Source organism: Paenibacillus sp. J22P165 (assembly GCF_059692015.1).
This window is the reverse complement of record NZ_JCAUAP010000019.1, coordinates 57672-115136: the sequence shown is the minus strand read 5'-3', so window position 1 is coordinate 115136 and position 57465 is coordinate 57672. Positions and strand designations below refer to the sequence as shown.

Annotated in this window: 44 protein-coding genes (1 of these 44 cut by a window edge); 6 read left to right on the top strand and 38 right to left on the bottom strand. The window is 45.6% G+C overall.

Going from position 1 to position 57465, the window contains the following annotated elements; all coding sequences use genetic code 11:
- Positions 1–285: 285 nt before the first annotated feature.
- From AC58QM_RS32345 to AC58QM_RS32320, 6 genes are all read right to left on the bottom strand, one after another.
- Positions 286–2433, bottom strand: coding sequence for an ABC transporter transmembrane domain-containing protein (locus tag AC58QM_RS32345; RefSeq protein WP_497288859.1), 2148 nt, complete (start codon positions 2431–2433; stop codon positions 286–288).
- A 161-nt stretch (positions 2434–2594) separates the two neighbouring features.
- On the bottom strand, positions 2595–3065 hold the full coding sequence (locus tag AC58QM_RS32340; RefSeq protein WP_497288858.1) for a hypothetical protein: 471 nt from the start codon (positions 3063–3065) through the stop codon (positions 2595–2597).
- A 170-nt stretch (positions 3066–3235) separates the two neighbouring features.
- Positions 3236–3619, bottom strand: a complete 384-nt coding sequence (locus tag AC58QM_RS32335) for an aspartyl protease family protein (RefSeq protein WP_497288857.1) — start codon at positions 3617–3619, stop codon at positions 3236–3238.
- A complete protein-coding gene (locus tag AC58QM_RS32330) occupies positions 3616–3873 on the bottom strand; it encodes a hypothetical protein (RefSeq protein ID WP_497288856.1) in 258 nt (85 codons plus the stop codon). Before AC58QM_RS32330 ends, AC58QM_RS32335 begins: the two co-directional genes overlap by 4 nt.
- A gap of 127 nt (positions 3874–4000) precedes the next feature.
- The gene (locus AC58QM_RS32325) at positions 4001–5608 is read right to left on the bottom strand and encodes a glycosyl hydrolase family 18 protein (protein ID WP_497288855.1); all 1608 of its coding nucleotides are present in this window, start codon (positions 5606–5608) and stop codon (positions 4001–4003) included.
- A gap of 128 nt (positions 5609–5736) precedes the next feature.
- Positions 5737–6096 carry a response regulator transcription factor gene (locus tag AC58QM_RS32320; RefSeq protein ID WP_497288854.1) on the bottom strand — a complete coding sequence of 120 codons (360 nt, stop codon included), beginning with the start codon at positions 6094–6096 and terminating at the stop codon, positions 5737–5739.
- A 300-nt stretch (positions 6097–6396) separates the two neighbouring features.
- Here AC58QM_RS32320 and AC58QM_RS32315 point away from each other — a divergent pair, with 300 nt between their 5' ends.
- Positions 6397–7542, top strand: a complete 1146-nt coding sequence (locus AC58QM_RS32315; RefSeq protein WP_497288853.1) for a sensor histidine kinase — start codon at positions 6397–6399, stop codon at positions 7540–7542.
- Positions 7543–7560: 18 nt separating this feature from the next.
- A complete protein-coding gene (locus tag AC58QM_RS32310; RefSeq protein WP_497288852.1) occupies positions 7561–8241 on the top strand; it encodes a response regulator transcription factor in 681 nt (226 codons plus the stop codon).
- Positions 8242–8292: 51 nt separating this feature from the next.
- Here AC58QM_RS32310 and AC58QM_RS32305 read toward each other — a convergent pair whose 3' ends face one another.
- The 18 genes from AC58QM_RS32305 to AC58QM_RS32220 form a co-directional block, all read right to left on the bottom strand.
- Positions 8293–8949 carry a M48 family metallopeptidase gene (locus AC58QM_RS32305; RefSeq protein ID WP_497288851.1) on the bottom strand — a complete coding sequence of 219 codons (657 nt, stop codon included), beginning with the start codon at positions 8947–8949 and terminating at the stop codon, positions 8293–8295.
- Positions 8946–9656: an alpha/beta fold hydrolase gene (locus AC58QM_RS32300; protein ID WP_497288850.1), complete on the bottom strand. Its 711-nt coding sequence runs from the start codon at positions 9654–9656 to the stop codon at positions 8946–8948. Before AC58QM_RS32300 ends, AC58QM_RS32305 begins: the two co-directional genes overlap by 4 nt.
- Before the next feature lie 110 nt (positions 9657–9766).
- Entirely contained in the window at positions 9767–11488 is a 1722-nt protein-coding gene (locus AC58QM_RS32295) for a GTP-binding protein (protein WP_497288849.1), read from the bottom strand.
- A 1-nt stretch (position 11489) separates the two neighbouring features.
- Complete coding sequence (gene cysD, locus AC58QM_RS32290) at positions 11490–12413, bottom strand: sulfate adenylyltransferase subunit CysD (RefSeq protein ID WP_497288848.1); 924 nt, start codon at positions 12411–12413, stop codon at positions 11490–11492.
- A 313-nt stretch (positions 12414–12726) separates the two neighbouring features.
- Positions 12727–14205, bottom strand: coding sequence for a sensor histidine kinase (locus AC58QM_RS32285; RefSeq protein WP_497288847.1), 1479 nt, complete (start codon positions 14203–14205; stop codon positions 12727–12729).
- Positions 14196–14954, bottom strand: coding sequence for a response regulator transcription factor (locus AC58QM_RS32280; RefSeq protein WP_497288846.1), 759 nt, complete (start codon positions 14952–14954; stop codon positions 14196–14198). Before AC58QM_RS32280 ends, AC58QM_RS32285 begins: the two co-directional genes overlap by 10 nt.
- A 475-nt stretch (positions 14955–15429) precedes the next feature.
- Positions 15430–16317, bottom strand: a complete 888-nt coding sequence (locus AC58QM_RS32275; RefSeq protein WP_497288845.1) for a hypothetical protein — start codon at positions 16315–16317, stop codon at positions 15430–15432.
- 35 nt (positions 16318–16352) lie between these two features.
- The gene (locus tag AC58QM_RS32270) at positions 16353–17639 is read right to left on the bottom strand and encodes a copper amine oxidase N-terminal domain-containing protein (protein ID WP_497288844.1); all 1287 of its coding nucleotides are present in this window, start codon (positions 17637–17639) and stop codon (positions 16353–16355) included.
- Entirely contained in the window at positions 17620–18978 is a 1359-nt protein-coding gene (glmM, locus tag AC58QM_RS32265; RefSeq protein ID WP_497288843.1) for a phosphoglucosamine mutase, read from the bottom strand. Before glmM ends, AC58QM_RS32270 begins: the two co-directional genes overlap by 20 nt.
- 23 nt (positions 18979–19001) lie before the next feature.
- Positions 19002–19763, bottom strand: a complete 762-nt coding sequence (locus tag AC58QM_RS32260) for an NTP transferase domain-containing protein (protein ID WP_497288842.1) — start codon at positions 19761–19763, stop codon at positions 19002–19004.
- A gap of 24 nt (positions 19764–19787) precedes the next feature.
- Positions 19788–21617 (bottom strand): glutamine--fructose-6-phosphate transaminase (isomerizing), encoded by a 1830-nt coding sequence (gene glmS, locus AC58QM_RS32255; protein WP_497288841.1) that lies wholly within the window; start codon positions 21615–21617, stop codon positions 19788–19790.
- A 32-nt stretch (positions 21618–21649) separates the two neighbouring features.
- On the bottom strand, positions 21650–23005 hold the full coding sequence (locus tag AC58QM_RS32250; protein ID WP_497288840.1) for a nucleotide sugar dehydrogenase: 1356 nt from the start codon (positions 23003–23005) through the stop codon (positions 21650–21652).
- 31 nt (positions 23006–23036) lie between these two features.
- Positions 23037–23852: a response regulator gene (locus AC58QM_RS32245; RefSeq protein WP_497288839.1), complete on the bottom strand. Its 816-nt coding sequence runs from the start codon at positions 23850–23852 to the stop codon at positions 23037–23039.
- Between the two features lie 18 nt (positions 23853–23870).
- On the bottom strand, positions 23871–25319 hold the full coding sequence (locus AC58QM_RS32240; RefSeq protein ID WP_497288838.1) for a glycosyltransferase family 2 protein: 1449 nt from the start codon (positions 25317–25319) through the stop codon (positions 23871–23873).
- 15 nt (positions 25320–25334) lie between these two features.
- Positions 25335–26504 carry a HEAT repeat domain-containing protein gene (locus AC58QM_RS32235; protein WP_497288837.1) on the bottom strand — a complete coding sequence of 390 codons (1170 nt, stop codon included), beginning with the start codon at positions 26502–26504 and terminating at the stop codon, positions 25335–25337.
- Between the two features lie 19 nt (positions 26505–26523).
- A complete protein-coding gene (locus AC58QM_RS32230) occupies positions 26524–28761 on the bottom strand; it encodes a hypothetical protein (RefSeq protein ID WP_497288836.1) in 2238 nt (745 codons plus the stop codon).
- A 265-nt stretch (positions 28762–29026) separates the two neighbouring features.
- Positions 29027–30943, bottom strand: coding sequence for a DUF2264 domain-containing protein (locus tag AC58QM_RS32225; protein WP_497288835.1), 1917 nt, complete (start codon positions 30941–30943; stop codon positions 29027–29029).
- A gap of 143 nt (positions 30944–31086) precedes the next feature.
- The gene (locus AC58QM_RS32220; RefSeq protein ID WP_497288834.1) at positions 31087–31380 is read right to left on the bottom strand and encodes a hypothetical protein; all 294 of its coding nucleotides are present in this window, start codon (positions 31378–31380) and stop codon (positions 31087–31089) included.
- A gap of 109 nt (positions 31381–31489) precedes the next feature.
- On the opposite strand from AC58QM_RS32220, the gene AC58QM_RS32215 reads away from it, so the two are divergent.
- Positions 31490–31705, top strand: coding sequence for a helix-turn-helix domain-containing protein (locus tag AC58QM_RS32215; protein WP_310502087.1), 216 nt, complete (start codon positions 31490–31492; stop codon positions 31703–31705).
- 129 nt (positions 31706–31834) lie between these two features.
- Here AC58QM_RS32215 and AC58QM_RS32210 read toward each other — a convergent pair whose 3' ends face one another.
- The 10 genes from AC58QM_RS32210 to AC58QM_RS32165 form a co-directional block, all read right to left on the bottom strand.
- Positions 31835–32806 carry a protein NO VEIN domain-containing protein gene (locus AC58QM_RS32210; protein WP_497288833.1) on the bottom strand — a complete coding sequence of 324 codons (972 nt, stop codon included), beginning with the start codon at positions 32804–32806 and terminating at the stop codon, positions 31835–31837.
- The gene (locus tag AC58QM_RS32205; protein WP_497288832.1) at positions 32781–34748 is read right to left on the bottom strand and encodes a DEAD/DEAH box helicase; all 1968 of its coding nucleotides are present in this window, start codon (positions 34746–34748) and stop codon (positions 32781–32783) included. Before AC58QM_RS32205 ends, AC58QM_RS32210 begins: the two co-directional genes overlap by 26 nt.
- A gap of 15 nt (positions 34749–34763) precedes the next feature.
- Entirely contained in the window at positions 34764–36050 is a 1287-nt protein-coding gene (locus AC58QM_RS32200; protein ID WP_497288831.1) for a hypothetical protein, read from the bottom strand.
- Positions 36051–36064: 14 nt separating this feature from the next.
- Complete coding sequence (locus AC58QM_RS32195; protein ID WP_497288830.1) at positions 36065–36997, bottom strand: hypothetical protein; 933 nt, start codon at positions 36995–36997, stop codon at positions 36065–36067.
- 1041 nt (positions 36998–38038) lie between these two features.
- Positions 38039–39598, bottom strand: coding sequence for a DNA (cytosine-5-)-methyltransferase (gene dcm, locus AC58QM_RS32190; protein WP_497288829.1), 1560 nt, complete (start codon positions 39596–39598; stop codon positions 38039–38041).
- Positions 39599–39890: 292 nt separating this feature from the next.
- Positions 39891–40328 (bottom strand): hypothetical protein, encoded by a 438-nt coding sequence (locus AC58QM_RS32185; protein ID WP_497288828.1) that lies wholly within the window; start codon positions 40326–40328, stop codon positions 39891–39893.
- 53 nt (positions 40329–40381) lie between these two features.
- Positions 40382–41806, bottom strand: coding sequence for a 23S rRNA (uracil(1939)-C(5))-methyltransferase RlmD (gene rlmD, locus AC58QM_RS32180; RefSeq protein ID WP_497288827.1), 1425 nt, complete (start codon positions 41804–41806; stop codon positions 40382–40384).
- 199 nt (positions 41807–42005) lie between these two features.
- On the bottom strand, positions 42006–42935 hold the full coding sequence (locus AC58QM_RS32175) for a diacylglycerol kinase (protein WP_497288865.1): 930 nt from the start codon (positions 42933–42935) through the stop codon (positions 42006–42008).
- 51 nt (positions 42936–42986) lie between these two features.
- On the bottom strand, positions 42987–43769 hold the full coding sequence (locus tag AC58QM_RS32170) for a sirohydrochlorin chelatase (protein ID WP_497288826.1): 783 nt from the start codon (positions 43767–43769) through the stop codon (positions 42987–42989).
- A 139-nt stretch (positions 43770–43908) separates the two neighbouring features.
- The gene (locus AC58QM_RS32165; RefSeq protein WP_056612830.1) at positions 43909–44199 is read right to left on the bottom strand and encodes a YerC/YecD family TrpR-related protein; all 291 of its coding nucleotides are present in this window, start codon (positions 44197–44199) and stop codon (positions 43909–43911) included.
- Positions 44200–44483: 284 nt separating this feature from the next.
- On the opposite strand from AC58QM_RS32165, the gene AC58QM_RS32160 reads away from it, so the two are divergent.
- Positions 44484–45128, top strand: a complete 645-nt coding sequence (locus AC58QM_RS32160; protein ID WP_497288825.1) for an aminotransferase — start codon at positions 44484–44486, stop codon at positions 45126–45128.
- Between the two features lie 88 nt (positions 45129–45216).
- Entirely contained in the window at positions 45217–45891 is a 675-nt protein-coding gene (locus AC58QM_RS32155; protein WP_497288824.1) for a class I SAM-dependent methyltransferase, read from the top strand.
- Between the two features lie 74 nt (positions 45892–45965).
- Here AC58QM_RS32155 and AC58QM_RS32150 read toward each other — a convergent pair whose 3' ends face one another.
- From AC58QM_RS32150 to AC58QM_RS32140, 3 genes are all read right to left on the bottom strand, one after another.
- Positions 45966–47540 (bottom strand): glycosyltransferase, encoded by a 1575-nt coding sequence (locus AC58QM_RS32150; protein WP_497288823.1) that lies wholly within the window; start codon positions 47538–47540, stop codon positions 45966–45968.
- Between the two features lie 214 nt (positions 47541–47754).
- Positions 47755–53208 carry an S-layer homology domain-containing protein gene (locus tag AC58QM_RS32145; protein WP_497288822.1) on the bottom strand — a complete coding sequence of 1818 codons (5454 nt, stop codon included), beginning with the start codon at positions 53206–53208 and terminating at the stop codon, positions 47755–47757.
- A gap of 48 nt (positions 53209–53256) precedes the next feature.
- Positions 53257–54414, bottom strand: a complete 1158-nt coding sequence (locus AC58QM_RS32140; protein ID WP_497288821.1) for a HupE/UreJ family protein — start codon at positions 54412–54414, stop codon at positions 53257–53259.
- A gap of 306 nt (positions 54415–54720) precedes the next feature.
- Here AC58QM_RS32140 and AC58QM_RS32135 point away from each other — a divergent pair, with 306 nt between their 5' ends.
- A complete protein-coding gene (locus tag AC58QM_RS32135; RefSeq protein ID WP_497288820.1) occupies positions 54721–56841 on the top strand; it encodes a helix-turn-helix domain-containing protein in 2121 nt (706 codons plus the stop codon).
- A 368-nt stretch (positions 56842–57209) separates the two neighbouring features.
- On the opposite strand, the gene AC58QM_RS32130 is transcribed toward AC58QM_RS32135, so the two are convergent.
- A protein-coding gene (locus tag AC58QM_RS32130; protein ID WP_497288819.1) for an ABC transporter substrate-binding protein crosses the window boundary here: on the bottom strand, positions 57210–57465 show its final stretch. It continues 1139 nt past the right edge of the window; only the last 256 of its 1395 coding nucleotides appear in the window; its start codon lies off the right edge, out of view — the gene reads right to left on this strand; the stop codon is at positions 57210–57212.

Genomic DNA, 57465 nt, shown 5'->3' with positions numbered 1-57465 from the left:
AGATTTTGCAATCTCTTTTATAGTCGATTACTCGACTGTGCTTACTCACTCGTTGTTCAGTTTTCAAAGATCAATTTCTTTCGTTCACTGCCGTGTTACCGAAGCAGCGAGAAGTAATATACCATGTTTACTTTTAATGTGCAACTACTTTTTTTCGAGTTACTTTCAGTTACTCTCGCCAGCCTGTCTTGCGGCCGGAGTGATAATATAGCATGGTTTCGACAAGGAATGCAATGTTTTATTTTTCCATTTCAAAATTAATTTCATCCCCTCCTTCACCTTCAATTAACTCCGCTCCGACAAAGACTGATTCAATTTCGCCTTCATATCTCCGTAGCGATCCAGCAGAGGCAACAATTGCTTACGTGTAAGCGAGAGCAGCGTGCAATCCGTTAACGCCGTAATGTTGGCATTGCGGGGCGCATCCTTCAGCAAAGCAATCTCTCCGAAATGGTCTCCATCCTGAAGAACAGCGACCCTTATGTTCTCGCCTTCGGCATTCCTTTTTGACACTTCTACTTTGCCCCTTACAATGATGTACAATTTATTACCCGCTTCACCTTGGCGGAAAACATACTGGCCACTGGTCATTTTCTCCGTCATCAGTAAATCCTTAATCTCGTGCAACAGGTCTTCGTTCATATATGTAAAGAATGGCATCTGTCGCAAGCGTTCAACTTCAACAACTACTTCTCCCGTGTGGGAGAGTTGGAAGCCTTGCTGCTTTTGCCACAGACTGTGATAGGCCCCTTGTCGCTCTAACAACTCCTGATGGGTTCCGTACTCGATAACTTTCCCTTCATGGATGAAATAGATGAGATCCGCATGTGAAACGGTCTTTAAACGGTGCGAAACCGCAACAACGGTACGCCCTTGATTAGTCCGAGTTATGGTCTCGTTCAGTGCTATCTCGGACTCGGGATCAAGAGAAGCAGCTACTTCGTCCATAAATGTCAGCTCATTCGAACGCAGCAAAGCGCGCGCAATCGAGATCCGGTGCCGCTGACTAACGGACAGATTGGCCCCATCATTTTCAATCCACGTATCGTAGCCATTCGACATTTGCATAATCGCTTCATGAACACCGACCGCAAGCGTAGCTTCAAGAAGCTCTTCCTCGGTGGCATCGGGATGCCCGATCAGTAGATTGTCGCGTATCGTCGTATTGAATAGATAAGGTTCTTGAAAAATAACACCAGCTTGCGTAAGCAGCGAAGACAGCTGAATCTTACGAAGATCAAGGTCATCCACTTGGATAGAGCCTTTTTGCGGATCATAGAAGCGCATGAGCAGTTGAAGCAACGTGCTTTTGCCTGAACCACTAGGACCCACCAATGCCACATAGCTGCCAATGGGAATCGATAAGGTTAAATCCTGAATTATTGGATGTGTCTCCGTATAACCAAAGGTAACATCATCAAACTTAATCTCGTTGGCCAACGAGGGATTCCGAGAAGCTTGCTCATCATCATCCAAATCTGGCTTGATCTCGAGTACTTCGTTAATGCGCCGTATGCCAACCTCACCCTCTATTAGATCAGGCACAACCTCCATGAATTGAATCACAGACACGCCCACCGTATCAAAAACCGAATAAAAGGCAATTAAATCTCCGATCGTCATCGTTCCTTGGAACGTGAAATAACCCCCTAAACCTAGGATAATCACGTTAATAACGGATAACACCATGATCGGAAGACGCTCAAGATTGGAATTAATGAAGCTTCGCTTCACCCCTAGACGAAACCAGACTTGCAGTTGCTTGTTGAATCTATTTTTCATAGACTCCTGCAGTTGAAAGCCGCGAATGACCTTAAAAGCCTTCATTTCCTCATCCATATTATTCGAAAATGACTCTACGATCCCAACGTACTCCTCGTTGTAGCGCTGCGCGCGTTTATTCAGTAGTTTTTGCGGGACGAACATGAAGATAACTCCGACAAACGCCACAAGCGCCAATTTCCACTCCAAAACAAACAAAATGACGGTCCCCACCACCATGCTGAGGCTCGCCAAAATAAGCGTCGAAAACGTCTGCATCATCGCATGCTCTACCGCTGGAATATCCATGGTGAACCGCGCGACAATATCCCCGATCCGATACCGCGAAAAGAAATGAGCAGAAAGCTTCTGCGTCTGTTCGTAAAGATCCTTGCGCAGCCCGATGAGAATGGTCTCGTTTAATTTGGACATCGCATAATCGCCGCCGACACCAATCAATAAGTTCAAGACCCCGCCTATCAGCAAAGCCGACAGCAGCCCGAAAAAAATGGTCATATTGCGAGGCGTGATCGCATCGTCAATTAAATATTTGATACTTAATGAGGTAAAGTACTCAAAACTAAGTTCAAATAGGAGAGCTACTAGAAACACAGCGAATATTTTTTTGCTGCTCGTTAGGTATTTCAACACGGATCGGTACAAATAGAGCATGAAGGGTTTCAGCGCCTTTTCATATAGTAGATGGGATACGAGAAACTAGTTCCTAATACCTATAGTTTACCATATCTGATTTGTGCCCGGGAATGATTTCCTTAACCTTATTAAATAAAAAAAATAAAACCTCATCACTGTGGATGAAGCCTCACTACAGACTATGAAATTTCAATTATTGTTAAGCTAGCAAAATCAATTCGCAGCACGGAACCGCTAGGAATAGGGGCCGGCTGAGCAAAGATAAGCTGGATCTTGTCCCCAAAACGGAAATATTCCGTGAACAACGTAGAAGTCACGTAGATTGTATCCAAGCTATTTGCGTTGAAATTGGTCTGCGATGAGACTAGGGTTCCCCCATTCCTTCTCACTTCAAAACGAACGAGCGGATTCGGATTACTTGGAGGTGGAAATGCCACGTTTGAAAGTTGAATCGTGAATTGACATTGAAATAATCTGGATTTTTTGATCGTTAGAGTATCCGTCCCTGGATCGAACACGATGCCACAGCCATGCTGTGCACTATTCAAATTAACAACTAATGGAACAAAAGAGTTACCATCCACGAACTGCGGCAGAAAATCATTGGTAACATAGATAAATATTTTCTCACATTCATCCTTATCTGACATAACGGACACCCTCCTACTACTCTTTGCAATATTAAATGAGAATGTAGGGTTGTTTGTGCTAGACGGGAGATGGTTTTGGGGATAAAAAAATAGAAGAGGCTCGGTTGAGTTCCTCTTCTATTTCTTCTCATTTGAGTGCGCTCCCCTGTCGAGGTAGGGGTTAAATGAAATCAATCAATTCTTAGTTCTTTAAAATCAACCCTTAGACCAACAGAGGTTATAAAATCTATACCTAGTATGCCATCAAAACCATAGGGCTCTCTTGTCATACCCAATTGTAATTTAAAAGATGGAAGAATAATGTTTCCTATTTCCAAATCAAATACATTCTGTTCATAGCACAACTCACTTGCACCGCCAACTCCATACATTCTTTTGGCAGTTCCATTTATCAAATCGAGAGATAACCCGATATTGGCAACTAAATCTGTATCAAAAATTGTTGAACTGCACCCTGTATCAAATAATACGTTCCTCATTTCAAGTGTTCGTTCCTGATAACTCAGTGAAAATGCAACTACAGGTAATCCATTCTCAATACGAAGCTCCATCATGGTTTGCGAATCCCCGAAAAGAATTCCTCAATCACTTCTATTTCTTGCTTACTAGTGTGAAAGACATAAAATTCACGTTCAGGGTTCTCCTTATGGTGAAGTTTATACCCATCCCAAGCCTGAATTGGATTATCAAACTCTTCTACAACTGTCATTTCTTCAATTGTACGTAAGCGATTCTTTGAAACTGCTTTGATGGCTTCTACTAAAACAAAACGACTGGGGTAATGACAGCAAATTTCAGACCACTTCATATCACACAGCCCCTTAAAATAATCAGTTTCAATTAGTATAACATACATCTATATTTCAATGCTGCTTTATCCCATTGTATGGTATCCGCTATTAACAGATTTAGATTAATAAAAAAAGGAGCTAGGTTCATGAACCCAGCCCTCCAACTCTCTCCCAATCCGATTTCGTATAGTTCCCCATGTACCACAACGAAACACCTTGCAGATCATAGAATTTGGCGAGCCAAATCTTCTTGGCTATACTCTGCGAGTCTTCGTAGTACAAGACATGACTACCCCGTTCGTCTGCGAATGTAGCTTTCTTCAAGAAATACGGCATTGCCCACGTGCTATCCACACCTGGCATCGTCAACCTTTTTTCAACATCTGCAATAGCTGGGTTAAGGGCCGATCCAGTTACGCCAGATGCGGTTATCCACTGGTTAGCTTGTTTGGAAATGCCAAGAACAAGCTTCTCCTTCGGTATGGATTGCAGCGCTGCCATCACCGTATCGTTCACTAAAGGTAACGGAGCCGATGGCAACATGTTATCGTCATGTGTGAAGTCGTAAGCCATAAGGATTACCGTGTCAGCTAGCTTACCGATCTCTTTTAAATCATACCCCTTATAATAATAGGTCGGAGGAACAGCTACGGACAATGTGAGCGAACCTAACTGACTTTTCAACGCCTGAAGAAATTGGGTATAGTCAGCCGCACTTGCTGCATCCTTTAACCCTTCAAAATCAATGCTTACCCCAGTAAACGAGTAGGCTGGATCTTTCAAAGTACGGAGCAAGGATGCGATAAAGGCCGTCCGGGCAGCTTGATCCTTCAGGAAGTCTATTAAATTAGCGCCATCATAGAAAACCATCAATTCCTTCGTGATTTGAGCCGCATTCGCAGCAGCAAGGACTTCTTCATAGCCACTCGGCACACGATTAACCGTCGAGCTGATATTCAATGAAGCTGTCCCAGCAGTGCTGTAGGACAAGTTGGACCAACCTAATATGACGTGAGAAAGCTTATTCATCTGCTCAATTGCAGAATAAGACTGAATTGCATAATATCCTGTGACATCGATCTTTTGCTCGGCAATACGCTTATCAGTTAAACGATAGATAACCGCTGCGGCCTGTTTGCGAATCAAGGACTGCTTCGGGTTAAATCCTGCCTGATCTCCCTCCATAATGCCACGATGCGCTGCATAATACACATATGGCTTCATAGCTTCGTTCATTGCCGAATCATCCTTAAATCCTCTAACGATTTGCTCGTTCATCCAATCCGAGGTTAGCCATTGTTGGCGCGCCTTCTCGCTTTCGGAATCTAGCAAAGATTTCCCTACGAGCATCGCAACTTCTTCTCTAGTAATCGTCTGCTCAGGATGAAATAAACCAGCTTGATCTATCAAGTTATCTAACCATTTCCGTTCATAAACAGCAGAAATATATGGAGCCGACCAGCGGTCCTTCGTAACGTCTGCGGGGGTACGCCCAATGGCGGCTTTATTCTCTATTTTACCTGCCATAACGAGTAACTTAACGAAAGCCTCTCTAGACAGATCATTATTGGGACGATACGTTTGATCCTCGTAGCCGTTAATAATACCTAATGCGGATAGTGTATAAATCGGATCCTTGGCATAATCTTGTTCTTCATCCTGAAAGGGCTTGAGTTGCACATCGTAAGCAAAAGCATTATTTGCAAACAATAGGACAAACAGCGTGCCTAGTAAAATTGTCTTTTTCCACATAATCTACTTTCCTTTCCCTCTATATAGAGCCGTCGCTAGCTTTGAATTTATAGCAACATAATAATAGACGAAATAAGAGAGTGTTAGTTCCGCTAAATAATGTAAAAAAAAGCAGAAGATGATATCTCCTACTTCTTCTCACTTAACGGATTGCCTTCACGAAAATAGATAACGTGGTTAAACAACAGCGAAAGTAATTTTCGCATCGATTTGATACCTGCTTTGTTCATTATATTAGCAAGATGAATCTTGACCGTTTTTTCACTAATCCTGCAACGTTCGGCAATTTCGTAATTGGAGAAACCATAGATAGCGACCATCAAGAATATCTCCGATTCCCGTTTCGTGATGTGATACCTATTTGAAAAGACATCCATAGACGTGCCCGTTTCCTGAAACAATCTATGGTTCATTTGCTCATAGTCAGTTCCAGTGCCTCTTGATCCAAGCATTTCGCTATGTTTCCTATGCTGTAAATCATCCTTCAAATCGTAGTCCCTCCTACTCAGGGTTACGTTCCAATAACATTCGAATGGGCATATATAAACTCAAGATTAGAAGAATGCCACCAAGTACGTTCCACAATATCATCAACATTTGGACATGCCTCCCTCGGAATTTCATAAATCCTCTACTCTCATTATAGATGATCCCAAAGACCTATCCAAGATGAAGAAAATCACTAGAATAACAAATATACTGTCGATTTATGTCTAATTTCTATGACTTAAGTCATGTTTATGGTAAAATGAATAAAAAATATAGCAAGCTATTTGAGGGCAAATGATATGGATGTACATTTACACAAAAACATGATACTCACCTTGAATATCATCGTAATCGGTGCGACGCTATGCCTCTTATTTCATACGGGTAAATTTTCTATTGGGCTGTTACTGCTAGCTTGTGCGTATGTGGCTGCCGTTCTTATGCGGGACTACATCCTTAAGATTGCTCTACATGGCAAAGTTGGATTTCAATTTTTGTATGCCCAACTTGCTCTAGCTCTCGTTATTTGCGTGTGGTCGGAAAGTTATTTTTCGCAAATCTACCTTCTCATTCTCATTGGTGAGTTCACCTTTCACCATGGTAGAAAGCATGCCATTCTCTTTACGATCGTCACTTATGCTTGTATTCTACTAGGCGTTATGATCTATCGTCAGTTCCCACCTTTTGAGGACATCTATTTACTTATTCCGCGAGTGATTGATTTCTTTGCCATTTATGGGATGAGCTTGCTTGCTAGAATTGCCTTTCAACAAAAAAATCAATTGGCTATCGACAATGAACAGCTGCGAATTGCCTCTATTGCGTTGGAGCAGAAAGCTAAACTACAGGAACGAACACGCATTTCCCGCGACATTCACGATTCAGTAGGACATACGCTTACATCGGCGTTAACGGGGTTACAGACGGCAGCGCATGCTTTGGAGAAAAGCCATTATCCCGTTGCCAAAGAGATGATAGAAAGAACGAGGGAAAGCATTCTTCGAGGATTAGATGATGTACGAAGTTCTGTTCATGTATTGCGCGAAAATTTCCCCGATCACTCCTTCATACCCGAGCTTATCCGGTTGATCGATGATACGAAAAAGCAAACGAACGTAGGGATTACCTACACGATAGATACATTGACGCCGGATCTGACACCGATTATCGAGCTAACGATTTATCGCGCACTACAAGAAGGTCTAACCAATGGCATTCGCCATGGCCTAAGCACGCATTTCCACTTTTCCTTAACCTATCATGATGAGGTCATTCGATTTGTACTAACCAATAACGGTCATCCCCCCGTCTCTATTGTTTTTGGTACTGGACTACAGGCCATGAAGGAAAGAGTAGAAGATGTTGGAGGAACGTTTTCCATACATAACAAAGGTTCAGCTGGCGGAGTAACCCTGGATATATCCATACCCTTCAGTCGAAAATGATCAGAAGGAGTGATTGCATTGTCTCACACAACTATTCTTATCGCAGATGACCACCCCCTGATCCGGGATGGTTTAGCCGCCATTCTAGGCATGGAGGAGGGATATACCGTCGTAGCAACAACGGGGGATGGCATAGCCACCCTTGAACAGGTACAACTTCATCGCCCTCAACTCGTGCTGATGGATATCCATATGCCCAAACTAGATGGCTTAGAGACTACCAAACGAATCAAAGCCGAATTTCCGGAGATCAAGGTGCTTATTTTAACCACGTTTGAGGATGAATCCTACATCTGGGAAGCGATACGACACGGTGCCAGCGGCTATTTGGTGAAAGGCGTCGAGACGAAGAAAATACTCTCTACCATTCAAGTGTGTTTAGATGGCGGCATTACCTACCCCTTAAGTATTCAGCCGAGACTTGTTCAAGCACTGCGTACATCAGAGGAATGTGAAGAACGCGCTTTGGAAGAAAAGTCTAGCGAAGTGCAACAACAGGATGACAAGCTCGCTGGTTTATCAACACAGGAACGAAACATACTGAGGAATTTAAAACAAGGGAAGTCCAATCAAGCTATCGCTGCTGACCTGTTTTTGACCACGGGGACTGTGAAAAATTATCTAAGTACTATCTATAAGAAGCTGAATGTCTCTGGAAGGTCCGAGACGATTGCTTATTTGCATGAGAATGATTTGTAATATAAAAAGGAGTAAGGTTCTAAGAACCTCGCTCCTTTTTGCTGTCTTTATTTACAACGTCATGGCCTGACCATACCGGGCTAAGAAAGCTTCCTTCTCTTTAAAATCCGGCATAAGGCTGCCTACGCGTCTCCAGAAGGAGCGGTCATGGTTCATATGCAAGAGATGACACAACTCATGCACGATGACATAGTCAATAACTTCAACTGGCGCCATGGCTAGGCGATAATTAAACGTTAACTTTTTATCTGAGCTGCAGCTCCCCCATTTCGTTCTCGATTCATCGATCTCGATTGTCTTGGGTTTGACTTTCAGTTGGGTCTGGTAAGTTTTGATTCGCTCCGCTATGACCTTCTTGCAGCTTGCGAAGTAGAATTTCTTCAGGTTAATTTTCAACTCTTCCTGCGAGAGACCATTCGTTTCAATTAACTCGTGGAGGAAATAATATTTCCCAAGATGAAGGAACTTGCCCTCGTCTTCATATTCTCTAACTTTAGGGATAGGTTGTCTAGCTCGATTGATGGCGTCTAGCTTGTCTAGAATAGACTTGCTGTGTTGTTGCACAGCGTGGATGATTTGTTCTTGACTGGTGCCGTTAGGCGCTTTGATCGTGATGAAACCTGTATCATCGATGTGGATATATAGTTTTTTACGGATAGCGTATTGAACGTTGACGTCTATGGTTGTGTTATTGAGTTCAATCTTCATTTCGTTTTATCTTTCATTTTAATAAATGCAATGATGTGATCAACGGTTTCCTGTTGCTGCTGTTCCCTTGAAATCGTCGCGGCTCCATCGCCTTTTTGCGGGCCATAATTCCCAAATTGCCCATGGTTGCCACCTTCTACAACGAACACGTTCTCTTTGTAGGTTATCTTCGATTTGTCCAGTACACCATCAAGCGAGCCGTATACGGTTAACGCATTTTCTGGCGGAATGTCACCATAAATATAGGCGCCAAGCAATATAAGCCCCTTTATCTGGTCTTGGTGCTTAGCAGCGTAATTGCTTGCCATTGCTCCGCCTAGCGAATGTCCACCGATATACCAGTTTTTGATTTCGGGCAATTTGCCAAACACGTCATCAGCGGCATTGCTATTAAAAAACGCAAGGTTAAAAGGCATATCCACCAGCACACAGGTTATCCCTTTTTGACGTAATTTCTCTAGCAGGGGTAGGTAAGCAATATGTTCAACCTTTCCCCCAGGATAGAAAATGAAACCCGTCTCACTCGGTGTTGAAGGCGATAGAATGGTCAGATTGCCATCTGTTGTGATCGTCTTTTCATTAACTAAGGCATCCTTAGAAACATCAACCGCATGATAATAGTTAGAGGCATATATGAGAAATGCCACTGCGAGTACAAGAACAAGGGAAAGAAGTGATATAAGCGTTATTTTGAGCCATTTCTTCATGTGTTGGCCTCCGAAGGTTGATAGTACTTGCTATTTCTTAATGATCTACGAAAAATTAACAGAATGCAAACAAAAGCACACTTGGCTATCAAGTGTGCTCTTGTTTATTTTTAAAAATTAAGGAATTGTCCACGACTACTCTCATTGATTAAATATTTGATAATTCGTTTCACGACATAATTAGCAGATTCGTCAATAGATGATCTGCTTGCATCGATTTGGATTTCCGGGTTGCCAAGTGAATCCTTGGTGCCCGAGCTCACATGAACCTCAATAAATTCTTTGCCAATGATGTCACGCGCTGTTTCTAGATCGTTACCGTTCGAGGAATTATACGATACTAATGCAATAAGTCCAGCATCGTTCATCAATTTAGCAACCTCTGCTAATCGGTGCACCGATTCTCCTTGGCCTTTCCCCAGCAACATGGTGTGGTGGCCTGTTGATACTAAACGTTTTTCGACTTCCTTCGCAAGGGTCGATTGATCTGAAACCGAACCCGTGAACCAAAGGGTCAACGGATTCTGACCTTTTTGCTGAGCACGAACTTCTCTGTTAATTTCCGTATCTAGCCCTACAGCATTGTCGGAGCTTTGAAGAATTTGTTCAATCACGCCACAAGCAGATGTCATATTGGTGACACGATCAATCAGAATAAATCCACCGATGCTTTTGTTTTCTTCAAAAGAATCAATGACGATACTGTCAGATAAAGAAAACTCACATGTCGCCAATTCATTTTTAACAATATGGTCGGTAGGAACCGTTTTTCCTGTATTAATTTCGATTTTATGTTTGATGGCTGTTACGGTACCTGGCAGGATTTTCGTACCTACCTTAACCAGATAGTTTTTGCCTGGTGTCAGTACAGAATCATCCATCCAAAGGATCGTAGCACTGAAACTGTCCGCTTCTTGAAGCTGACTATCCTTCGTGAACACACAGCCCCTCGACACGTCGACTTCCCGATCCAATTGAATGGTCACGGGCTGTCCAGCGTAGGCATAATCGCGATCTTGGTCTCCCACGAGGATCCGTTTGACTTTCGCCTTCTCATGACTAGGCAATGTGATCAGCTCATCACCAACCTCGATACGACCACCCTCAATTTGACCTTGGAAACCGCGGAATGTATGATCCGGACGGCATACACGTTGAATCGGCATCATAAATGGCTTCGTATTATCGCTCTGATGAACGTCTACGTTTTCTAAATATGGCAGCAAGGCAAGACCTTCATACCAAGGGGTATTTGGTGATTTTTTCGTAATGTTATCCCCTTCTGTAGCGGAAACAGGGATCACCTGAATGCTTTCAAAATGAAACCCAGCGGTCAATTGCGAGAATTCTTGTTTGATCGTATCAAATACTTTAGGATCAAAACCGACTAAATCCATCTTATTCACGGCAAGAACGATATGTTTAATTCCCATAAGTGCACAAATCCGAGAGTGGCGCTTGGTTTGGGTAATAACCCCTTTCTTCGCGTCCACAAGAATAATAGCCAGATCCGCAAAAGATGCACCTACGGCCATGTTACGGGTATATTCTTCGTGTCCCGGCGTGTCCGCTACGATGAACGAACGGTGATCCGTCGTAAAATACCGATAAGCCACATCAATCGTAATACCTTGCTCACGCTCTGCTAACAGCCCGTCAAGAAGCAAGGAATAGTCAATTTTGCCGCCGCGGCTGCCAAGTCTGCTGTCTAGTTCTAGCGCTCTTTCTTGGTCGGCGAACAAAAGTTTTGCCTCATAAAGCATATGTCCAATCAGCGTGGATTTGCCGTCGTCCACACTTCCGCAAGTGATAAATTTAAGAAGACTCTTCATTTTAGAAATAACCCTCCCGTTTACGTCGTTCCATACTGCCAGCCGCTTCTTGGTCAATTACCCGCGTCGTCCGCTCGGATGATACCGCACCCAGGGTTTCTTCAATAATGGTATCAAGTGAATTCGCCTCTGACTCGGCACCACCAGTAAGCGGGTAGCAGCCTAATGTGCGGAAGCGCATCTTCTTCATTTCAATTTTCTCATGAGGCTCGATCCTCATGCGATCATCGTCCACCAAGATGAGATGTCCGTCACGTTCGATGACAGGTCTTTCTTTGGCAAAATAGAGCGGCACAATATCAATATTTTCTCTGCGAATATATTGCCAGATATCTTTCTCCGTCCAGTTGGAGATAGGGAACACGCGCATGCTTTCGCCCTTATTAATTCTTGTATTAAAAAGTTTCCACATTTCCGGTCGTTGGTTCTTCGGATCCCAGGCATGGTTCTTATTCCGGAACGAGAAAATCCGCTCCTTCGCGCGCGACTTCTCTTCATCCCGTCTTCCGCCGCCGAACGCTGCTGTAAATCCGTATTTGTCCAATCCCTCTTTCAGGGCTTGGGTTTTCATAATGTCCGTATACGCGGAACCGTGATCAAACGGGTTAATTCCCTGGTCAATTCCCTCTTGATTGGAGTGAACGATCATGTTGATTCCGAACTCTTTGGCTTTACGGTCGCGGAATTCAATCATTTCCTTGAACTTCCACGTCGTATCAATATGCATGAAAGAAAATGGCGGCTTCTCCGGATAAAAAGCTTTCAGCGCCAAATGCAGCATAACGGAACTGTCCTTGCCGATCGAATACAGCATCACAGGCTTTTCACATTCCGCAGCTACTTCTCGGATAATATAAATCGCTTCAGCCTCGAGTTGATCCAGATGTGTCATTTCATCTATAGAATCAAGTATCAGTTTTTCCATGGAAAAGGTGCCTCCTTTTAATTCTTACTAAATCTATCGCCTTTCTTTATATCCTAACAGAAAATGGCTTTCGTGCAAAGTGGAAGAAAGTGAAAAACTTTAAATTTCTGACTTTTCGGTCGAATGCTGTCGGACTTATTCTTCATGCCAGCATGAAGTGATTTATTTATATATGCTTTTCGTGGGCTAATCGCCACTGCTGCCTGAAGCATAACAAAAACAGCCAGAGAAGGGGTAATCCCCCTCGCTGGCTGTAGACTTTATTTCATATTTGTATGTAACTTTAAAAAATTCGTCCGCGAATATAATTGACCTACCCAACACCAGCCAACTTCACCAACGGCTGCACATACGGACGGCTGTCATACAGCGGAATTCTGACCTCAAAGGCGCTGCCGATACCCAGCTCGCTGCGCACGCGAATGCTTCCATTGTGAAGCTCGACAAGCTCTCGCACAATGGCAAGCCCCAGACCGGATGAGTCTTTATGTTTCACAGGTCTGCCCCTCTCCACTTTGAAGAAGCGCTCCCAGATGAGCCCTTGATCCTCTGGTGATATACCGATTCCCGTATCGGTTACTGTGATGAGGACACATCCTTCCGATGGAACAGCCATCGCCTTCAATTCGATCGTTCCGTTCTCGGTGAACTTGACGGCATTTTTGATCAAATTGTTCAAAATTTGTTCCAGTCGATCCGGATCGGCGTGAGCCTGTGGCGAATTTTCATCCACAAGACAATGAATAACCGTCCCGCGTAGTTCTGCCTCCGGTTGAAATTTAAAGGCCAGCTTGGACATCATCGCCTGAACATCGACCGCCAACCACACAAGTTCGATTTCCTTATTTTCCAACTTCATTAAATCCGTAATATCATCGACCAGTCGGTTCATATGTAAAGTTTCGTTATACATGATTTCATAATATTTATCCCGTGATCCATCTTCGATCAAACCATCCTGAAGTGCCTCCAAAAACCCCCGCATCGCTGTAAGCGGCGTTCGCAGCTCATGGGATACATTTGCTAAAAAGTCATGTCGCAGCTGATTCAACTGTCGCTTTTCCAGATCAACACGCGCAAGCTGCTCCACCATGTGATTAATGGTCGTTGCCAGCTCACCTATCTCGTCTTTGGAGTCAATTTGAATTCGCTCACTATAATCACCGATGGCGATCCTAGCTGCCGCCTTGTCGATTTGTTGAATGGGTCGGCTAATGGACCAGGACAAGTAGAAGGATACGCTAAATGAAAAAAAGATACCGAGCAGGGTCACCCAAAGGATGGTTTCTCTCAGCTGAGCTATGGTCTCATTCATTCCTTTAAGAGGCGAATGCAGAACGATACCACCGTATACGTCGTTGTCTTTTCCCCAAGGGACGGCTACCGAAAGCATGCGTTCCTTCAGACCATCGGACTGATTCCATGTCGCAGGTTCACCATTCAGGACTTGGTTAATCACCTCCGTGCTGACGACCTTGCCTACATTCACCTCATCCTTGGAAGAGGTAGTCACAATGTTTCCTTCTAAGTTAAATATCCAAATACGCGAGTCAAAGGCTTGATCGAAAAAGTGCAGCTGCTCCCTAAATTGATCACTCAGTTCCATCTGATCTTGAATGGCGAGATTAACCTGCTTCGCTTGACGGATCATCTCTTTACTTTTGGAATCGACGATATAATCCTTGGCAAACAACGAAATAACGAGCCCCACCGCGCATAGCCCCAGTAGCACCGTAACAAGGGAACTGGTTAGCATTTTGCGGAGAATGCTTTTATTGGCATTTAGGTACATGCGGCTACCTCAAATTTATAGCCCACGCCCCAAACCGTGTGAATGCATACATGATGACACGGGCTTAATCTTTCACGAAGCTTTTTGATATGTACGTCTACCGTCCTCATATCGCCTAAAAAATCGTATCCCCACACCTGCTCCAGCAACTGTTCTCTCGTAAACACGTCGCCCGGAGATTTCGCAAAAAAGGCGAGGAGTTCAAACTCCTTGGGGCGCATGTCAATTCTGGTACTCCCAGCGAGCACCTCTCGGCGGTTCACATGAATAACCAAATCATCAAACTCATATTGGATGGGTGCATCCACCTCAATAATCGGCTGTCCTTTCTGCATTCGGCGAAAAATCGCTTTAATGCGCGCCACCAGCTCCCTCGGACTGAAGGGCTTGGTCATATAATCATCAGCGCCTAGCTCAAGGCCCAGCACCCGATCAAACTCATCGTTCTTCGCGGTCAGCATAATGACCGGTACATCCTCATAACGTTTGGTAATCTCACGGCACGTTTCATAACCGTCGAGCCCCGGCATCATCACATCTAGTATTACGATATCAGGCTTAACTTCTGCTAACATGGTCAGGGCCGAGACGCCGTCAGGGGCTTCGATTAATTCGATAAGCTGCTGACGGAAATAGAGCCGGATGATTTCTCTCACATTCGGGTCATCATCCGCAATCAACACTTTCCAAGTCACGAGCGGTTCACACCTTTCTATGATCCTTTCATAGATTTCTACAACTTTTTCCATTTTAAGGGGGTATACGAACTCGTGTTGCTTATATTACACAATAGGAATTGCATGATATCGCTTACAAAAAGTGACAAAAAATCCACTTCGGAAGCGTGTTGGCTTCCGCTAGATCCCGCGTCATACAAGGTGTTCTCCGCTTATCTCTCAAAAAAAAGAGGCTATCTCAAAAGTCAGTTTTAGACTTTTTGAAATAACCTCTTTTTTTCGTAAATGAAGGCTGAATAATGAACCTGCTTCTCGCAGAATAACTGGATTTTCTCCATTTATTTGATGCGGATTTCTCGAATTCGAAAGATTAACTGTATTTCCTGTAGGTAAATTCCTTCGATTTGCACATTTCTCCAAATTTCATAGAAACTACATGTACTTTTTCCATCTAATCACGAAAATACGTTAGATTCGAGCAAATTAACTGTAGTTTATACATCTAAACGCGAATCGGCAGTCAGACAACTCCTTTAGGGAGCTATTTTTACCATGAAGAAAGTGCCGTTCTTTTCCATGTATTCGGTGCCACACACACGTAGACGAACCCGTCATCCCATGCCATCTCCCCCACTTCACCGGGGGCAGTAGACGAGGCTGGTGTCATCGATTTTCGGATGCGGATGCTGTCATCACTGACGTCAAGCTTCGTCTTAGCGTCCGCGTTTCCAATACCGATATTACCGCTGCTGCGGTTAATCGATAACGGATTGTCCAGTGCTTTACCATCATCCGAATAACGGATAATTTGCAGATTGGAGCCGGCATTTCCTCCGGTTTCTTCGGAGTTATCTGCACGCATTGCCCAGCGTGGCGTCGTCACATTACCAGCATCCGCTTTGGCCCAAGTCAGATCACGATTAACACCACCGGTTCCGGCAACTCTCAAAATCCCGTCCATCACATTAAAATTAGAGGAATGCGTCCGAATTTCAGCCACATCCTGGTCGAACGGAATTTCCAGACGCGTGAACAGCTCATTTGCGTTTTTACCGTCTGGTGCCATCGTCGTTTCGAACGACATATGGTTGTGATCGTGCTGCTCCGGGTTATTTGCTTTGGCATGCGCGATGATAGCCGCCTTGTCCTTGCCATTCTCATCCAGCCAAGCGATGGCCGGCTTTGCTCGGTCTTTCGTCCACTGCAGTCGAATGAGATCCGACAAGTGGCCTTCCGAAGAGATCCACTGCTTATCGGTAGAAAGATGAATCCGATCATTATGAGGAACCTCAAGGCCTCCACCCGGTAAAGACGATTCCTGAAAGGTGCCGCCCGTGCTGGCCGTCTCATGGCCGCCTGTGAAAGCGAAAGCCATCCCTGAAACACCGAGAGCTGCACCAGCCAATAGAGAGATCATCAAACCCATTTTCTTCATTTTGCATCCTCCTCCTTCTTGTTCATCGAACCCGCTCAGCGATTAGCGTTCAATAGTTCGATCCACCTCACGTAATCATGGATAGCGATGCCGATATAGCTCGGATAAGGGGAGAGGCTTTCCTTGACCTGTTTCAATTCCGACTCCATAAGCGAAGAATTCGACTTATAAAAGGTCGTGTAATCGGCTTCCTTACTAGGCAACGTATCCACAGCAATAACGGCCTGTTTTTTCAGCGTAGCTGCTTCTAAAATAATGGACTTGGCTCTGGCAATGATGCCGTTGCTGCCGAGTGCCGTATTCCGATAAGCCATTATGACGACACTATCCGCCTTCTCTAACAGCCAAGCGCTAAAGGAGTAGGTAGATCCCGGAACTTTACAGCTGTTGATCCAAAAAGGAATATCCAACGCGATCGTCATGCTGCGATCCGAGCTGTTCACTTCCGATTCAATGAATCGGATCGTAGCCATCCACCGTTCGAGCACCCAAGTCTGGTTCGTCTTCCACATGTCCAATGTGTAAGGTTCAATATCGAAATGGAAGCCTTGGAAGCGTTCCAGCGCACCTACCGAAGCGTTATACTGCGTAACAGCTGCCATCCATTGCCGGATATAGGTATGGTTATCTTCATAGATCCAATCCGACTTGCCGTTTAGCGCCTCAACCTTGATGCCCAAATCATTCGCTCTGCGGATGAAATTTCGGTAAACGTCCTGACTTGGATATGTTTTTTCATAGCGGAGATAGATGGCAGTCAGTTTTTGGTTCGTCGCAAACGCGAGGATACGGTCACCATCCGTCTCAATCAGCTTGCTGTCCCAAATCCAAGTTGATCTTTGCGCTTTGCTCGCTGAAGTGATCAATACCAAATTCCGTTCTCCCACCCAATCGACATCGGCCCCGAGGCTCTCACTAACCGCTCTCAGCGGAACCATGGTTCGGTCATTTTTGAGAACAGCTGGAGCGTCTAATTCCACCTGTTTGCCGTCAACAGAAGCCACATTTTGACCAATGGTCAATAATGTTGTTGCATGCTGATGGTGAAAGGTCACTTGTTCCAAGGACCGATTCCATGTCACTTCAGCACCTAGTTTTTCAGCAATTTCTCTTACCGGCACCATCGTACTACTCGTCTGTTCATCGATGTAGGGCTGGGCATCCGTAAAGATGATCGTTTCCCCATTAACCGATACCCCAAGCCCCGTGTTAAGCGAGTACACCGGGAAAAATAAAGGAACACTTATTACCATTTGAATAAGAACCAAGCATATAATCGTCTTTCTCATAGAGACGAATGAATTAAACCACGCAATATTCAAGCTCTTCCTTTACCACCTCTACTATGCCTTCCACATAACCGGACAGCTCCCTTTCATCCGGTCCTTCCGCCATCACACGCACGAGCGATTCCGTGCCTGAAGGCCGCACCAATACACGACCGCGCCCGGCCATCTCACGTTCCACCCGACGAATGACAGCATCGATTCGACGATTGCCATCTAGCTTGTACTTATTCATCACGCGAACATTAACCACCAGCTGAGGGAATTTGACAACGGGGGACACGAGTTCTGACAAAGGCTTCCCTTCTTGAAGCATGACCTGCAGCAGTTGAAGGGCCGATAACAGGCCATCTCCTGTCGTCGAATGATCCAGCAAAATGATATGTCCGGAGGACTCTCCGCCTAAGTTGTAGCCGCCACTCCGCATCGCTTCCATGACATGACGGTCTCCGACCTTGCTTTTTAACGAATCGAGACCGATCGTTTGCAGTGCTTGATGAAAACCAAGGTTGCTCATGATGGTGGAAACGACGTTGTTTTGACGCAGCCGTCCCTGCTTAGCTAGACTAGCTGCAAGGATGTAGAGGATGTGATCCCCATCCAAAATTTCGCCTCGTTCATCCACCGCAATGAGTCGGTCCGCATCACCGTCGAACGCTAGCCCTGCATGGGCCCGATGTTCCAGCACAGCCTTACACAGATGCTCTGGATGCGTTGAGCCACAATCCTCATTAATATTTAAACCATCCGGTTGATGATTCATTAGAATGGTCTCCGCACCCAATTCCGTGAATAGCTGCGGAGCTAGGAAGGAAGCTGCACCGTTCGCACAATCGAGCACGATTTTGCAGCCTAACAGCGGTGTCGCAGCCGTCGACTTCAAGTAGCTCACATAGTCCAGCGCGCCCTGCGAATGATCACGCAAGGTGCCAATCCCTGCTCCCGTAGGACGGGCATTCCGATGCTCATTACCCTGCAGGCGGCTCTCGACTTCCGCTTCCCACGCATCCGGCATTTTGAAGCCGTCGCTGCCAAAAAATTTAATCCCGTTATCCTCCACCGGATTATGAGAGGCGGAAATCATCACCCCTGCATCCATGCCGGAGTGCCGTGTGACATAAGCCACACCCGGCGTCGGTAGTACGCCTAGCCTTACGGCATCCGCCCCGGCCGATAACAATCCGGCAGCCAAAGCTGCTTCTAGCATATGCCCAGAGATGCGGGTATCCCGTCCGATGACGACAGTGGGCCGTTTACCTTCACTACTGCGCGACAACATGTAGCCAACAATAAGCCCTAATTCAAAAGCCAACTCTGGCTTTAATTCGCGGTTAGCAACCCCTCTAACGCCATCCGTACCAAAAATAGCTACCATATCAACTCTCCTCCCTATCGCTTTTATGCAAAAATCCCCATATGTTCATAAAAGGCCCGATTCGCCTCTTCCAGTTGTTCAGGGGTGTTAATCCCCATCACCTCTGTCGGATCCTCAAGAATCATCGCATCGAATCGCTTCTGCCCACTGGAAATACCAGACTGTCGCATCACTTTCACGATATCGGTCAAGTAATACTCCTGCTGAGCATTGTCATTGGTAATACCAGGGATCGCTTGAAACAAGCTTTCATTATCGAAACAGAAAATTCCCGTGTTAATTTCCTTAATCCCTTTTTGCTCAGAAGTTGCGTCCTTCTCTTCAATGATGTCGACAACTTCGCCGCTTGCAGAGTCCCGAATAATTCTTCCATAGCCGGTTGGATCGGCAACGATCGCTGTCAACACCACACCAGCACTTGTGTGTGCCCGCTGGGCCGCCAACAGCATTTCGATGGTGGATTGCCTAATCAGCGGTGTATCACCCGTAAGCACCAAGGTCGAGCCGCTGCGGTTCCTGAGCAGAGGCTCCGTCTGATGAACAGCGTGTGCCGTTCCAAGCTGGTTCTCCTGCTGGACGTAGGCAACCCGCGTGCTCAAGCACTTCTTCACTAGCTCTCCCCGATGCCCGATCACGGTCAAAATCCGCGTGATCGGCATCGCCTCCAGCTTGCCCACCAAACGGGCGATCATCGGTACGCCTCCGACGGGATGAAGCACTTTGGGCAGCTCCGACTTCATCCGCGTGCCTTTCCCTGCCGCTAACAGAATAGCGAATGCTTCCATGTGATTCAGCTCCTCTCCGGATAGTTATTCAACCGTCACACTTTTGGCCAAGTTGCGAGGTTTATCAATATCGTTCTCCAGAGCCAGGGAGGCGTAATAGGAGATTAACTGAAGCGGCACGACGGCCAATATCGGTGCCAGGAGATGATGAGACGGAGGGATAAAGCAGATTTCATCGACGCTATTCAGCAGTCCCACATTGCCTTCTATTGTAATTCCCATGACATGTGCGCCACGGGCCTTAACTTCTTTAATATTGCTAACTGTTTTTTCGTACAGATCCATCTGTGTAGCCAACGCAATTACCGGCGTATCCTTCTCGATGAGTGCCAAAGTGCCGTGCTTTAGCTCTCCGGCTGCATAAGCTTCTGAGTGGATATAAGAGATTTCCTTTAATTTTAGAGAGCCCTCCAGCGCAACCGCATAGTCCAGACCTCTTCCGATAAAGAATAGGCTATCCGCATCTTTGATCGATTCCGCATACAGCTTCACTTCGTTGGCGTTCTCAAGCACCTTCTCCACCTGAACGGGAAGAGATTTCAAGCCTTGGACCAGCTCCGTATGAAGCTCGGCTGTCAGTGTCTGTCTTTCCTGAGCCAAGTAAATGCTGAATAAATAGAAGGCGAGCAGCTGAGCGGTATACGCTTTGGTCGATGCTACGGCAATTTCTGGGCCTGCCTTCGTTGCGATGACATAGTCCGCATCTCGTGCAACCGAACTGGTTGGCACATTCGTAATGGCTAATACTTTGGCGCCTTGCTTTCTGCTCTCTTGCAAGGCAGCAAGCGTATCCGCTGTCTCCCCCGATTGACTCACGACAATAACGAGCGTTCGCTCCGTGATGATCGGGTCCCGATATCGGAATTCCGATGCAATATCGCACTGCACGGGGATTCGTGTCAGCTTCTCAAGGACCGTGCTGCCGACTAGTCCGGCATGATAGGCGGTGCCGCAAGCTACGATAAAGATTTTATCCACTTGGTGAAACGCACCTGCTGTGTGCCCCAATTCTGGGAAAATCACTTCGTTCCCATCGTTGATGCGGCCGAGCATCGTATTGCGCAGCGTTAACGGTTGTTCGTGAATTTCCTTCAGCATGAAGTGCTCAAACGGCCCCTTCTCCACCTGATCTGCGCTCCAATCGATATGCATCAGCTTACACGCCGCCGGCTCCCCTGTCTCAACCTTCGTGATGGAGACGCCCTCGTGTGTAAGGATGGCCAAATCGCCATCCTCCAAAATATAAACCTCACGCGTATGCTCAATAAGCGCGGAGATGTCCGAAGCCATGAAGTATTCGCCCTGGCCCGCTCCAATTACAAGCGGACTCGATTGTCTGACCGCGATAAGCTTATCCGGCTCATATTCCGTCATGACACCAAGCGAATAAGCCCCTTGCAGTCTCTGAATGACCGCAAGCATAGCCGTGTAGATATCACCTTCGTAATGCTCAGCAAGCAAGTGGGCAATGACCTCGGTGTCGGTCTCGGAAGTAAAGGTGACGCCCTTTTGCTCTAGCTCTATTTTCAGCTCCATGTAGTTTTCCACGATGCCGTTATGCACGACAGTAAATTTACCCGACATATCTGTATGTGGATGGGAGTTGACATCCGACGGTCTGCCATGCGTAGCCCAGCGCGTATGCCCGATGCCAATCGATCCTTTCAACGGCCCCTTATCCAGCTGACCCGATAAATTAGCCAGACGTCCTTCCGCCTTGCTAATCTTGAGCTGATCCTGCACCATTACCGCGATCCCCGCGGAATCATACCCTCTGTACTCCAGCTTGCTTAATCCACTTAGCAGAATCGGCTGTACATCTCGCCTTCCAATATATCCTACAATGCCACACATCGTTGTTTTCTCCTCTCTCTTCTAAAATAAGCTTAAACGCCTACAGCGAGCCTTACTTCTCGCTTGCGGATCCCCGTACCCAATCTATAAATATTGTCCCCTTGAATATCTACAAAAGCGTTGCGCGTATCGATGATCGGTACGCCTAGCTCCGCGAGTTCACGGTTGTTGAAACAGCGATGATTTGTGATGAGCACCATGCCGTCATATTCGGCAAAAGCGGACAGATCGTACTTCACAGAATGTACCGTCTCACCATCTTTATCGAGAAAGGAGACAGCATGTGGATCGTAATAGTCCACTTTCGCTCCGCTCTCCCGAAGAAGCTCGTACAGTTCTAGCCCCGGCGATTCACGGAGATCATCCACATCCGGCTTATATGCCATACCTAAAATAAGAATTTTCGAGTTGCGGATGGATTTGGCATACATATTGAGAATCTGCGAAGCTTTATAGCGGACATACTCCGGCATATTATCATTGATGGATTGCGCCAGCTCGATAAACTTGCTATAAAAGCGGAATTCCTTCGCTTTCCACGATAGGTACATCGGATCCAGCGGGATACAGTGACCGCCGATGCCAGGTCCCGGATGGAACGGCATAAAGCCAAAAGGCTTCGTCGACGCCGCCTTAATGACTTCCCAGACGTCAATGTCCATTTTGTCGCACATCATCGCCATTTCGTTAATGAACGCAATGTTAATACTGCGGAACGTGTTTTCCAGCAGCTTCGACATCTCCGCGACTTTCGGCGAGGAAACCGGCACAACGTCCTTCACAACATGACCGTATAAAGTGACACCGAGATCGATACACGCTTCCGTCGTACCGCCGATCACCTTAGGTGTATTAAACGTGTTGAATTTAGGATTACCCGGATCGACCCGCTCCGGCGAGAAGCAGAGGAAGAAATCCTTGCCTACCTTGAGTCCTTGCGCTTCTAGCTCGAACTGAATGAGCTCCTCCGTCGTTCCCGGATAAGTGGTGCTCTCCAAGATGATCAAAGCTCCACGCTTGAGATTTTTCTTGATTTCCCGGACGACACTCTGAATATATGAAGTATCTGGATCTTGGTTTTCACTAAGCGGCGTCGGTACGCAGATGGAGATCGCATCCAGCCTTTGAACCGTATGGTAGTCGTCCGTTGGAATAAACCGGCCGGACTCGATTGCTTTTGCCACTTCTTCGCTCGGAACGTCTTGAATATAGGATTGGCCGCTTTGAAGCGACTCTACCTTCCGGAAATCGAGATCGATACCATATACCGTAAACCCGCCCTTCGCCATCTCCATGCATAAAGGCAGTCCTACATAGCCGAGACCGATGACCCCGATTTCGGCTGTTTTTGTTTGAAATTTATATTTTAATTGGTTATATGCGTTCATTATGATTCCACCTCTCACGTTATCTCGTTTATTAGCTCAAACGGGAACTTAGTTTTTTGATTCTCCACTCCAACTCCGAAATGGAGAAGGGCTTCGTCACATAATCGGATGCACCTAATTCAAAGGCACGGTCCATACTTTTCGGCAGCTGCTTATCCGTAAGAACGATGACTTGTCCTTCGCCGTCATAATCTCTCTTGATTTTGTCGATCAACTGGTATCCATCAAGAATCGGGAGGTTTAACTCCGTGATCACCAAGTTCGGCATTGTTTTCTCAAATTTCTCGAGCGCCTCACTGCCGTCCTTGGCCTCTTCTACTTTGTAGCCGTTGATCTCAAGCCGCAACTTGACGAACTCTCTGCTCACCTCGTCCGGATCGGCGATGAGAATCGATGTAATCCCCTGCTGAACCCCATGATTCATGAACAGGTGAATATCTCGGCTCTCCCCTTTGCCTAGCAGCGTCATCTGAAGCATCTGTGACATCGATTGTTCCGTCAGTTCCCCGCTCTCTGGGAAGCTAGCGACGACCGTCTGACCTTCGAGCAAATCTTGCTGGTCTAGAAACTCTTTGAGCACGAGAGAGGCATAGTGGGTATTGATAAGCTTTTGCCCAGATAGTACGATTCCGAGAAGGCCGCTTGGATCCAAGTAGAAGCAATGAAGGGCTGCCTCCGGCTCAAAGCCGCTCACATAGGACTGCATTTGTTCCAGTACCTTCTGGCCCACTACTGCGCACGGCGCAAGGATCATTCCGCAGGGAGCACCTTTTTCATAGGAAGCCTGAACCTTCTCTGCTAATTGCAACATCGTTTCTTGAATCGGATCGTGAACTAGTACCGCCATCTTCTCCACTCCTCTTATCTATTTATTAAAATTAGTACGGACCATCGTTCCCCACGAGTTGTTATTTCGCAAGAATTGGACATGTCCGTTTAATCTCCACCAAACACCAATTTGCCGATAACCCGCAAACATCAAGAGCGAATACAAGATCATTTTGTTCAGGTCACGCAGCTTGGGATATCGGCTGAAGGCCGTTTCTTCAATAAACAAGGCACCCAGGCTTAAGGCAAAGCAGGAAAATAAATTGACTAACGAAAAGATAACGACGGTGTACCAGTCCGTCATATTCAGCATCCAGTAGCCCAATATAGCTAACAGGCCGCTAAGACGGAAATACGGATTCAGTGTTTCAAACACAATGTTATAGGGAAGTGTCACTAGCCCGAATATTTTGTATTTAGGGCGCAGCACCATGTGAATACCTTCTTCAATCATATTTTTCAGATTTCCCCGCCCCCAGCGCTTGCGCTGACTGCTCAAAATCCGATATGAATCAGGGGCTTGTGTCCAACAAACTGCATCTGGGCAAAAGGCGACCCGATATGGGATTTTATTGTCCAAGCAGTAACGGTGAAGCTTAATGACAATGTTCATATCCTCACCGGGGTAGCCACCACGGTAACCGCCGACGGCGATGATCTTTTCCTTTTGAAACACACCGAACGCTCCCGAAATAATAATGAGACCATTGACAGCGCTCCAGCCGATCCTACCGCCTAGAAAAGCTTTCGTATATTCAACATGTTGCAGGGCCGGCAGCAGCTTACGAGGAAACTGAACATCCTTCACAATGCCGTCTTCCACCATACAGCTGTTGACGATTCGAACATTGCCCCCAACGGCGACCGTCTCCTCGGGGTTCTCCATGTAGACCCGGGCAATCCGCGTTAAGGCATCCTTTTCAAGCAAAGAGTCCGCATCAATCGTTGAGATCAACGCATAGTGGGAAAGGTTAATACCTGCGTTTAACGAATCTGCCTTCCCGCCATTCACTTTATCTACCAAATATAGATTGGGATACTCGGAATTATGGTACACACCTCTGACTTTTCCGGTCTTAATGGAGCTGGACAGAACCGGATGAAGGAGCTCCAGCTTGAATTCTTCAATCATGCACTTCAAGGTCCCATCCTGTGAACCGTCATTAACGACGATGACCTCATATTCTGCATAATTGAGCGCCAGAAGTGACCTTACGTTCTCAATAATGGTTAACTCCTCGTTATAGGCCGGTACCAACAGGGAAACTGGCGGGAGCTGGCTGGAACTGGATAGCTTATTGATCCGATTGTACTGGATTCCCCGCTTAATGGAGAAAATATGCCGAACCGAAAATCCGAAGATGAAATAATAGAGCAGTGTAACGATAACTACGTAAAAGAGCGCAGCGTAGCTATAATAGAGCAAAAACTCCCTTAGCCCTTTCAAAAATGAATCCAACACCACTTGATATCCGAAAACCCACATGTTTACGCAACCCTCCTATACGACACGATATAACCGTTTTGACCTGTGGAATACTTTGTCATAGGTGTACATCAGTGTGTTATATTGCATGAGCTTATCCCAATTATGCAGCCCCATAGACAGATGCTTGATCTCATCATCAATCAGCTGCTGCATGAACTGCCCGCGTTCCATCCCTTGAACCGCTGCCGCACTCTCACAAAGCGCCACCATACCCGCTTCTCCCAAATGGAGCAACCCTTTGGCCGACGAGTACACGATTCGCTGATCGGCGTCGCTTAGACTGTTTTTCATCAGCTCGACATAAGCCGTATTCTTGATGTTAGCCAAAGCTTCTATCGTCAATCGGCGAATGCCCAGATTGGGATGACTTAGCAGCTTGCTGACAACGTTTTTAGGCAGCAAACGGGAGCTTTTGAGATACAACTCCACCGCTTTGATTTGAATGTCTTCGTGCTTGGAATCCATAAGACTGTAGACTGCAGAAGCCGCTGCTGGATCGGTGTAGACATTGAGCCCAATCAGCCCAATCCGTACGTAAGCTGGATTCTGATGACTCACATAGGCCGTGTACAAGGAACCGGCATCCACATCCGAATCGGCGATCATATCCACAATCAGCTCGTAATATTTCTTATTGTGCTGAAGTAGCATCTGAACCATAGCTTCGAGATCCTGCTTGCTGCGGGCACACTTAGCGACAGCTCGGGCTACCACAAACAGAGACGAATCCAGTGGGTGCTCTCTTAACATTTCTAGTAAAGCCGGCACCGCCTCTTTCACCCGCATGCATCCCAAATGATACGCGGCATCCAGCTTCACCCGATAAGTTCGACTGTTAAAACGCGCCATATGGTGCTGCACGAGCCCCAGATCTACGCAAAGCTGATCCAGCTTGTGCCGCTGTTCGCCTGAGAAGATTTCCATCAAATCATTCAGCTTCTCCTGCATGGCCTCCCTTTCCACTAGGTTCATCTTCCAAGGAGGGGCCCTTAACGGCTCCATCCCATCCAGATTGGCTTGCACGTACATCAGGTAATCCTTAAACTTTGTTTGGAAGCGGTCGTTCAGCTTTCTCCTTCGTATACTTCTCACCTTGATGGCATAAATGATGACTACACAAACCAGATTAAAAGCCAAGATAATATATAACGCTTGTATGGCTGCATTAAGATTGGTGTACACTCTTGCACTCTCCTCTTTGTCAGCTACCCGGTTGAACAGTAGGGGTAACAGGGCCATTGATCTTTTGCAACGCCTCTTTCATTAGGTAGTAGCTTTGTTTCGGCCGTTCCACATACTTCACCTTATCCTCCCAGCCCTGCCACGTGTATAGCGGCATAGCTGATACTTGCACTGGCTGCGCCGCAGCTGAGGTATCTCGGCCGACGACTTGGTCTTGCTTCACAATCCATGGAACAAAGCGAACACCTTTCACGTGCGTCATTTCAAATTTATTGTTACTCGGCTGTTTGTAGTTGATAACGCTCAGAGAGCTTGGATCGTTGAATCCCAGCAGCATCCACGGTATGCGCATTTCGAGCACCTGCCCTTGCACTTGCCACATCGCCTTCGAATTGTATTCGGCACGCGACGGATCACTGTAGCCTCTCTCTAAAAGGCCAACCTCTACATCCCCGAAGGGGTGGTCCACCCGTGAGTCGGGATGTTCCAGCAGATAATTGACAGCCAGCTTCCAAGGCTTGAAAATCCCCGAGTCATCCTGCTTTTCCTTCGGATCGATCTCCGGCAACCCGGAACGTTCATACATTCTAGCGTGGATATCGTAATTGGAAGCGATCGTCATGCGGCTTTTATTTGCATCCGACAGCTCGATCAATGTTTCCAATCCTTCATCAAGTGTCATGCCGTGAAGCTCTGGTCCGTGGCGATTGCCACCGGGCAGCGTATCTGCCCCGAAATAGATGCTTTCCTTCGACGGGTCGAACGGCTCAGACAACTTGGCCTGTATATAAAGGTAGCCTTCGTCCTGCGTGGCCCAGATCTCCTCAAAGCCAGGAGCCTGTATATCGAGCTTCGTCTTATCCTTCAGCTTGTTCCAATCCGAGGCGTCCCCATCAATGTGAATCGCTTCGTCTTTGCCTGGGAACATCCCAAGTACCCCAAAGAACGACTCATTCGTCAGCGTGTTATACCAGTACGCCCGGCGATCCGCTTCATCGTAGCGTTGGGTGTTCCACGTCTTCTTAAACCATTCGTCCTGCCACGTGAACAAAATCGCTCCAGCATAGCCGGACCCGTGAATCTGCCCCAGTAATTCCGCATCTATCTCACCCTGCTGCTTCTCGCTGTGACCGCCTTGATTGCGGCCGAGCGTTCCCAGGTGGGCTACGCCTAAGGAAGCTGGCACCCCATATTCCGTAACCATGACTGGCAGATTGGGATGCGCTCCTTTTAATTTATTGAGATAGGTGTAGTAACTATCTGGCTCCCCCTTGCTATTGGTCATTTCCTGGAATGACTTATCAAAGGCAAAGAAATCGGGATAATACGGATACACATGATACGAGGCAAAATAGCCCGCCTCCCAATTAGCCGCCTCAATATGCGTAGGATCGACGCTAACCAGATCTTCTTCGATAAGCGGCTCACCCGGATGCGCGAGCGGATCCGTCGTCACCCAATTGGCGAAAGCCATGGGATGCTGCCAGCCATACTGAATTTCCGTTTGCGCTGCGGTGTCGACCATCAAGGCCAGCCACTTTTCAAAAGCGCTCGCTCCCGGTTTATTTCGGAAATATTTCCCGTCATAGTCTGGGGTGTCCTTATGCAAATCATTGGTCCCCTTCACCATCTTCGGATCCCATTCCGTCCCAATAATCCAGCCCATGAGATAAGGACCTGCATTATAGGTATAGGTACCTCCTGCTTTTCCCGAATGCGGTTCGGGTGTGAGTGTCGTTTTGCCATAGACCGCTGCAACCGCGTCTTTAATCTCTTGCTCGAACTTCATCTTAATCTTAGGATCGAAGGCATCCTGTCCTTCAATCAACTGTTCCTCGGGGCTCCATACGCCCTGAAGGAAGAAAAGCGGATTTTTCTGATGCTTCATATTGTATTTGGCGAGCGCCTCGTAAAACTCAGGCATCATGATCGTATACACCCGGATCACATTCGCGCCCATGTCCTGAATCATGCCAAACCATCTCTCGTATTCGTCCTCCGAAATGACCAGCTCACCAGGAAAATGCCCTGGGATCGTCGCCCCCATATTAATTCCCTTGGCAAAATAGGGCTGCCAGGCTTCATTCGTGTATTCTTCTACATTCGTTCCTACGGTCCTGAACTTCACATGTATGCCGCTAGCCAGCGTCGTGCTTTCAATTTTGACCAAAAGCGGACGCAGCCAATAATAAAGTGCACCGGCTACAATCACAAGGACAAGACCTATCCGTATCAATAATTTGAGCCACTTGCGCATCCTATTCACCTTCGATAATTTGCTAAATTCATCTGTCTATTGCCATGGTACGACAGGAAAGTGCAATTGTCTGTTTTCAAAGTGTTAAACATTATGATCAATTGAAGATGATTGTGTTCGTTGTTGGAACTTTGTTATCGGATGTTTAAAAAACTGTGAGAGGATTGTTAAAAGGGGATAAGATTGTGTAAATGGGGGTTAGGGAGTGCTGATTAAAAGCAAAAAACACCTGATGGGGTTCAGGTGTTCTTCGAGGGCTGAGGAGCTATAAACGAATAACATACGTTTCTCCCTGAAAAGTGACAGAGGTTTGAAGCTTGCTTCTGTCCACTTCAATAACGGGCGACTGCCTGTACAATCGCTGCAGATCCAATTCCACAAGCTCCTTGTCATGCACATGAAAGCATGTAGCAAACGTATAAACTCCGGCCTGCAGCGGTTCCGCTGTCCGCCAGACTGGATACTTCGCAAGTGGATACATCAGATGCATTGAGGGATGAATTTGTTCCGCCTCTAGTTTAAGCTCGTTCCTATTCTCATAGACGCGGAACCAAGAATATCCCGCTTCCGTGCCGTAGCCGATCCAATCGTCTCCTTGGCTGATGCATTCATAGTCGCTTGGCTTCCCTATCGAAAACCCACCTTCTAGCACCACATAAGGCTGCGATAGGGTCACCTGATGCACCCGAACATGAAAACCACTCTTCAGTGGTAGCAGCGCCGTCTGAATAAACGTACTCCCATCATTGGAAAATGGCACCTGTCTGCTATACAATACGCTATCGCGCTTGCCTAAATCCTCAAAACGGTAGCGATGGGAAGTCAGCTGACCGTCTGGTGTCTCCAAACCAATCATACTGTCGAGGGATACATTCTCACGTGTGGACATTCCGAAGCCCGCTCGTGAATTGTAAGCGAACTTACTATATAGTGCAGCTGTATCATTAAACTTGATGCCGTAGTTATACATCATGCAATTGTTATAAAGCGTAACCCCGCTGCCCGAAGCCTCACCCTGGAGTAGCAGATTAACGCCTGGTACTTCGATCTCATGCAGGAAGTCACCTTCCTCAATGGGCAGCTTCCGCGCAGGCGCCGTCCAGAATGGATGGTCCTCTGCGAACAGCAGTGCGAGGAACGCTTTGGATGACCAGTACGGTGCGCCGTCCGACATATAGCGCTCGACCATATTGACATTCGGGTACGTGTAGCCCGGTACAATCCGCTTGCCATCTTCGGCTCCCGCCTGCCGGAAAAAGTCGATATTGCGAAGCGTCACCGAACGCGCAAGGCCAGGGTCAATCTTACAACCCTGATAGACAGCAAGCGGCAGCAGGCTCGTAACGGCATATCGGTACGCCAGCGACCGTCCGAACGGTACATGCGCCCCCGTGCTGTCGAAGAAATACAAGTAGTACTTCAGGAACGCATTCGTCCGCTCCACATATTTGCGCTTGCGCTCCGCATAACCAGGTTCCGCTTCATCCTCCAACAGCATCCACAGCAGCGGGTAAAAATGATGCGCCCACGGAATATAGTAGTCGTATCTCCCCTCATCGCCGTCCTTGTACCAGCCGTTATCCATGTACATGCCATCCAGCCTCGCGATGCCCTCGTTAACAATGCTCCGGCTGTACGGCAATCCAAGCTTGCGCAGCGCCAGCATGTTTAGCACGATGAACCAGACATGGTTGTTCGGCCAGCAAACTCGGTATGCCTTCTGCGAAATCTCTAACACCCAATCGCCAATCTGTTTCTGCTCATTCTCCGACAGCGTATCCCACAGCTGCTCCTTCGCTGTGACGAACGCAATCATCAGCCCGCATAGTTCTGTCTTCATCTGATTGTAGAAATTGCTGCCCATATCCTCTGGAAGCCCTTTACCCCAATAGTGCGGCGATTGAACATCGCTCCCCGCTGTAATCGCTTTCTGAAACCAGCGAACGACATCAATGTCTCGGTGCAAAAGCTGTCCTTTGCGATGTGACAAAATAGGACCCAGCCCCCAAAGCGGGCGAATGATCTGCTCTGTATGTGAAAATTGATAGCCAGCATTATCGTGCGGACCCTTATAGCGAACTTTGTCCCAAACCTGCTCAGCCTCATCTAGCACCGGCAACGTAACGGAAAGCGCATAAGCCTCCAAATCAGCTCTGCTTGTCAACGGCTTGAAATTAGTCATTATTACACGCTCCTTTGTGAGTCATCTATTTAAGTATAGAAGAGATCACAAAGTTAAACCTGCACGATTTTATGGGATTCGTGCACTTTTTTAGGATGGTTGTTGAAAAGATAGCCCTGCAGTTTTGAAATGGATAAAGGAGCTCAACTGGATTGCACAGTGATGGTGGTCAGATCGGCTTGCAGTTGCAACCCGTGGAGCTTGTTCTCGAGGATCCCCTTCTCCAATCTAACGTGAAGCAGCTCCGTGTCGAGATCCTGTGCCATCGTGTGGATCGACGTGACGATATCCTCTGCGGTGATGATGTGAATAGAATCGGCGTGACGGGAGATATATTCAAGTAGGATATCGATGGATACATTGCAGAGGGAGATTCTTTGCGTGAGTGTGGTTTCTTCTTGGATGATGGATTGGTATTGGGTTTGGATGGGGTGCATGGGATCGCCTCCGGGAGTAAATGATACGCACAAGCGTACCAGTTTTAAAAATATTATATGGTACGTTATCGCGTATAGTCAACCTCCAAACATTGAAAGGTGATCCCCTATGGCAAAAAAAGTCGTCGTTAAAATCGCGGAACTTACTCAGAAACACAATATCTCCTTGCGTGAGCTTTCAAGATTATCGGACGTGAGACATGCCGCGCTTAGTGAGTTAGCGAATGGAAAGCGTGAGAATATTAATTTTAGTCATATTGTAAGGATTGCTGAGGCGTTGGGGATAGAGGATATTAGGGAGATTGTGGATTTGGTGGAGGGGTAAATAAATATAAACCCTAGATTATTTACGTCTAGGGTTTTTGCTAATTTGTAAGAATTGCTACAACTGAAACTTTAAATTAATAATTAATTGTTTCTTCAGAAGGACATTTATCATGCAAGTACGACCTTCTTAAACTGTAACGACCTTGTCCATCCCCGTTGGCAATACCAAGTATGAGGTAGGTTGCATCAACCAATCGTCAGATTTTATCACTAGCTTTGCAGGGTTGCGTATGATTGCAGGGACATACCCAGGTTCAGCAATCTTTTCGGAATTAATTAAATATATGTAGTATTTATCGCCATACAATGTAGCGACATCAATCTCGTTTTCCGACCAGTAAAAATGGGTTTGACCTATAAAGGACTTTACCTCAATAAACCGATCAAACTCAACCGATGTGTCTATCTCAAATGAAACAATATCATACCCAGCAGAAACGTCGATACCTGAAATGCGTTTGACTTTTTCGACAAGTGCAGAATCGGACAAACGAGCCTTTTCATATCTCACCACATACTCCTCTGCTGCTTCACCCTGTAGTTCTTGTTGCTCTAGTTGCTTTTTCAGTACTTCGAGAGACATTTTACGTCTTGCTGTCTTCTGAACCTTGGCAAATATAGCTTCATACCTTTCATTAAGTTCTAAGGTACCAAATCCCTCTCGTCTTTCTGATAAGGCGTTAAGTTGTATGAGGACGTTTCTGAAAACAGCAGCGACTATCGGGAATCCATGCCTTTGAATGTAGTATTTGCCCTTAATGGTATCATAACGCAAGGCATTGATATCGATGAACGAGTCATTAGTTAACCTCTTGAGGCAAGCTTCGCATAACGCTTCCTCAAATCCGTTGTCGAGCAACAAATAAAGTTGCTTTCCATCTTCGGTGGGTATCAGTAAATTTTCAGAAACCCTAATGAACCCTAAGAATTCAAAAAAGGCAACTGCTACGTTAAAATTAATCCGTATGCCGTCCACAAAAGAACATATCTGCCGCGCCGAGTCCGCAACTATCACGTCATCCTTGAGAACTGTGCTGGCAAAGTAAGCGATTCCGCGGGAATCGCCTATGGTGTTACTTCGCCTTAGCTCTTCTTGCATAGTCCCTCAACACCGCCTTTATATCATCGTCCCCGCCCTCCTCAAGGTTGTTGTCAAAGAGTGGGATAGGCATACTTTCAATAATCTCTAATAGCCTGCGTTCCTTTTCAGCAAGCCGCTCGTGAATTGTCAAGTCCACGGAATCGGCAGATATCAAATAATAGTAATTGGTCACAACATCTGCATTAAGTCCGTAACGGTGAATCCTATCTTTTGATTGCAGGAAATGGGCAGCGTTAAACGAACGCTCCAAGTAGATGGCATTGTGACACGCCTTATGGAGCGATATTGACTCCGCAACCGCGAATGGGTTTGCAATAATTACTTTGTATGAGCAGTCCACCTTGTGGAATTCACTTACTATTGATTCGCGGGTATTGGAATACTCTTCGTCATCTTCGCTTATGCCATCACCTGCCACAGGGGTCGCACCGTACAGAATACGTGATTCAATTCCCTGCGTATACAGATAATCCCGAAGCAGTTCAATATTCTTTATATAACACGCCCAAACAATTGCCTTTTCGCCACGGGCAATAATTTCCTGGAGTATATCTCTAACAGCAACGTATTTCGCTGGAGTTTCGACATCCGAATAACGTAGTATCTCATTAAGCATTACCGTATCTTCCTGCACCGCGCCAAAGTCAATATCCTCAATCATTGCGAACTCTGACAGGGGTTGGCGTAAGAGTGCAGGATTTGTGGACGCCTGCATCAGTCGAACAAGCCTTGCCCTTACCAGTTCGTTCTGAAAACGCTGATCTTTGTTACTCGCAATATCGTATATGTACTTCTTCTCAATGTAGTCGTATATCCGCCGTTGGCTTTCGCCCATATCCACCATAACAGGGGGATTGTTAATGGCGGGAGGTATGTCAAGATCACTCTTCCTAATCCTTATAAAAAATGGTGAGATGGAATTTAGCAATGAGCCTACCCTTGGGTCATTTGGTGTTCTAGACATATCCTTAAGTTGACCAATTTGGAAGCGAATGATTTCCTTCGTTGGCCATATGAAGTTGAATAAGTTGTATAAGTCCTCGTATCCGTTCGGTGCAGGCGTTCCCGTGAGGACGACCCTAGCCTTGCTGACTTGTGACAACGACATTATACTTTGGGCGATAATCCCACCATTTGTATTCTTAATTTTATGAGCTTCATCAAGCACCACCATGACCCGGTGCTTCCGAAGAAAGAATCCAAGTTCCTCGGTAAGCGACATGACCGAAGCATAGGAAAGAAGCGTCATTTCTGCGGGATTGTTATCATATAAGTATTGTTTCTTCTCGTCTATTTGTAGCTTTCCCGTGAGCCGTTTCACCGACGGCTTTACTCCAAAGCACTCATCAAACTCGAGTTCCCATGGTCCAAATGCATTGAGAGGACAAATAATCAGTAACCTATCAACTTTCCTTTGATGATCTTCAGGCAAGTTCTTTAGGTATGCATAAGCTCCATAGACTATACTAGTCTTTCCTGCACCAGGGACTGAGAAATTACAGGCGTTCTGTGAAAATGCCAAGTGATATGCAGACAACATCTGCAAGTTATATAGGGTTCTAACCGGCATATGGACTACGAGAGCATCGCGAAACGACTGTAACTCATGTACATCACACATGTTATTACGGATTGCAAGAGCCTTCGCCGAAAACTCGACAAACTTGTCCTCCTCCTCAATGTATGATTGGATACCCTCACTCGTTTCCCCAGAGAGTTCAACATTGCACTTTGCGTATCCAGCCGCCGTCCGCACCCTATCGATACTTTTGTTCAGGCTATCGGATATAGAGATATAGATTCCCCCATTAAGGAGGGTGTAATCAGTATTATCCTTAAGAAAGCGTATGGCGCGGCGGCTTTCTAAGAGTTGCCCGACATCTCCAGTGACTATGAGCTGATTGTCGGTTATATTTGAATCAACGCGTAACACACCCATACTTCTACCACCTGTCTATCGTAAGATTTCCTCGAACTCCTTCACCTTCCTCCCGATTTCAACAAGGAATTCTTTGATACCAGGATCATCCTTGAAAGAGCCTTGACCGGTATCCACCGCAGAAATGGCCTCCCATGCTTTCTGAAGTAACTTGATCGGTTCTGCAGCTTGTTGTTTATTGTTCAATTTATCGCGTGAGTTCAGGAAATTGTCATCAAGTTTTTTTCCAACGGCACTCCTCCACTCACTATCCCTTGCACGAAGCAAACGTCCAACATCCCCTCCAGGGTTTTCGCGGATTATATCATCAACGGATTTTTCATGGACTTCCTCTACGGTTTCGAAGTGCGTATCCGCAAACTGTCTCCAAATCCCTTCATTTGAGAAAAAACTGGAATCAAAGCTATTCTTATTCGGTTTTCTAATTATGTCACGAAAGTCCTGTTGATCTAACCCTAATCGGATGTAGTCAAAGGAAATGCTCTTTAGGTCGGAAACATCCGCTTCAATGTCATAGCCCCACATCTTGGATACCCCACCAGCAGCATAACCACGCAAAGCACTATCTAACTTTTGGAAGGAATCTTCCTTTGTATCAAGAGCCGTATAAATTCCCGTATAACCGTAAGTATCCAAATACTCGTCCATCAGCTTAAGGACGTCAAGGTACATCTTTACCTCCTGAACTTTAACTCCCATAAAATTAGAAATCTCATTGTTAGAGAAGTTCTCACTCGCCAAATCACCGGCCTTAAGGTACTTTTCTATGGGGCCATAATCCACCTTGGCATCCTCACCCATCTGATAAGTAGTCTCAAGGCGGATAATTTCTTTCCTATCCGCATCTATCGGAAGAATGATGGCTTCAAAGAACTGAGTGTGTTGTTTGATATTGGCGCCAATGCTGTCATCACGCCAAATTTTATTCAAAAGGCTGGCACGACGATTTCCATCGATTATTTTCCCGTCAGCAGTGACAATGCCATACCTCTGTTGGTGGTCCTCAAGGAGACTCTTAATCGTCCTCTTGTTTGCTTCTTCCTTGGACTCCCACAAAAATTTCTCAATAAGGGCAACATCAGCCAAATTATCTGGGTTTAGCGAGTGGTTCTGGCGTTCATATGATTTAACCACGCTCCCTATACGACCATTGTACGGGTTGTACGTGAGTATACTCAACGGAATCCTATATGCGTTGAACGTCTTACGTTCACCATGATATGTGAGAGTTATCCCCGTCATACATGGCTGCGTTGATTCCTGAATTCTCTTGAGCTCAGCTTTCCGCTGCTCCGTGTTCATTGATTAATTCTCCTTTATATATAGTATTTTATAATGTCGCCAAAAGTATCCAATGCCTTCAAGTTCAGTAAGTAATCTGAACAACGTTCAATCTTGTTTAGATCAGATTGTCGCGCAACCCAACCCGCTCCATCAATCACGTTAATAAATACTATGCGCTGTTTGTCTTGCTTGCCTAAGTTCCGTTCCCGGAGTTTAGCAGCAACGGATTCGGCTCGTTCAGCATACTTCGTTTGAACACTCGAAGTCGTTATCCCATATGTTATATCTATAAGCATACGAGGTGTTGATTCGTTTGGAATAGCTATGCTGATCACCTTATCCACTAGAGTTACATTCTTTTTAAGGGAATATGTGAGGCCGAGCTTATCACACTCCCTAGTAATAGCGATAGACGCACACTTAAAAAAGCTATCTCCAATTTTGTTGTTGTAGTTTCCTTCTAACCCTTTCTTGACAAGCCGCCTAATATCGTCTTGGCTTGCAAGCCTGCCGAGTGTTGCTACGTCAATCGAAAAATTCTCAAGATAGTACGCCGGAATGAGTTCCTTATACTTAACCAACGTTGCACCTTTCATAAGCAAATCACAGACTTCGTCCATAAATGATGGAATTGTGAGCATTTGTCCACGAATTTTTGATAGAGACCATTCAGTAGTTGGCATATGGCGCTTTTGAATACGCAGCATAGTTATGATACGCTTGAACTTTTCTTCAGAGATATTAAGAAGGCTAATAATTCTATCGAGAGCTTCGCCATCTTCATGGATATAACTTTTTAAACCCTCAACGGTCGCTATCCCCAACAATCGTTTCTGTAATTCCCCAATACTGGTAGTTACGCTATCGACGTACTCTTTTTCTAGGTCTGCGTCTATGTAGAACATAGTAGCAGACCTTATAAATTCCTCAATCGTCATCGACTTAGGTTTTATTAACGCCATCATCCCTTACCCCCACCTTATTTTTTTCATACATGAAGACAGTACACTCACATAATGCTTGTATCACTGACACGCAATTCGCCAACGTTACAATTTAGAGCAGGACATATTTGGGAGAGTATCGCTGTGTTTACTACAACCAAGTTTAGCAATCGTAAATGCGCTAATGTTAGCCCCGCACTGCAGGTCTTGATTCTTCATATCTCTATCTATCAGAACTTCCACAATTTTTTGTAACTAACTTCCAATGGTATATTTCCCCAATAAAATTTTAGCACATTTAAATTCAAAAATTAAGAATAAATGTGCAAGAACATAAAAAAGTTGAATTTCCACATATCTTTAAATGAAAATTGAGAGAACATAACTATACCTCTGCCGGGCATAAAGTCGTATTCATAAAACACACCTCGCCAAGAGCATCATAGATGGCAGGCCATAAAATGCGTTACGGCTCAAAAACTAAAACCCAAGCGGCTTTAATTGATGCCATCTGATATGAATCCAAAGCTGCTACACCACTTGACAGGCCGGACCTTTCAGGAACGCTACAGCCAGGCGTTAGAGGTACATATCCTGGTTCAAGCCTGCCTGGGTCGAAGATGGCTTGTTAAATTGCAACGACAAACTAATGAAAGAACTTTACAACAGTGAATGACCTTTTGAACGTCATCGGTCGAGTGACTTGAATCATCTTTGATGCCTATTATATTATTTAATTGAAATACTAAGGGTTACTTTTCATAATAGAATAAAATACTTTATAATACTACTATATATATAATTTCAATGTAATGGCATAGTAAACAGGATAGTAAATCTATCAATGATGCGTTCATATGGAAAATATTTAAATTGATATTGATGATGGTACTTTAGTCAATTAATTAGATTAATATATTAGATAACAACAATTTATTCTCTTGGAGAGGACAATTCTTCTTCTGGTTTTGAGCGTTTTTATATACGTAATCTTATACCATAATTTGTGCATTAAAAAAGGAGTAGAGGCTGTGTGCCTTTACTCCTTTTTGGGATATCATACTATTTATTCACAAAGTGTAAGTTGTTGCTCTTCACATAAGACTCTGCTAGCCTAGCAGATATCTCTTTTATTACAGGAACAGTTACTGTATTCCCCAATAAATCGAATCCCGATTCACGCTCTTTATCATTACTGTCTAAAAAGTTTAAATCGTAAGTTTCCGGATATCCACACAATCTTAAACCTTCACGTAGAGTAAGCCTACGCAAACCCTGACCGTCAATTACTCCCAAAGTTGATACATCCATTGCCACTAAAGTCGGCGCAACGCCATCTGGGTCCAATATCTTGCTAAACTCAAAACTTAATTTCCCCGCAACTATGTTATAGCCCTTTGGTTTTGAAATATCTGCTCTTCGTTCTACTTTGAAAGTTCCATCCCCGATTGGAATTTTTATTTGTTCCTTAGGGTGTTCCAATGTTAAATATCCTTTTTTCACAAGTTCATCCAGTGATTCCTGAACATTCAAATCATTGTAAAATGTTTCTATTTGATCTTTTGTCAAAGGCATTCCATCCATCCAAGTAATCCCAATTTCTTTAGCCCAATGCCTTTTCCTTCTTTCTTTAAGTAACATTTCTAATAATTCTTTCTGCTCTCTTGTCACATCACCTTTGATTCCGAGCTCCCAGCTGTGAATGTTATTTACTCCTCCTCGCTTATCTTTAATTGATTTCCCATATAATTCTTCAGGTTTAAAATATTTAAAAAGTAGCTTTGTAAATTCATTATCCAAAGTAGGTAAATTTTTTTCTGATATCTCTCTAAAGGTAACTTTCTTTTTATTAAAATTTTTTAGTGAAATTTCTTTATCAAGTGTTCCAATTATATAAACCCGTTTCCTAGATTGAGCAACTCCGAAATTTTGCGAATCCATTAATTCCCAAGTTACAGAGTATCCCAGATTTTTTAATGAAGATAAAATAGTAGAAAGAGTTCTACCCATTTCATCCGACTTAGATTCTTTGTCATGCATTACCAGACCTTCTACATTTTCAAGTATGAATCCATAAGGAGTCTTTGCTTTCAAAATACGTTCTATCTCAAAGAATAACGTACCTCTTGTATCTAGAAATCCATGTCCTTTACCCGCAGAACTAAATGCTTGACATGGAAACCCACCTAATAGAAAATCAAAGTCTTCTGGTAAATCCTCATTTTTAATCTTCGTTATATCTCCCTCAATTTTCTTATGTTTAAAATTTTTTTCCAAAGCTAGAAGTGCATGAGGCTTGATTTCTGAAGTCATAACGCATTCAGTTGTGTAGCCTGCTTCATTAAATGCTTGCTCAAATCCAAGTCGGATACCTCCCAATCCAGCAAATAAATCTATGAATCGTACGACTCTATCCCTCATTAATTTTCTTTTCTCCATTTCTACAATTAGAATCTCTGAAACTTTTTCAGAAAATGACTGGCCATACCCATACATAGTAATTTCATCAAACACTGATTGTGGTAAATATATTTTATAGCCCTTTTTTTTATCAATCTCTTCTAGAGGTGCTCGTCCAGCTCCGGTCCGTGCCCCCCCCCTACCTCCAGTATTAGAATTCATATTTATGATCTCCTAACTATTTATCTGCCACCAAATATATCATATTTTATTGAATATTGAACCCTTAAATTCAAAATAAATATTTCAATAACACAACATTTATGGATATAATTTTGAGATTTATATACCGAATTTGCTCCTTCCGGATTAAAAAAAATAAAAACGCAGAAACAAAGGCGTTTAGCCAATATTTCTGCGTGCTTCACAGATTCAACGATTTAATTATACTTTATAGTATTCAGACTGAAGTGTAAAGAGCTAATTCATAATATAAAGTAACTCATCCAGCATTTTATAAAGTATTAATATATACTATTCTAGAACTAGATTTATAAGGCAGAGCTGGTTCTTTTATTTCACTATAAATAATTAAGTTATCTATACAAATACATCCTATTTTAGTGGAGGAGTCAATGGTTTTAGTCCTAAACGTTATTTCTAATAAATTGATGAAATCTTTAATTGTGGAATTTCCATCAAAAATTCCATTTGATATACCAAATTCTTTAAAAGCTCTTTCTACAGTGTATTTCTTGGAATAATGATATTGTCCTTCAGCAACGTCAAATCCATTTAAACGGAAAATAATTTTATCTCCCGCAGTTATTCTACGTTCATCTGGTATCCAATTATTAGTCCAATAGTTAATACGTGTTAAGACATCTATGTTTGCTTTTATATTGCCGTACCAAGTAAGATATTTATCAATTGATAATATGCCTCCAACCAAATTAGTCTCCCCCTCTAAAAAAACTAGTAATTATTTTCGAAGACCTAATTTAACTAGTAAATTACTTCAAGCAATGCCACCGATTCCACATGCACCGTCCACGGAAACATATCCACCGGCGTCACCTCCGCGACGCCATACCCGCCATCGACCAGCACGCGCAGGTCGCGCGCGAGTGTCGATGCGGAGCACGACACGTACACCACGCGCCGCGGCTGCAGCTCGAGGATGGTCGCCAGCAGCGCCGGGTCGCAGCCCTTGCGCGGCGGGTCGACCACGATCACGTCAGGCCGAACGCCCTGACGTGTCCACTCCGGCAGGACGACCTCGGCGGGTCCTGCCTCGAAGTGCACGTTCGTCATGCCGTTTAACTCGGCATTCTTACGTGCATCGGAGATCGCCTCTTCGACGATCTCGACGCCGTACACCTGTCCCGCGCGCTGCGCCAGGAACAGGGAGATCGTGCCGATGCCGCAATAGGCATCGACAACCGTTTCGCCGCCTGTCAACGCGGCGTACTCCAGTGCCTTCCCGTACAAGACTTCCGTCTGGACGGGGTTCACTTGAAAGAAGGATCGCGCGGAAATAGCAAATTTCACTTCGCCGATATAGTCATAGATGACCTCGCTGCCCCACAGGACGCGCGTCTCATCCCCAAAAATAACATTGGTCTGTCTCACATTAATGTTATGACAAATGCTCTTCACCGCAGGCAGAGCCTCGCGAATGCCAGCAATCCACTCATCCGCACGCGGAATCTCCGCACCATTGGTAACCAAAACAACCATGACCTCGCCCGTGCGGAAGCCGACTTTGACGACGACATGGCGCAGTAGTCCAGTCCCAGTCTCTTCACTATAAGCGCGAATGCCTAAACGCGAGCCGATCTCTTTCACCCGTGCAACGACTTCATCGTTCGCCTGATGTTGAATCAGGCACTCTTCCATGTCGATGATGCGATGACTGCCCTGCGCATAGAATCCGCCGATGAGGCCACCCTGCTCTTCCCCAAAAGGAACCTGAGCCTTGTTCCGATATCTCCACGGATCAGTCATCCCCAACGTCGGATGAACAACAATCCCTTGACCTTGATCTTCATTATTAGTAGCTTGGCCGTTAGTCGGCTCTCCCGCCACCGCCAACTTCCCAATCCGCACCAGATTATCAACAACCTGCTGCCGCTTCACGCGAAGCTGCGCCTCGTAACTCAAATGCTGCAACTGACAGCCGCCGCACTCATCATAAATCACACAGTCAGGAGCAATACGATCCGGACTCACTGCTAGCAACTCAACTAAACCAGCATACCCATACTGTTTCTTCAAATGTTCCACGCGTACCAAGGCACGCTCACCCGGCAGCGCCCCCGCAACAAAAAGGGTAAAGCCGTTCACACGGCCCACCCCTTCGCCATCATGGCTGATCCCAATGATCTCAGCCTCGTATTGCTGTCCGATTTGCACAGGCAAGCCTGCCATCCAAGCCGGCACTTCTTTTTTCCCTCTATTATTACCATTCCCTTTGTTACTAGCCGAGCTCCCTGCTCTTCCAGCCGATCCCGACCTGCCACTACCTCTATGTTTACCTGGCGCAGAGCCAGATGTACCTTTTGTTTTCATAATTCCCTCACTTAATTCTACCTAAAATTAATCATGTTAATCTTTTGATTTTAAAACCCTACTCACTCTCATCATGCCCATTCCCATGCCCCTTCAAATGAAACGGCGTGGTCAAAGTCTCAAGAAATTTCTTTTTATAAATCGACTGACCCGACTCATCCACGATCACCCGCAAATGGCTCTGCAAATTGGTCATCACGCATGGTAATGTCCCGCCGAACTCGCCATCTAGGTTCAACTGAACGTAGTCCGGGGAGTTAATTTCGATATGATTCGTCTGAAAATAAATCAAGTTCGGATCACTCAAATGCTCGCCGCGCAGCGCGAGTGTAACGATACGGATGAACTCTGCGAGGTTACACTTTTTCAGAATAATGACATCGAACATGCCATCATTAATGTTGGCTTCTGGCGCTAACTTCTCGAACCCACCAACGGAGTTGGTGTTGCCCACGAGGAAGAGCATGACTTCTTCATGCATCTCGCGATCGCCGGCTTTGATATAGAGCTCGATTGGCTTCAGCCTAGGCAGCTTCTCGAGTCCCTTCATATAATAGGCCAACTGGCCGATCATGGTTTTGAGTTTGCTCGGGACTTCATACGTCAGCTCGGTCATCGAGCCGCCCCCGGCGATATTAATGAAGTAACGGTTGTTGATTTTGCCTACATCGATAGCGGTTGTGTACTGCTGTATGATGAGGTCGCAGGCATACTCCAAGTTCTTGGGGATACCCAGCGCACGCGCAAAATCATTCGTCGTCCCGAGTGGCAAAATGCCCAACGGAGGTCTGCCTTCTCTTTCGGCCATGCCGTTGACGACTTCGCAGATCGTGCCATCGCCGCCAGCCGCGATGATTAAGTCGAACCCTCGACTCACGGCCTCGGCCGCTGCGAGTGTCGCATCGCCTTCACCGATGGTGGCGTGAGCGGATGTTTCAAAACCGCCGCGCTCTAAGCGTTGGAGGATTTCTGGCAATCTTTTTTTCATTTCTTCCCGGCCTGAAGTCGGATTATAGATCAATCGTGCTCGTTTGACCACTCAGTTCATCCCCTGTTCACCTGATGGGAATACGGAGGCAATCTGCCCCTCAATCCATTCGGAAATTTGCGGACTTGGCAACAAAGCCTGTCCATGATATTTGTATACAAACCCTTCCAATCGGGAAGGAATCACTTTATGTGTAAAATACCCTTCACTTAGAAAAAGCGGAGCCACAATGACTTTATACGACGGCTTCTCGCGTGCCCACCAGGCCATCTTCTCAGCCAACTGATCGGGCAAAAGCATAGCAATATCCGCCTCGGCGAAGCCGCCTAGCTTTTGAACCCGCTCCGCGAGTCGTTCCAGTCCTTGGCGCCACTTCTGGTGGAAGCCATCTTCCTTACTCCCATGCCCCACCAATAGCACAATCTCTTCCTGAGGCGATTCGGAAAGCTCTTTGATTTTGCCATAAAGAATAGCTGCAATATCGGGATGATCATCAATCGGAGACGTGAAATGAATCCGCGCCTTTATTTGTAACAGCTCCATATCGGTTTCGAGCAAGGGTTCAGCAATAACCCCTAATGCGTAGCTAATCTCATCAATATGTGTACTCCCAGAGGACACGAACAGCGGAACGACGATGATATCGGTCACGCCCTGCTCCTGCAAACAGAATATTCCATCTTGTATCAATTTACCCGAGACGAGCTCCAAATATGACGCATAAATGGGCATGGCATCCGGCATCCGAACCGCTTTTACGGCATCCTCCACCAGCTGAACCCAGCCCTCATCACGGGATCCATGGCTAATGACCAGCACACCATACTTCCTCATTCCAATTTCCCCCACCCGTACGAACTAAGCCTATCTTCCTATGCTAACGAATGTGTTCCGCTATGTCAATTTGATGCCTGCTTAAACATAGAAAAACCCCGCATTACACGAGGTAATACAGGATTTTACAAGTCATTATTTAACGATTCAAACGATCCAAAGTCAACACATAACCATCGTTCCCGTAATTCAGGCACCTCTTGACCCGCGAAATGGTTGCTGTAGAAGCCCCTGTTTCCGCTTCGATCTGGTTATACGTGCATCCCTTGCGCAGCATACGAGCCACTTCAAGGCGCTGCGAAAGCGACTGAATCTCATTCACAGTACACAAGTCATCAAAAAAGACGTAACACTCTTCAATATCCTTCAACGTTAGTACAGCTTCGAAAAGCTGGTCTATGGCTTTATCATTTAATTTTTTTAATTGCATCTGCTGTCAACTCCCGGTCAAAAAGCATGTTAGCTCATTGGTACTTCTCTAAGCTCCTGTGTATCATTCGACGCGACGTGTATAATTCCTTCCTTTAGGATTGCGATTCGTTAAAATTTCTATGCGTTAATGAGGTAAACAATGACAAAACCATGGCAAGCGCCCTCAAAAAATGAGCATTCGCACAACAAATCCCCCTGACCCGTGACATTCGTCCATACCAAAGGTAGGCAAGTGACATATCCTGTAGGAGACAAATCTGATAAAAAGGATCGTGAATCCTAGTGACCAACCCAAGACAACAAATTATTGGTAATGGCGGAAATCGTCCTGAAGTAGTGGAAACAAGGAGCTTAACCCTTCCAGGTGAAGGCTTCGGTCAATACCCCGGCTTAGGCGGTGGCAATCCCTTCGGTGGTGGTGGCGGCGGCTTTGAAGGCGGTGGCGGCTTCTTCGGCGGCCCTCCTGCTGGCGGCAACGCCGGTGGAGGTTTATTCGGCGGCGGCGGTGGCGGCAATGCAGGCGGTGGTCTATTTGGTGGTGGCGGAGGCAACGCCGGTGCTGGTGGCGGTGGCGGCGGTAACTTCCTAAGCAATCTCCTTGGTGGCGGCGGCGGTGGTGCTGCTGGAGGTTCCTCGAACCCGCTCAGCGGCTTAAATATGAAACAAATCTCCGGCTTCGTCGAGCGGATGGGTGGTATTGACGGTATCATCGGCACGATGGGCAAGGTTCAGAAGTTCATGTCTACCTTTCAGCAAATGGCACCGATGGTGAAGACGCTCTTTGGCTCTATCGGCAAAGGCAAGGTCGCTTCTGGCGACTTGGAGGAAGTCTTCCGTCCGAAACGCAAACGCCGTAAGAAATCCGGCACAGGCAAGAGACGCAAAGGCCGCCCTACATCCGGCACGGCTAAGCGCAAACGCAGATAACGTAACAACACAGTGAAAAAGCGGGGACCCTCCCGCTTTTTTCACTGTGTTATCGGTCCCTCATGGCAGAAACAATAGGAGCTGTCTCATGACAAAGACAAATCGATCTTCCCAACCACTATTGGAATCCCGTTTTATTAAAAACTCTGATCCATCGGCTCCCCATTTCATCTATCAATTGCCCGAAACCTGGTGGAGCCGCCCTTATGAGTATGCATGGTGTACCTCTTTTGCGAATCCTACTGATACTGTGCTAGACGCTGCCTGCGGTATTTCGCATCCATTCAAATTCTATTTGGCACGTCACTGTAGAGACACTTACGCTTGTGACCTAGATCCCGCCATTTCCACCTTCGACAGCATATTAAATGAGATTAAGACCGATATCGGAGAAGATGCCGCCGAACAAATCGCAGCCGAGTTCCGTATGAATCATTCCTTTATTCAAGCTAGTATTACTTCGCTTCCTTACGAGGATAATAAGTTTGATACCATATTTTGCATTTCTGTTTTGGAGCATCTTCATCGAACTGATGCCACAAAGGCGCTTTTAGAGTTCAACCGTGCCTTAAAAGACGATGGCAGGCTAGTCCTAACACTGGACTACCCCACTGTTGATTTGCATTTTTTCCAGCAGCTCGTTCACACTACGGGGTTCGAGTTTTACGGAAGTGTAGATTATGAACAACCAGCCGATGCACTATACACCGATCTCTGGGGAGGACTTTACTGCTTCCGTGCCATATTAAAGAAAAAATCCTAGAAAACCAATAAGGCGATGGCTTCCCCTTTCGAAGGGAATCGATCGCCTTATTTTTACGTAAATCTGATCTACTGCTACTCACTCCACTTCACGAGACGCGGCTCAGGATCCAGAATCGATTCATATTGTTCCTTCCAGCCATAGCTTCCATCGGGATCGAGCCTCATGTACCGTTCGTATTTATGCGCGCGAATCTCAGGCGTTGACCAACCTAAATGCTTCACACGATTTGCCAGAAGGAATGCGGGTAAGTCGAATATATTGTCAGGGAAACGTCCACAATGCAAGGGCTGTTCTTTCCATTTAAAAGCAAAGTTCTTTCGATAGCGTAACAACAGCGGACGGTATACAAAATGAGCACGCCAATATTCATCTTCGCGGTAATGCGTATCGGACCACATATCATAAAGACGAAAGCATCCGACATCTTCATTCACTTGCTGTAAGACTGAAGTAATATCAGACGCAAAACCTTCATCGAATTCTTCGTCCGCATCCATATTAAGAATCCATTCCGGCTCTTGGCGAATCGTTTCTTCCCACTGTTGTTTCCTTAACATGACCTCATTGTTGAAATTTGCGGTGTTATTGCGTATCAAATGCAGAGGAATGCCTTTCAGGATCTCTCGGCAAATCTCCGAACTGTTGTCACTACTTCCATCATCGATAATCACCGCTTCGTCTATATACGCCCTATGTTTGGTTAACACCTGCTCCAGGTATTTCCCAGCTTCGTTATGAACAATCATAGACAGTGTGAGCTTGGGACGGGCTGTTGTAGGGGTTGGAAAGAGAATTGCTGGATTAGCATCTGTTTCTTTCAATGGCTGCAGGGTACTTGGCGTTGCATGATATCGCCGCATAAAGTCTTCTGCCTCCGGTAGATCCGTTTCCCTATATATATGAAAAGCAGGATAATGCGTATCGACGAACAAGGAAAACCCAAGTACCTGAGCACGAATACAAAAATGGCGATCTTCGCCCCAAAAGGATAAATTATTGATTTTATTAAAGTTGACACCTTTCTGTAAGGCATCTTTCCGAATGCATGTACATGCACCAAGACCGCCTACTTCATAAACGCCTGGTTGACGAAGACGCGCTAGGAACCTATGCTGACGCACAATCTCCTGCTCTTTGGACAGTACCTCCCTGCCATTTCGCTCATACATGATATATTCATCGCTTACCCACACTTGAGGAAGTGGAATTGAATTGGGTTGCCAATAGGTCCAAAAGATTTCAGAAATAATGCTTTTATCCGATTCCAAGAGCTTATCTAGCGTTTCTGGACGAAGCAGTAAATCGGAATCGATCAAGAGCAGGGCATCATAATCGTTTTCTAATGCATGTTCAATGATGCGATTTTTAAATAATGCGACTTTCCATATTAATTTGTCATTCCAATGATGCGTCATATGATCCCGATAATAATTGCCTGAAGTAGTATTTTCATGGAAAATAGTCGTTTGCTCTAGATGATCTTCTTGAAATTGGCTCAACAGCTGCTTGGATTCCCCATCCGAATTATCATCAATAAAGAGATAATGAACTTCTGCCGTGGGTGCAGACAATAGATGAAGAGATTGCAGAAACAATCGAAGTATGGAAGGTGCTTGGCAAACAGGACTTCCGATGAGAACACGCATTCCAGTTACCTCCCACGGGCTATTCGGTAGCACAGACGCCTACTTGTGCCCCCTTTGTCGTACTTTTCCATCTAGTATTATTCCTCTCCGGATAAAAATATGATCCCTCTCACCATAATTCTCGCGCTTGACTAATTTGATGATAGTACCTCATCTCACTCTATTATGACAAAAAGACTCCTCGTCTTTTCAGACGTAGGAGCCTTTTTACACTTTATTTCTTCAATGTTCGTAAAATGATTGCTGAAGCTTCTGCGCGCGTCGATATCCCTTGCGGTTTCAACGTGCCGTCTTGGTACCCATTCAATAACCCCTTGGAAGTCAAGACACCTACTGCCTCTTGTGCCCATTCCGAAATAGTTGAGTTATCCGTGAATTGTGTTCCTACTGTGCCTTTATCCGTCATATGCGCAGCACGTACAAGAATGACAGCCATTTGCTCGCGGGTAATCGTATCGTCTGGACCAAATGTCGTATCCGTGTACCCAGAGATGATGCCATTCGCTGCAGCTGTAGCAATAGCATTCTTGGCCCAATGGTTCGTCGTATCGCTGAACGCTTTACCACCCTGATCGCTGAGCTTTAAGAATTTGACAACAATAGAGACGAATTCCGCTCTTGTAATGCGTCCTTCTGGTTTAAAAGTGCTATCTGGATAGCCATTAATCGCTCCATGCCCAATTAATTCGCGAATGCTAGCCTCTGCCCAATGTCCCTTAATATCCGTCAGATTTGCTCCATCTGAGCCAGGTTTCCCCTCTTCTTTCGGAGTAGCAATGACCGCGAATTTCGTGAAGTGCGTAACAGATCCCGTCACAGTTCCTTTCACCTTATCCACGACAATGTTATCTAATTTCACCCATGTGCGTGCTGTTTCATTAAACCAGTATAGACTAACGTCTGATTGATTTAGATCTACTTTGTTCACCTCAAAAGGCAAGGTAATTTGAATAGCTTTATTAAACTCGCCAGTTGCATCTTTCAGAAGCTCATATACAGCACTTACGAGTTTCGATGATGCAGCGATAGGTAGAGATGCTGTATCAGTAAGTTTCTTCACGGTCACAATAATCTTGCTCGTAACCGCACCGTCTGGAACAACAATTTGCACACCATCGAGGGTCGCAGTTCCTCCATTGGCAGGAATTGTGGCTTCTGTGTTACTCGATGGCACACCAGGGCCTCCATTACCACCAGAATCAGAGTCTCCTGCTTGGGTAGTGAATTTCCAGATATCCGACTGCGATCTGCCTTCGTACACATCTTCGGCAACCGTATACCATTGGTAACTTGTACTCGAAGCAAGACCTCGCCAAACGACAGATGCTTCTTGTCCACTTTTTACAGCATCAACGCTTCCGATTTTCTTATCCGTGTATACGTTGACCCCGATATAGTCAGTAGCCACTCGTTTCGTTACTGGTTGCAAACCTAAATCGCCTAAATCAAGGGAAAACTCGTCCTTGCCAGGCTTCTCGATCGGATCATAGAAGTTAAAATCATCTAAATACGGTGAATAAGTCTTCATATTAATTTTGTTATGTGCCAAGTCGAACTGCATAAGTCTCATATAGCCAAGCCCACCCTCAGGAGCGCCTTGGTAGTCTGCTAGCATTTGAAACACTTTACGATCATTTACTCCGTCATTATTATCGTCCAATTCATCAATTTTCAACTGAGCATCATGATAATGGCCAGAAAGAGCGGCAATAACGTTCTTATTCGGTTTGATGACACGTTCGAACACTTTCTCCGCCATCGGCGCACGGTTATTGGAAACGAGCATGAATTCGTGGAAGTTCAGAATCGCTTTCCGGTTCGGAAACTCTTTCAAAACCCCATTAATCCAATCAATCTCTTTATCCCCATAACCCCAACCCATGTAAATGATAATAAAATCATTTCCGTTCGAGGAAATTAGATCATAATGTCCCTTATTGTCTTGATAGGATTCGCCATACGTCGGCTGAGTTTTAAAACGATCTTCTCCGAACCATTTGGAATAGTAACTGTAATCATTATCCTGATGACCTACGTCGTGGTTACCTGCCAATACACCATAGGGAATGCCGGCCTTTTCCAAGACATTCATGTCTTTATCAGCTTCTACCCATTGATACTCTTGATCTGCATTATCTACGATGTCACCGGTGTGGATGACATATTTAATCTTATTATCCTCTTTGTGATCTGCAATCCACTTCACCATTTGCTGATAAATATGTGGGTAGCCTTTGGAATAATACTGCGTATCGGACATCCATACAAAAGAGAAATCATAATCTGTTGTCTCTGCCGGTTGATTATTTTGAACGACGGCAATCTGATCCTGCACCATCACCTGAATCTTACCCTTGTTCGCGTAATCACCAGCTGATACAACAGCCTTCAATTCAAAATTCGTCTCACCGGTAGCAATAACCGTCTTCAGTGGACTCCAGGATTGCTTGCTAGGACTCCAGGCATACAAGGTAACTTTGCGACCGTCTAGTGACTTCCCTTTCCAGTTAATTTCCACTTTATCTGAGCTTTGAATCGCTGGATCAAGTGAAACCTCAAACCGTTGATACGGGAACTTTTCATCTGAATCATCAATGAGATAATTCCCATCAAGCTTACTTACTTTCTCATAATCTTCTGGGGCAAAAGGTTTCTCTCCATCCGGCTTCTCCTGCTTAGGAGGCTCCGTATCGGCTGCGTTGCGGTATCCAGTGAACTGCCCTGGCGTGCTGGCATCGTATTTGAATCCGCCATAGAAGGATACTTTCATGTCGTCATTCATCGGGTCTGATACTTGTACCTTTAGTTCCGTATCGCTATTCATGCCTGCTGCGCCTTGTGTTGGTGCAACTAACACGGGCTGCGCTGGATTTTCATTCGGTACCTCGAAGTTAATGGTCTTCTCGGAGACGTTCCCGACTTTATCCGTCGCTTTCACTTTGAATACATGCTTACCACCTGGAAGCTGTGCAGACGAAGTTTCAAGCGGCATAGTAATGGGTTGCTTGTCCAGAGTGGCCTCAACCTTCTCCTTCTCAACTCCCGCTAGTGCGTCGTCGATGACTGCATCCAGCGTGAAGGGACCGCGGTACGTTTTGCCATCCTCAATAGAAGGTGCGATTGTTGGCGCAGAGTTATCCACAATGACTTTAGCGGTAAACGAACCTGCAATCGCATTGCTGACTGTAATCTGATGTTCCCCATCATTCGTCGTTGGTGTTTTCCACTCATAAGCCTTGGAAGCTAATAGCCCCGCCGGTACAGTGAAATTGAAATCGACAACGGGTGCTTTATTTGAAGAATCTCCCATACCAATTACTTTGGATGGAACATTATATTTGGGATCATAAATAATCGTACCGTCGTCAAATACGAGACGAACATTTTTCACATCGAAATTATCTTTATTCTCCAGTTCATTGGTATCAAAAGGCGAAGCCTTCGAACCCGCTCTGATGGAGAATATATTGCTGCCTTCCATCAAACGGTCCGCGCTAATCGGCGTCGATAACGTGGTGTAACTATCTACCGTGTCTTGGAACGTATAGAGAATATCTTTCCCTTGGGTAACGGCATTCTTGAAATAGTAATTTACACCTGTGACTTCAAATGCGAAGTACGCATTATGTTCAACAGCATGGTACGTAGAACTTGATACATCTTTCCCATCAATTGCAAGCTTTAGATCATCAGCGCCAAGCCCTTGACCTGTCCCTTTAACCACTTTGGATCCAGCAACAATGTCACCGTCTTTGAAATTCAAGCGCAGAGCTGAGTGATCAGAACCACCTGTTATGGCAATTCGCTTCGTGGCTGTTGTCGTCTCATTTTGTCCATCGGAAGAAACAAAGTAGTAATCTACATAAGCATTACCGATGAGTTCTGGTGAGAAAATCGTGTTGTGGTATAACGTATCTGCGAAGCTTTCTTTTAAAAGCTTTTTGGTAAACGTCGACTGCTTTTCTGTTTTGTAGTAGAGTGCTGCAGTTTTAAGAGATGTTTCATCCTTGAAATCGGCGATCATTTCAAGATCATTGGATTGTTCAATACCGGTCACTTTCGTCAAATCGGTGATAACCGGCTTGATCGTATCTGGTGTCAAGATGACCGTCTGAACGGGTACTTGAAGCGGATCTACGGTTCCCGGCGTTCCCAGTGCAACAGTAGTGCTGTATTTGGTCATTGTGCTCTTGCCGTCACGCGGATACTTATAGAGGATCCCCATATTTATACCGGAATCGCCAGCTACGTAATTGGCGGATGATACTTCGATACCCGTGTTCGTAGCCACAATAATGCCTCTACTAGCGCTATTTGCCATGCCATCATTGCGAATGCGTACCAAATTCGTACCTTCTACCAAACCGGTCGTCTTGTAATTGGCATTGAAGTCAGCCGCAGTCTTATTCACATTTGAAGCATTAATTACCCAGAAGACAAGCGTCCCCTTAGACGGAATGACGATGTCTTCCTTGTCTGCTGGCCAAATGAGATCCGGCGTCGCGGTACCCGTATAGCGATAGAGCAATTGATAGTCTTTATAATTAACAGGTTTATCCGAGTTGTTATAAACTTCAATAAATTCATATTCGTCCGTTGTGCCAGTAGAATCAGGCACAAGCTCCGTGATGAGAAGCGGTGGCACCTTCGTAAAATCTGTTGGCTGGAGAGCCACGGACGCACTATATACGTTTGATCGAACCGTACTAAAGCCATCATCCGCTTGAATGTAATAATTCAATGGGCTGTCGATCAGTTTGTCTTTAGGTATAGTAGCTTGATACTGTGTATTTCCTAGTACTTTCATAGGTACCGAATCGTACCAGGTTTGAGGACCCGTTTTATAATACACAGCTGCAGACACAGATTCATTCTGCTCAGGGTTTGCTATTTGGGTTTGCAACGTTAAATCCACTCTCTGATCCGCTTGCGTAACCGGTGTGTGGTTAATAACTGGCGGCTCTGAATACGTCCGTGGCGTCGGTGGAACTTGAGTGGTATCCACAACACCTGGCGTTGCAGCATATTGCCCTACAGAATACATGAACATATTCTTCGTACCGTCTGATGGGTAGCGATAGAGAATACCCTTGTCCGGTTTAGGAACCCCATCTACGGCGCTTGTTTGGTAGCTTGCAATGGAGATATCCGTACCGGATTTCTCTTGAATAACGAGGCCTCTTGCACTCGTATTAGCCATGCCATCCTTTCCGTTAACACGGAAAAGGTTGACATATTCTTGCAGATTCGTACCGAAGTTCGTATTGAAATCAGCATCCGTCTTAGTGCCATTTTGCGCATTTGTTACCCATAAGGTAATAGTGGATTGCGCAGGGATTTTCATGGTGGCATAAGGGGTTGTATCATTATGCATTCCTGGCCAAACGGTATCCACACCTGCATTGCGATAGACCAAGTTATAATCCTTAAAATCTATCTCCTTATTTGAATTGTTATACACTTCAATGAACTCATAAGCATCCGCACCGCCCACATTCGTGGTATCAGGAACAAGTTCCGTAATCAACAGCTTGGGTACCTTCGAATAATCCACCGCGCTCACTTGAACGCCGTTGTCCGCTGCAACCGCCATAGGCGCCAGCATGCTGAACATCATTCCGAATACGGTCACCCCGGAAACCAATCGTTTTAAACCTTTTTTATACACGTAGTAACGCCCTCTCATTATAAAATGGTGCAAACTTCCTACTGCTATCTATTGCAAAAGAACTCGCTCAATCAACCAGTACAGCCCGAATACGCCAACGATCCCGGAGGCATACAAATTCCAATTGATTTTTAGCGGTATACGGCGAATCAATAAGAGTGCAGGAATTAGAACGCCTACTACGACAAGCTGACCAATTTCTACGCCTAAGTTGAAAGAGAATAAGGGCAGCGCCATATGTCCAGACAGTGTTCCTCTCAATACCTCTGCGAACCCGAAGCCGTGCACCAAGCCAAATAACATCGTGACGACGACGCGTGCACTCTCTTTCTTCTTCCATATGTTTTCAGCGGCTACATATACAATGCTTAGCGCAATCAAGGGTTCAACGATGGTAGGTGAGAGATAAGCGATCTCTAAGGAGGACAATACAAGGGTTATGCAATGCCCCACTGTGAAAGCCGTGATCAGCTTAACGATTTTCCACACCCTTTGTTCAGCTGCAAGCAGCAGGCCAAATAGGAACAACATGTGGTCAAGGCCTGACCAGATATGCTCCATGCCCATGAGAATATAGGTCTGAAGTGTATCTTGCCAGGATCTAGTCACATTGGAGGACACATCGTCCGCTGCTTTTGCTGCCGGAGGTACATTGCTCGGATTCCCTGCAGCTGCTCCCGGCCCTTGAATCTGCACAATATAATTCTGGCTGCCCAGCACCTGCTCAATGGTCTGTCCACCGACTTGTATGGTGGCATAGTTGCTATGATTCGGATCAACTCCGCTGTACCAGAAGAAATTGTACTGCACAAGATAACGCTTCACGGTGGAAGCAAATGTATAGCGAATATCGATGCCTATCATATCTAAACTGGCACGCTTCTCATGTTTGGCTGCCACAATGATCGCTGTTCCAACCTTGCCATCGCCAGTAACGATGATCCCATCATCGACCAGCTTGCCGATTGCCCCTAAGGAGCCGGCTAATTGCTTATCACTGATCTTGTCGCCACCGTCTGCCTTATCGGGGAAGATTTGAAGAAAATCATGCTCCAATAAGGAGAGATGGTACGTCATCGTATCTGAACCTACTTGGATATCCGAATAACCACTCGAAGTGAAATGCGCCCCTGCTGAACTTGCTGCTGTAAGAGATATAATGACAGTTAAAGCGAAAGCGATGATGCTTTTTCTAATGTTCCACACATTCCTATTCCCCTCATCCTTCATTTGCACATACGCATTATGAAACTTTGCTGATGACTCCTTTCTCTAAGCCTCGTTGCTACATGCTCATCATATCCAGCCGTCTGTGCCTTGCCTATGTACATGATTTTCGTTCTTGCTCGATTGTTACGATTTTTCTTTTAAGCTTTTATAAAGCGGAAAATACATAAAAGCGCCCAGCTTCCAATAAAAAGCCCATACCCTTCCCCACCGTTTTCATCTACAATTAATGTAGATAACTCGCGGAAGCACAACAGCGGAGCATTTAGAAGGAGCCTGCGGCTTATGAAACTTTTCTCTACACAGAAATCACTATTTCGAACGATCCTAGCTAGTTTTATGATCTTGATTCTCATCTTCTGTTCGTTTAATCTCTTGATTTTTTGGCTCGTCAAAAAACACCTCCGCAGCGAGATGATGGCACAAAATCGCCTCACATTGCAGAAAGTGGCTGAGCGTTATCAATTTCAATTAGATAAAGTACGAGAAGCTTTGTATAAGCAATTCACAGATAAAAATGTCATTACACTTAACAATCAAGTGATCTTGAAGAGAGATAGCGAGACACTGTCTACGCGACCTATTGTGTTGAGCTTGCAAAGCATCGCAAGTGATTCGGAGCTATATGTGGATAATTTGATCCTCCTGTTCCGATCCTCAGATCTGGCGCTGAGTAAGCTTGGCCCCGGCAGCACGCTTGATTTATTCAGCAGCATCTACCAAAGCACGCCATACCCGCTCTCCTACTGGCAGTCACAGTTTGAGCGCAGTGACAATTATGTTCTTCATCCGGGAACTGTATTTGGGAGCCCCGCTCCATCTGGTGAATCGGCAGGAAGACTATTAATTCCGTATTCTATTAAGCCTGCGCTAGCTGACAATATGATGATCGCGATGATCGACGGCAATCGCTTGCGTGATGCGGTTCTTAAGGAAAATCCCGATCTGGACATTACCATACTAGGACCAAACCAATCACTCATTTACGAGACGCACAAAGATACAAACCAGCACCCTGAACCGGTTGACATTGCTTATCAAGGTGAAGACGGTTTGCGTTATGTCATGAAGATAACGAGTCCTGAATTTACATCCAAAATCCTTCGTTTGGACAATATCATGATGATTCTGTTAGGGGCATCTATTGCTATCGCCTTTATCGTCGCTTTATTTTTCAGTAGACGCATTCATAAGCCTGTCCGACAGCTCATCCAGGAAAAAGGTGAAATTCAGCAGGAGCTGCAGGATCAACAATCCGAATTAATCAACTATCATTTCATGAATAAGCTAAAAAATATCCATCCCGATCCCGATGAATGGCAGCATATTCAAGGCACCGAGGGGACTTACACGATCGTGCTGTATGAGTTGCGCTTCCGCTCGCCCGCTTTCATTGAAGTCCCCATGAGCAGAGAACACATTTCGCAAACCATCGGCGAGCAGCTCAAACGACTAACCGATGAGCGGTTTCCGGATTCCCATACACTGCAAATGGAACATCATCAGTTCCTAACGGTATTCCCTGGCAATGAGCGCGAACGCATCCTTTTTATGCTCGAAGAGTTGAAGCTCGTTCTGGACGAGGATCTGCGATACTGTCTAGTGACGGCCGCCATCAGCTCGGCGTTCGAACATTCCATGCAGTTCGGACATGCCTACCGACAGGTGAATGAATTAGCTGCGCATGCCCGATTACGAGAAGAAACACAGATCGTCGTCGACTACCGCTCAGATCGCGCTGCATACTTTCTCACCCTTACCCAGGAGCAAGAATTGACCACAGCACTGAAATCAGGCAAAGAACAGGAAACGCTGGACCTCTTCCTTCCTTGGCTGGATGAGCTTGACCTGAAGGAAGCCTCTGTGGATATGTTCAAGCATATGGTGCTTGCCGTTACCGATAAAGCCAAGATGGTGCTTGACCATTACAAAGTTCAAACTGATGATACCTTGCAGCTGAGATCCATCCTGCTTCAATTAGAGGAATGCTGTACGTTAGATGAGTACAAGAGAACATTTGAAACTTATTTCCGTATCGTTTCACAGCTCATCCGTGAGAAAAAAGAATCGAGTGATCCTATCATCGATCATGTGCTCAACGTCATTCAGGTGCAGTACGCGGATGATCTTTCACTTGATGTACTCGCCGATCAACTGACGCTAAGCAGTTCCTATCTTTCTACGTATATCAAAGAGAAAACCGGCGCCAATTTCATGGACCATTTGCATAATCGCCGTGTAGGGTACGCACAGGAACTACTGGTCCAAACCGACTCCAACATTCAAGACATTGGCATTCAAGTCGGCTACCGCAACATCTCCTCCTTCAATCGCATGTTCAAGAACCGCACAGGCTCTTCCCCTGGTGAGTATCGCAGGTCACATTTGCTGGATAAAAGAGCATAAAAAGAACCTGAGGCTTTGCCTCAGGTTCTTTTTGTGTAGCGTATAGTGTAGCAGAGTGGGAGGAATGTAATGGAGGCGGGTTAGGTGCCGATTACAGTGCTGTAAGTCGATTTTTTCGACTTACAGGACTCTATTGCGTCAATTCCTGTGCCGTAAGTCGATTTTTTCGACTTAGGGGACTCCATTGCGTCAGTTCCCGTGCCTTAAGTCGATTTTTTCGACTTAGGGGACTCCATTGCGCCGATTCCCACGCTGTAAGTCGATTTTTTCGACTTACAGCACTCCAACACGCCGGTTCCCTCGCCGTAAGTCGATTTTTTCGACTTACAGCACTCCCAATGAGCCGCCCCCCACCCGCCTCCACTACTTCATTTCAACGCCTTATTATAAGCATCAATTTTGGCGTTGATTTCTAAGGTTGCTGCATCGAGTGCTTCCTGTGGCGATTTTTGCCCACTCAGCGCTTGCCCGATGGCATTATCCGTCAGCTTTCTTGCTTCGGGATATACCCCTAGGACACCGCCTTGTGTCGCTAGATTTCGCTTTGCGGCGTTATGTTGATCAATCGCTGTCTTGAATTGCGGGAACTGCTTCATATTTGCCTGCACGATCGGCAGCTCATAA

Coding starts and splice junctions, on each gene's coding strand:
- AC58QM_RS32345 (WP_497288859.1), bottom strand. CDS start 2,433: ATGCTCTATTTGTACCGATCCGTGTTGAAATACCTAACGAGCAGCAAA.
- AC58QM_RS32340 (WP_497288858.1), bottom strand. CDS start 3,065: ATGTCAGATAAGGATGAATGTGAGAAAATATTTATCTATGTTACCAAT.
- AC58QM_RS32335 (WP_497288857.1), bottom strand. CDS start 3,619: ATGATGGAGCTTCGTATTGAGAATGGATTACCTGTAGTTGCATTTTCA.
- AC58QM_RS32330 (WP_497288856.1), bottom strand. CDS start 3,873: ATGAAGTGGTCTGAAATTTGCTGTCATTACCCCAGTCGTTTTGTTTTA.
- AC58QM_RS32325 (WP_497288855.1), bottom strand. CDS start 5,608: ATGTGGAAAAAGACAATTTTACTAGGCACGCTGTTTGTCCTATTGTTT.
- AC58QM_RS32315 (WP_497288853.1), top strand. CDS start 6,397: ATGGATGTACATTTACACAAAAACATGATACTCACCTTGAATATCATC.
- AC58QM_RS32305 (WP_497288851.1), bottom strand. CDS start 8,949: ATGAAGATTGAACTCAATAACACAACCATAGACGTCAACGTTCAATAC.
- AC58QM_RS32300 (WP_497288850.1), bottom strand. CDS start 9,656: ATGAAGAAATGGCTCAAAATAACGCTTATATCACTTCTTTCCCTTGTT.
- AC58QM_RS32295 (WP_497288849.1), bottom strand. CDS start 11,488: ATGAAGAGTCTTCTTAAATTTATCACTTGCGGAAGTGTGGACGACGGC.
- cysD (WP_497288848.1), bottom strand. CDS start 12,413: ATGGAAAAACTGATACTTGATTCTATAGATGAAATGACACATCTGGAT.
- AC58QM_RS32285 (WP_497288847.1), bottom strand. CDS start 14,205: ATGTACCTAAATGCCAATAAAAGCATTCTCCGCAAAATGCTAACCAGT.
- AC58QM_RS32280 (WP_497288846.1), bottom strand. CDS start 14,954: ATGGAAAAAGTTGTAGAAATCTATGAAAGGATCATAGAAAGGTGTGAA.
- AC58QM_RS32275 (WP_497288845.1), bottom strand. CDS start 16,317: ATGAAGAAAATGGGTTTGATGATCTCTCTATTGGCTGGTGCAGCTCTC.
- glmM (WP_497288843.1), bottom strand. CDS start 18,978: ATGGTAGCTATTTTTGGTACGGATGGCGTTAGAGGGGTTGCTAACCGC.
- AC58QM_RS32260 (WP_497288842.1), bottom strand. CDS start 19,763: ATGGAAGCATTCGCTATTCTGTTAGCGGCAGGGAAAGGCACGCGGATG.
- glmS (WP_497288841.1), bottom strand. CDS start 21,617: ATGTGTGGCATTGTAGGATATATTGGAAGGCGAGATGTACAGCCGATT.
- AC58QM_RS32250 (WP_497288840.1), bottom strand. CDS start 23,005: ATGAACGCATATAACCAATTAAAATATAAATTTCAAACAAAAACAGCC.
- AC58QM_RS32245 (WP_497288839.1), bottom strand. CDS start 23,852: ATGGCGGTACTAGTTCACGATCCGATTCAAGAAACGATGTTGCAATTA.
- AC58QM_RS32240 (WP_497288838.1), bottom strand. CDS start 25,319: ATGTGGGTTTTCGGATATCAAGTGGTGTTGGATTCATTTTTGAAAGGG.
- AC58QM_RS32230 (WP_497288836.1), bottom strand. CDS start 28,761: ATGCGCAAGTGGCTCAAATTATTGATACGGATAGGTCTTGTCCTTGTG.
- AC58QM_RS32225 (WP_497288835.1), bottom strand. CDS start 30,943: ATGACTAATTTCAAGCCGTTGACAAGCAGAGCTGATTTGGAGGCTTAT.
- AC58QM_RS32220 (WP_497288834.1), bottom strand. CDS start 31,380: ATGCACCCCATCCAAACCCAATACCAATCCATCATCCAAGAAGAAACC.
- AC58QM_RS32215 (WP_310502087.1), top strand. CDS start 31,490: ATGGCAAAAAAAGTCGTCGTTAAAATCGCGGAACTTACTCAGAAACAC.
- AC58QM_RS32210 (WP_497288833.1), bottom strand. CDS start 32,806: ATGCAAGAAGAGCTAAGGCGAAGTAACACCATAGGCGATTCCCGCGGA.
- AC58QM_RS32205 (WP_497288832.1), bottom strand. CDS start 34,748: ATGGGTGTGTTACGCGTTGATTCAAATATAACCGACAATCAGCTCATA.
- AC58QM_RS32200 (WP_497288831.1), bottom strand. CDS start 36,050: ATGAACACGGAGCAGCGGAAAGCTGAGCTCAAGAGAATTCAGGAATCA.
- AC58QM_RS32195 (WP_497288830.1), bottom strand. CDS start 36,997: ATGATGGCGTTAATAAAACCTAAGTCGATGACGATTGAGGAATTTATA.
- dcm (WP_497288829.1), bottom strand. CDS start 39,598: ATGAATTCTAATACTGGAGGTAGGGGGGGGGCACGGACCGGAGCTGGA.
- rlmD (WP_497288827.1), bottom strand. CDS start 41,806: ATGGCAGGCTTGCCTGTGCAAATCGGACAGCAATACGAGGCTGAGATC.
- AC58QM_RS32175 (WP_497288865.1), bottom strand. CDS start 42,935: ATGAAAAAAAGATTGCCAGAAATCCTCCAACGCTTAGAGCGCGGCGGT.
- AC58QM_RS32170 (WP_497288826.1), bottom strand. CDS start 43,769: ATGAGGAAGTATGGTGTGCTGGTCATTAGCCATGGATCCCGTGATGAG.
- AC58QM_RS32165 (WP_056612830.1), bottom strand. CDS start 44,199: ATGCAATTAAAAAAATTAAATGATAAAGCCATAGACCAGCTTTTCGAA.
- AC58QM_RS32155 (WP_497288824.1), top strand. CDS start 45,217: ATGACAAAGACAAATCGATCTTCCCAACCACTATTGGAATCCCGTTTT.
- AC58QM_RS32150 (WP_497288823.1), bottom strand. CDS start 47,540: ATGCGTGTTCTCATCGGAAGTCCTGTTTGCCAAGCACCTTCCATACTT.
- AC58QM_RS32135 (WP_497288820.1), top strand. CDS start 54,721: ATGAAACTTTTCTCTACACAGAAATCACTATTTCGAACGATCCTAGCT.